The sequence below is a fragment of the Bacillus cereus group sp. MYBK5-2 genome, assembly GCF_051915685.1.
In the GTDB taxonomy this organism is placed as follows: domain Bacteria; phylum Bacillota; class Bacilli; order Bacillales; family Bacillaceae_G; genus Bacillus_A; species Bacillus_A cereus.
On sequence record NZ_JBQAFE010000002.1, the window covers coordinates 749730 to 795023 of the forward strand.

Genomic DNA, 45294 nt, shown 5'->3' on the forward strand with positions numbered 1-45294 from the left:
TCATGAATGTGATATAGCCAAGTTTTCAACTGGTTCCACCATCCCTTCACTAGTAATGAGAAACGTTGGCTGCGAGAGAAGAGGGAGTTCATTTCTTTGTAAACCAATGTATATCATTGTAGACGATCGTTCTCTTTTTCTCTTTACATAATGAAGGAATCCTTGTTTCGGAAGTAACGTACTATCATCTGAAATACGGGCTAATTCTTCTAAAGCTTTTGCATATTGTGTTTGTCCTTCATTTAACGGTACATGTAATGCACCGTCTTCTGCTAATACACTAATAAACAATTCAAACGGAATGTGGTGCTTCGTTGCATACTGGAAAATGTATGTTGCATATGAAATAAGTTCTTCTACATTATCTTTCCAACCAAATCCACGATCGGCAGCTAAAGAAAGACAAATCGTCCAACTATAATTTTTTACAGGTTCATATTGCTTCGCTTGTAATTGTTGCATTTTAGCAGATGCCTTCCAATGAATAGAGCGGAAAGACTCACGCTCATATCGCTTTACACCGATAATAGATGTTTCATCATTGTAAAAAGAAAAATTCGTTCGATAAGATCCATTCAAAAGTTGCTGAAGTTCTTGCAAACCTGCTACTTCTTTAGGAGAAGGATACACAATAATCTCAGTCCTTAATTTATCAAAAACAGGTAAATGTACAGTTAATAGATGAAATGGATCTTTTAATACACATTCAAATTGTTCAATTTGAAACACACCACGCTTCGTGGCGGTTAATGTTAAACCCCATTTTTGTGCCGAATGTGCAGGTTGTGAAAATGGGAAAGAGAATAACGTTTTTGATATTTGTTCAATGCCTTGCTCTTTATGCGGTATAAGGGACGAATTTAAATGAAAGTAACAAACACCATTAACGATCGGTATGCTGGCTCCATTTTTTAAATGAATAAAAAACTGTCCAGATTCCTCAGGAAAAATCCGTGTAGTTTGTTTCTCATTTATGATTTGAAACTTATTCTCTATGAAAGCGACATATTTATAAATAAAAATCGCAAATAAATAATAGAAGAAAAAGAGAAACATAAGCATTCGTTGCGGGAAAAAGAATGTGAAAAGTAATGCGATTGGAACGGTTAGTTGAATAATATGGAGTTGAAAAAATAAAGGCACAGTTACAACACGCTGTCCATTCATGCTTGTTCAATCTCCACAGGTACGTCAACTTCTTTTAAAATACTTTGCATAATATCATTCTTTGTCGTACGCAGGGCACCTTCCATTGATAAGACGATACGGTGATTCCAAACAGAAGGAACTAACAATTGTATATCTTCTGGTGTGCAATATTCTCTCCCGCGTAAAAAGGCTAAAGCTTGAACAGCACGTACTAAAGCTAATGTGGCACGTGGGCTTACACCGTTAGCGATATAATCATGATTTCTTGTAGCATGAGCAAGTTTAATAATGTAATGTTCTAACGGTTCCGAAACAAATATTTCTTTTACTCGTTTTTGAGCTTCTAAAATATCTTCTAATGAGATGACAGATGTGACACTTTCTAATGGTAAATCGTTCCGAAAACGTCGCATCATTTGTAACTCATCTTTAGGAGTTGGATGACCGATTGAAATCGTCATTAAAAAGCGATCAAGCTGTGCATCTGGAAGAGGGAAAGTCCCTTGTGATTCAATTGGGTTTTGCGTCGCAATAACAAAGAACGGTTTCGGAAGAGGAGTTGACTGCTTCTCCAGCGTCACTTGTCGTTCTTCCATCGCTTCTAACAAACTCGACTGCGTTCTCGGCATTGCACGGTTAATTTCATCTGCTAGCAAAATGTTTGTCATAACTGGTCCAATTCTTAATTCGAATTCGCTTGTTTTTGGGTTGAAGTATTCAATACCTGTTACATCACTTGGAAGTACATCAGGGGTAAATTGAACGCGAGAAAAACTAACACCAATACTTTTTGAAATGGTTTTCGCCAGTAACGTTTTCCCAGTACCAGGCACGTCTTCGAGTAGTACATGTCCATCAGCAAGAAGTGAAACGAGCAGTAGATCAATAACATTTTCTTTACCAACAAACACAGATCCGATGTTTTCTTTCAATTTATTTATCATATGTACCATTCCTTTCATTATAAAAGAGCTAATATTTCTATATTTTAACAAATTATTCAGAAAATTGGTATGATTTTTTAATTCAAAGAAATGGATATTTAATTATTAAATTACTCTTGCATATTTTGGAATATAATTATACAATATCGATATACGATGTATCGTAAGTCGATATATCATAAGGCGATGTATCGGAGGTAGTTATAATGAATGCGAAGGCGCAAAAATATATTCCGTTAACTGAGGCGACATATTACATACTGTTATCACTAGTGAAACCAATGCACGGATATGGAATTATGCAAATGGTAGAAGAGATGACAAATGGGGAAGTAAAGCTCGGTCCTGGTACTTTATACGGGAATACAACGAAATTACTTAAAGAAAAATTAATTGTTGAAGTTGCCTCTACAGATAGAAAGAAGTGCTATGAGTTAACGCCGTTTGGGAGAGAAGTGTTAGAGCTAGAATATAACAGATTGCAGAGATCTGTAAGGAATGGAAATAGTATATTAGGGGAGTGAATGGGAAATGGAGACAAAGAAGGTATTCAAACCTTTTGCGATATGGAGCTTGGAAAAAGAAGAAGCTTTTTTAAGAAAAATGCATCAAAAGGGATGGGCTTTACAAAAGTATAATGTAATGTATACGTTTAAGAAAACTGAACCAAAAGATGTAGTATATAAAGCGGATTTTAGACTGGATTATAAAGATTCAAAAGAAAAACAAAAAGAATATATTGAAATATATGAAATGTGTGGATGGAAACATGTAACGAGTTTTGCGAAGTGGAATTATTTTTGTAAAGAAGTAGACGAGGAAAATGAGTTACCTGATATTTATTCAGACAAAGAAACGAAGATACAAAAATTTGTTGAATTGATACAGTTCGTTGCAATTATGTTTGTAATGTTAATTCCAGTGTTTTACTTATGTTTTCTTGGAGTATCAGAATCAGGATTATATAAAGGTATGGTTGGGTTTTTAGTTTGTATATATTTATATGCGTTTATTAATTTATTTAGGAAGATTAAAAAGTTAAAAAATGAAATATTGTAACAAAGATTGGGTTTATTAAAGAAGATGGTTGTATATTGAATGGAAATCATCTTCTTTAATTTCTATATATCCTTGTTTTGTTGGGTATTTTTTATATAATAAAATATTGCATATTTAAGGCATAGAACTAACAGTTACAAAGATGTACCAGTAACAATACCTAAAAAAATCATAAATGAAGAAGTAATTAATAATAACGAACTTGAATATCACTTTATTAGATTTTTGTTTTTTATAAAGGAAATAAAGTAAAAGACCACAAATAGTAGAAAGTATCCATATAGCTAAACCGTAAGAAGTCGAGATTTTCTCCCAATCGAAGATCCAAAAGTAAAAGATGACTATATGACAAGTTAATAGTAGAAATATTGATGGAAGCGTTATTTTTTTATTATTTGTTTTACCTCGCTTATGTAAACATTTCCAAAAGAGTGCGAAGTTTAACATATAATAAGGAAGAAATACATTTTTAATTAACGTATTAAACGAAAAAATCCCTTATAGAAAAATCTATTTCTACAAGGGATAATCATGTTTTTATTAGAAAGACTGATTTTGCGCAGGTTTAATAAATTGTTCAGGGTTTTCAACAAGTCCGCATACAGCACATTGGACACGGTATGTAGGTCCTTGATAAGCCATATGAAAAGCATTCATCGTTTCATTTGTGTATTCTTCTTCTACTTGACCAGTTTGTGGATTTAACTTGACTGGTTTTACTTGTTGCTCAAGAATATTAAAGCGGGTACGGTTCGTTTTACAACTTGGACATAGCATTGGTTCCATATGTATACACCTCCATTTGTATCATTTCTTAAAATCTTTAATTTTATGCAAGCAAAAAACTTTCTCAATATAAATAGGTGTTTAATGTATTTAAAATTCAGAAAAAATAAAATATAATAAAAGTACGAACTGGTTATGTCCAAACCAAATCTCCTGTTTTATGCCAATAAGCTGGGGGGCCGAGAAATCGGCCTCATTTTTTTTGCTCATTACTACAAGGAACAAGGTTTTATGAGACTTTTGTCGAAATTTTAGGGATAGATACAAAGGGGGATGTAAAATGAATTTGAAAATGAAGTACATCATTTTATATGTAGAAAAGTTTGAGGAATGTTTAAAGTTCTATAAAGATATTTTACAGTTACCTATAAAAGCAGAGCACGGCACATATATTGAATTTAATACTGGAACTACCATTTTAGCGATGAATACGCGGCAAGATGTGAAAGAATTAACAGGACTACCGCTTACAGAAGGTGAATTACAGTCTTCTCATTTCGAGTTAGGATTCGTTGTTGAGAATGTACAAGAAACGATTGAGCAATTTAGAGAGCAAGGTATTAAAATTTTAGTGGAGCCAATTATAAAACCGTGGGGACAAACAATTGCCTACATTGCTGATCCAGATGGAAATTATATTGAAATTTGCAGTTCATTAGAATAGAGGGAGAAAGAGAAATGGGATTTCCGAAACTAGAAACAGAACGTTTATTCTTAAGAGAACTTACACTATTAGATGCAGAAACGATATTCCAATATTTTTCGAAAGAATCAGTTATACGTTATTTCGGAATGGATTCTTTCCAAAATATTGAGCAAGCGAAAACAATGATTCAAACGTTCAAAAATCGTTATGAAGAGGGCAGTGTATTTCGCTGGGGAATCGAGAAAAAAGGGACGGGCCAATTAATCGGAACGTGCGGATTTCATTTAATTAATAATCATCATAAACGAGCTGAAATTGGTTATGAATTAGATGATGCATATTGGGGACAAGGATATGCATTGGAAGCATTACAAGCAATTTTAGCTTACGGATTTGAAATACTGCAACTAATAAGAATCGCAGCGGTTGTATATGTAGAAAATAAAGCTTCTCAAAAATTATTAATAAAAGCAGGATTTCAAGAAGAAGGATTACTTCGAAAACATATGATTCAAAATGGAGTTGCTCATGATACCATTTTATATTCTTTATTAAAAGAAGAGTGGAAGAAGTAATGAGTACAAACGAACTTATAACGATTATGAAGAAGCATAGGGAAAATAGATTCATTTTAGGTATAGATGGTTTAAGTCGATCTGGAAAAACAACATTCGTAGCCAATTTAAAAGAAAATATGAAACAAGAAGGCATTCCGTTTCGTATTTTCCATATTGATGATCATATAGTGGAGCGTAATAAACGATATCATACTGGATATGAAGAATGGTATGAGTATTATTATTTACAATGGGACATTGAATGGCTAAGGCGGAAATTTTTTCAAAAGCTACAACATGAAACAAAATTGAAATTACCTTTCTTTCATGAAGAAACAGATATATGTGAAATGGAAAAAGTACAGATTCCTATTGTAGGGGTAATTGTTATTGAAGGAGTTTTTCTGCAGCGAAAAGAATGGAGAGATTTCTTTCATTATATGGTCTATTTGGACTGTCCAAGAGAGACAAGGTTTCTACGTGAGAGTGAGGAGACACAGAAAAACCTTTCAAAATTTGAAAATAGGTATTGGAAAGCAGAGGATTATTACTTAGAAACGGAATTGCCGAGGGATAAGGCGGATTTAGTCATTGAATGATTTGAAAATAGAAGGTGAATAGAATGAATATTTTATGGGATTTTGATGGGACGTTATTTGATACGTATCCTGCATATACAATGATGCTTTCTGAAATATTAGGTGATTCAGTAGAAAAACAAGAAATATACAAAAACTTAAAAATATCATACTCTCATGCAATTCAGTATTATAATATTTCATGTGAGCAGGAAGAAAAGATTAAAGTTTTGAAGGGGAAATTCACGCCAAAAGATATGAAACCTTTTGCAGGTGTCGAAGAGGTTTTGAAATTTGCAGATAAAAATGTGATTATGACCCATAAACATAGGGCTGGGGTTATGGACATTTTAAAATATTACGGCTGGGAAAAGTACTTTGTAGATATGGTTACAATTGACGATGGCTTTCCCCGAAAGCCCAACTCTTTAGCTTATAATCATTTACATAAAAAACATAATATTGATTTAGCTATTGGAGATAGAGAGTTAGATTTAATACCCGCAAAAGAATTAGGTATTTCAACATGTATGTTTCAAGGTAATTGTGATGTAGCGGATTATTCTTTATTACAATACTCGGAGTTTTTTAAGGTAGTGATTGATAGAGAGTTTTCTTTATAAAAAAAGTTATTAATAAAGACTGTATCTTTCATTTTAAAGGTACAGTCTTTATTTTTTAGAACTCTTTCATTTTATTCCGCATTAACGGGTAGCCCGATTGGTTCAACTAATAATCAGTGGAGGGTGAACAAAACCTCCACTGATTAAAGTTTCACTTTATTTTCTGTATATAATAATTACTAGAGGTTAAAGAATGATCGTCCATCTTTATTAAGGAAGTAGCCAGGTTAATTGTTAGATAGAAATAAACCGAAAGATAAAGTGATAGCGTCTACTTTATCTTTTTTATATTTTAACCAAATTATGGTTATTCATGTTAATATGAATTCATAGCTATATAGAAGGGGTGGGGTTAGTATGAAAACTGAAATAGTTCCTAAAAAGAAGTACAGTATAATAAGCTATGTATCTTTACTCATCGGCATTTTGTGTTTTCTATTCGTTTTTATAACGCCAACAAGGATAGCCAATGCAGGTAATATAGTTGGAGATTATATTACAATTGCCCTGACAGGTGTAGGTATCATACTTTCAATAATCACAATGACGAAAAGAACAGAGAAGAAGGGAATTGCTATTCTTTCATTAATACTGTCCTCATCATTTTTTATATTTTGGATCATAGCAATTATCCTATTGTTTACTGGTCAAATTAGTTTTGCACCGTAATGTGTAATAAAAAGAGTCCTTCTCGTATGAAGGACTCTTTTTACTCGGTATCTTCAGGTTGATATTCTAAAATATCCCCCGGTTGGCATTCTAATGCTTTACATATTGCTTCTAAAGTTGAAAAACGGACTGCTTTTGCTTTTCCATTTTTCAAGATAGAAAGGTTAGCCATTGTAATTCCAACCTTCTCCGAAAGTTCTGTTACACTCATTTTTCTTTTTGCTAACATTACATCAATATTAATAATAATTGCCATATTATTCACCTCAGACCGTTAAATCATTTTCTGATTTTATATCTATAGCATCTTTTAATAGTCTTTGGAGAACGGCAGCAAAGACCGCGATTACCATTGAAGCAAAAATCATAATCATTCCGATAATAATAATGCCAGGGGCATCATCTCTCTCTGCCACGAGATAGAAAAGTGGCATACCTAATACATATAATACACTAATTGCCAATGCGCTGTACTTAATATTTTTTAAAGCTTGAACAGATAACTCTGAGAATGCGTTGTTTTTATCAATATAGTTTAAAAGCTTAAATGTTTGATACAGTGCGAAGTAATAAGGTATTGCTGTTGCGTATAAATTGATAAATACAAGATATTTAATATATGAAATATCTGGATATAATTCTGCGGCGAAATTTCCTATTTTAGGGACTAAAAAAATGCACATAGCAAGAACGGGGATTCCGATCAGAATCACAACGGTCTTTAAAAAGAGTGTGGATCCTTGTTTCATAAAAAGCACCTCATTTATTTAATATCTTATTAATTTAACACGGAATTTATTGTTTAACAATAAATTTTTATTTCTTTTGATCGAGGATTTATTGTTAAACAAGTAATTAATGAAAAGGATGTTAAATCTTTTTTATAAGATAGATGATACATACCGATATTTAATAAAGGAAAGAAAGGGAAAGTAACTATTGCTAGCTTTATGAGAATTGGGAACTAATAAAACATATGTAGGTTTTGGTATGGAAAAGAAAATAGTGTGTATTTAAATGAATGCAAAGTTTATGGAGGAACAATCATGTTGAATTATGGTGTGAAGATGAAAAAGTTGCTATTAGTGGCAGCTATAATAGTAAGCGTATTAAGTACGGAAAGTATGATGAATTATCATGCGGCCAAAGCTAAGGTGAAAAAAGTAGAACATCAGCCTAAAAATATAATTATGATGGTTATGGACGGAACGAGTTCAACGGCGACAACATTGGCTCGCTGGTATAAAGGGGCACCGCTTACGTTAGATCAAATTGTAACAGGAGGAGTTCGTACGTTTTCGGCGGAATCAGCTATTACAGACTCAGCGCCAGCAGCAACAGCATTAGCAACTGGAAATAAATCAAATTCAGGATATGTAGGTGTATTACCTTCTATTGTAAGTTCGCCTAGCTTAGAGCTAATAAAAGAAAAGGACAAGTTACGGCCGGTCGCAAACGTATTAGAAGGTGCAAAACGTACTGGTCGTGCAACTGGAATTGTTGCTACATCTGAAATTCAGCATGCTACTCCGGCGGGATTCTCGGCTCACCATGTCAATCGCAAGCAATTTGACGTAATTGCGAAGCAGCAAGTATATCAAAATATAGATGTCGTATTAGGCGGGGGAAAAGCGGCGCTGTTACCTATGCAAAGTAATGGAATCCGAAAAGATGGTGAAAATTTAGTAAAGGTGATTCAAAACAAAGGATACGATTTTGTTGAAACGAAAGATGCGTTATTGAACTCCAAATCTAATAAAATTTGGGGCTCTTTCTCACATCATGCTCTTGCGTTTGATACGGATCGTATAGCAACAAACCCAGAACAACCAACACTTTCTCAAATGACAGAAAAAGCAATTCAAACATTATCAAAAGATAAAGATGGTTTCTTTTTATTCATAGAAGGTAGTAAGCCTGATTGGGCAGCCCATGCGAATGATCCAATTGGGATGATTAGTGATATATTGGCATTTGATGAAGCGGTAGCAAAGGCGTTACAATTTGCGAAGAAAGATGGGGATACGATGCTCATCGCTTTAACTGATCATGGTAACAGCGGCATCTCTATAGGGAATAGGAATACGACAAAAGGATACAATACTACACCGGTTTCTGCATACATTGATCCATTGAAAAAGGCGAAAATGACACTTGAAGGAACTATAAATAAACTGAAATCTGATTTATCAAATGTAGAAGATGTAGCTAAACTATACGGTTTGGATAATCTAACTCATGATGAAAAAGAAAAATTAAAAGCGGCAAAAAAGAAAATGGATGTAGGACGAATTCTTACTACATTATTGGCTAATCGTGCAAATATCGGCTTTACGACAGGAGGACATACAGGTGAGGATGTATTCTTACATTCTTATGGACCTCAAAAACCAGAAGGCTTAATCCAAAATACAGACATTGCGAAGACGATGGCGAAAGCGATGGGCTTTAACTTAGAAGAAGTAACGAATAAAATATTTTTAGAGAGTGAACAAGCCTTTAAGAAGATCGGTGCAACTGTAACAGCCAACAAAACCGAAGGAGCAAACCCGTTACTGGTAGTAAAACATAATAAAGTAGAAGCACAATTATTTGGTAACAAAAATATAATTCGTATCAATGGTAAAGGGTATGAATTAAGAAGTATTATTGTAGAGAGTAATGGAAAGTGCTATGTACCAGAAGAAGCAATTCAACTATTTGTAAAGCATTCTCGTTAAAAAATTGCCAACCAGTTAAGCTAACTGGTGGCAATTTTTTGTGTTTATTCTAAATGTAAGTGTTCGAATTGTTTTGTAAAGTTTTCCATATGAGACTGGTATCAATGTTAAAGGGAAAGTATAGTTTTTTCTTACATTAAAAAATTTCGTTTTGTAGAATAAGAAGTTATACATATAGTAAAGTCTAATGGGTTATCAATTAATATTTACGAAAAATATATTAATACTTTAGAATTTCTTTAATGTTCATTATTTTTTATTTAAGGTTATCCGTTATATTTATAATGTGTTTATTTCAATTTATTGTATTGAAGCTCAGTTTTATATAATTATAAAGCAATCATCAAAATAAAATCTCCACTAGAGTAAATTTATTATTTTTTTGCGAAAATTATTATGCAGTTAAGAAAACTGTAATTTATTGAATTAGAAATATATTAGAATTTAGTTGAAGAAAGAGAGAGGGAATAAAATGAATATAGTGCACTTACGTCCTAAACAGCGGTCTAAGTATCGCATTATGCTAGGGAAGTGGTATTACTCTACAAAGAGGCACATTCAGTGGTTAGCAGACGGAAAAACATATGCAAAAAGGTTCCAACAAGAAAAGCTACCTTGTACAGCAATTCAGCACCAAACAATATTACTTCGTAAGCTCAAAGATGTAGATATGTGGTATCAACAGAATAAGGTTGTTAATTTGAAAATTGCTGTTAAAAAACTAAATGGTATCGTCATTAGACCGGGAGAAACATTTTCTTACTGGCGTTTAATAGGTAAGCCAACGAGGAAAAAAGGGTATGTAGAAGGTATGGTATTACACTACGGATCTTTTCAAACAGGTATTGGAGGAGGTCTTTGTCAGCTTTCAAATTTAATATATTGGATGACTCTACATACACCACTGACAGTAACCGAACGATATCGTCATAGCTTTGATGTCTTTCCTGATTCTAGGCGAACTCAACCGTTTGGGAGTGGGGCAACTTGTTCCTATAACTATTTGGATTTACAAATTAAAAATGAAACGGATCAACCGTATCAACTTCACCTTTATATGACAGATGAACATTTAGTTGGTGAATGGAGAACAGTCTATCCGCAACTTTATCAATATGAAGTGTATGAGAAAGAACACTCAATTCAACCTGCATACTGGGGCGGTTATATACGACATAATGTGATTCAACGTAAAGTATATAATCTACAGAAACAGTTAATAGAAGATCAATATGTAACAGAGAATCACGCTATAATGATGTACGAACCACTATTAGCTTGTAATAATGAGATTAGTGAGTAATATGGTAACCCATAGATTAAGTAGTATAGAAAATATTTAATTCTTATTTTTACTAAAAAAGTTCACTGTTATTTATAGGTGAGTTTGTTTTTCTATCTTATGTATTTCACCCTGCATAAAAAAATATTTCTCAACATTTTATTTGTTGAAAAAGATTGAATATTCGTATTATAACGAATATTATGTTGTTATCGGCAAAAAAACGATAATTTGCAGACACTGGGGAGGAAATACATTGAAAAAGAAAAAGAAATTAAAACCATTAGCGGTATTAACAACAGCAGCAGTACTAAGTAGTACGTTTGCTTTTGGAGGTCACGCAGCGTATGCTGAGACACCAACATCATCTCTACCAATAGATGAGCACTTAATACCGGAGGAGCGTTTGGCTGAAGCGCTAAAACAACGGGGGGTAATTGATCAATCTGCATCGCAAGCTGAGACGTCAAAGGCTGTCGAAAAATATGTTGAGAAAAAGAAAGGGGAAAACCCTGGGAAAGAAATCTTAACAGGAGATAGTCTTACGCAAGAAGCTTCTGATTTTATGAAAAAAGTAAAAGATGCAAAAATGAAGGAAAATGAACAGGCGCAGCAGCCTGAAGTAGGCCCGGTAGCTGGACAAGGTGCAGCATTGAACCCTGGGAAATTAAATGGAAAAGTACCTACTACATCAGCGAAGCAAGAAGAATACAATGGAGCTGTTCGAAAAGATAAAGTACTTGTTTTACTTGTAGAATTTAGCGATTTTAAGCATAACAATATTGATCAAGAGCCAGGATACATGTATTCTAAAGACTTTAATCGTGAACATTATCAAAAAATGTTATTTGGTGATGAACCATTTACTTTATTTGATGGATCGAAGATTAACACATTTAAGCAATATTATGAAGAACAATCTGGTGGTAGCTACACAGTTGATGGGACTGTAACAGAATGGCTTACTGTTCCAGGAAAAGCATCAGATTATGGTGCTGATGCGGGTACTGGGCATGATAACAAGGGGCCTTTAGGACCAAAAGATTTTGTGAAAGAAGCATTAAAAGCAGCGGTAGCAAAAGGAATCAATTTAGCAGACTATGACCAATTTGATCAATACGATCAAGATGGTGATGGAAATAAAAATGAGCCAGATGGCATTATTGATCATTTAATGGTTGTACATGCTGGCGTTGGTCAAGAAGCTGGCGGCGGTAAATTGAAAGATGATGCGATTTGGTCACATCGTTCAAAACTAGGTTCAAAACCATATGCAATTGATGGCACGAAATCTTCTGTTTCGAACTGGGGCGGAAAGATGGCTGCATATGATTATACAATCGAGCCTGAAGACGGGGCAGTTGGTGTGTTTGCACATGAGTATGGCCATGATTTAGGCTTACCAGATGAATATGATACAAAGTACTCAGGACAAGGTGAACCTGTTGAGTCATGGTCTATTATGAGTGGTGGTAGCTGGGCTGGAAAAATTGCAGGAACAGAGCCAACGAGTTTCTCACCACAAAATAAAGAGTTTTTCCAAAAGAATATGAAGGGGAACTGGGCGAATATCCTTGAAGTAGATTATGACAAACTTAGCAAAGGAATCGGTGTTGCAACATATGTAGATCAAAGTACTACAAAATCTAAACGACCTGGAATCGTTCGTGTTAACTTGCCGGACAAAGATATAAAAAATATCGAATCAGCGTTTGGTAAGAAATTCTATTACAGTACAAAAGGAAATGACATTCATACAACACTTGAGACACCAGTATTTGACTTAACAAATGCAAAGGATGCTAAGTTCGATTATAAGGCATTTTACGAACTTGAAGCGAAGTATGATTTCCTTGACGTATATGCGATTGCAGAAGATGGAACGAAGACACGCATTGATAGAATGGGCGAAAAAGATGTAAAAGGCGGCGCGGATACAACTGATGGTAAGTGGGTTGATAAATCATACGATTTAAGCCAATTCAAAGGAAAAAAAGTAAAACTGCAATTTGAGTACTTAACAGATATTGCAGTAGCTTATAAAGGGTTTGCGTTAGATAATGCAGCATTAACTGTAGATGGAAAAGTTGTTTTCTCTGATGATGCAGAAGGTCAGCCAGCAATGACGTTAAAAGGCTTTACTGTGTCTAACGGATTTGAACAGAAAAAACATAATTACTATGTAGAGTGGAGAAATTACGCTGGTTCTGACACTGCGTTACAACATGCACGTGGCCCAGTATTTAATACAGGAATGGTTGTATGGTATGCGGATCAAAGCTTTACAGATAACTGGGTAGGCGTTCATCCAGGTGAAGGGTTCTTAGGAGTAGTAGATTCTCATCCAGAGGCAATTGTAGGGACATTAAACGGACAACCTACTGTGAAGAGCAGTACGCGTTACCAAATTGCCGATGCGGCATTCTCATTTGATCAAACACCAGCATGGAAAGTAAATTCACCAACTCGCGGTATCTTCGATTATAAAGGATTACCAGGAGTGGCAAAATTTGATGATTCTAAGCAATACATCAACAGCATTATTCCTGATGCAGGACGTAAGTTACCGAAACTAGGACTGAAGTTTGAAGTGGTAGGCCAAGCTGAAGACAAGTCTGCAGGTGCAGTGTGGCTTCATCGATAAAATAAGGTAAAACGAAGAGGAGCTGCGATAAGTCGGTGAAACTGACTTATCGCAGCTTTTTTCTTCTTGTGAAAAAACTTGCTGTTTTTTTATGTACTTATTGGAAAAATTCGAAGTTTCTTTTATAAATAAAATACTCCGCCTGTCCAATTATAGAAGCTATTTTGGGCGTAAGTAATTTGTAAGTAATGAGTAAGAAAAAAGAGATTTTCATAGTATATAATATTTATTATAGCTACTTTTAACACCTGATACTAATAGTGTGCTATAATATGAATTAGCAACAAAAAGGAAAGGAATTAGAACAATGACCTTAGAAAATACTAAAAATTTAAAAAAACAAGTTGCTCCTTTTGAAAAATCAACGATTAAAAAAAGTGTTTGGCAACTGATCAACACAATCGTGCCATTTATTATTTTATGGTATCTTGCTTATAAAAGTTTGTCAGTTTCTTATTGGTTAACATTAGTTCCAGCACTGTTAGCCGCTGGATTTATGACAAGAATTTTCATTATTTTTCATGATTGCACCCATTATTCGTTCTTTAAAAGTCGACGTGCAAATAGAATAGTTGGAACGTGTATGGGTGTTTTAACATTATTCCCATTTGATCAGTGGGGGCATGAACATTCTATTCACCACGCTACGAGTGGTAATTTGGATAAGAGGGGTACAGGGGATATTTGGACGCTTACAGTTGATGAATATGTAGCTGCACCATTTAGACTTCGTTTAGCATATCGCTTATATCGCAATCCATTCGTTATGTTTGGATTAGGTCCGATTTATGTTTTCTTGCTTAAAAATAGATTTAACCGAAAAGGTGCAAGGCAGAAAGAACGTATGAATACTTATTTGACGAATATTATAATTGTTGCTGTAGTAGCTATACTTTGCTGGGCAATTGGGTGGCAATCGTTTCTGTTAGTACATGGTACTATATTCTTAATAGCAGGTTCAGTAGGGATTTGGCTGTTTTACGTACAGCACACATTTGAGGATTCTTATTTTGAAGAGGATAAAGATTGGGAATATGTGAAAGCGGCAGTGGAAGGAAGTTCTTTTTATAAGCTTCCTAAAATTTTGCAATTCTTAACTGGTAATATTGGATTCCATCATGTTCACCATTTAAGCCCAAGGGTACCTAACTATAAACTAGAAGAGGCACACAATAATACGCTTCCGTTAAAAAATGTACCAACGATTACGCTTGCTACAAGCTTACAATCACTACGTTTCCGTCTTTGGGATGAGAAAAGTAACAATTTTGTTAGCTTTAAAGATGTCAAAAATATAATTAAAAATAATGTTTCTGTTCGAGTGAAATCTGAACTATAATTGCATCGTATATAAAACTCCCCTTAATCATTTTCGATTTAAGGGGAGTTTGTGTTTAAAGAGTAGATGCCAGATAAGAGGAAAATTTACATAATTCAAATTGTAATTGAAGCAGATTAGGAATTGCTCGTACGTAAGTACAAATATAAGATGACAGTAAATGCATTATGTTAACAAATTCATAGTAAAAGGGGGGATCGTACAACATTATATCCAAAAATAAGAAAAGACTTGAACGAAAATTCCATTCATTTTTCTTGGTGTTCCGCATTCCATACACTTAAATAGGACGCATATTCTAATTCATCTGGATTCTCATGTAGCATAGAAATGAATTCTAATTTGTTTCCATCACAATCTAGAAAGTATACACTTGCAGCAGGCATCCACCTTTGGACAATTGGCTCTTGATTTCCTTTTCCTTGACTTCCTATCACTGCTATTCCACGTTCCTCTAACCACGCTTTAGAAGTCATTAAAAACTCTAAATTTACACCAAAAGCAAAATGTCTCGGCTCAAAGTCTTCAATGTTATGTACTTCCCATAGTCCAAGCATTTGTTGTTTATTTTCTCCGACCCAAAAGAAAGCCACTCTTCTTTTGGAGAGTTTTCTTGCTAACGTTAATCCTAGCTTGTTTTGATAGAAATTTATTGCCTTCTCTAAATTTCTTACATGTAAATGAGTTTCGTATATGTTCTGTATTATTATGATCATTCCTTTCTTTATTGGTAACTACCAATTGAATAGTGAATATAATTCTAAAGTTGAAATATGTATAAGCCTAGTAATGTACATCTATATCCGATATACCTATTTACTATTATATTGAAATTGGAATGTGATAAATCCCACTGAGGTAGTAAGTGTTTAAATGAACACTCTACTACTTTTGTAGGAAAGGGGATATATTCATTAAATTAAGATGAAATCATATTAAAATAATGAAAAAAGACCACACATGAAGTGAAACGCTATGTGTGGTCTTTTATGTATAGTCAAATATTACGAAGTCTCGCTAATTTTAGTTTCACTATGAGTGTTAGTAGAATTTCTTTTCTTAACTTTAAAGTGATAGTAAGTGTAGCAAAAGATGATAAATGGGACAGTGCAATAGATTCCAAGTCGTTGTTCTGGGATAAAAATAAGACTGATTAATATAATGCCATACAATCCAAAACCAAGAATTGGTACGAGTGGATAAAGTGGCGTTTTAAATTTTAAGTCTTCTAATTTTCCGCCGTCTGCTAAATAATGTTTGCGGAAAAAGAATTGAGAAACACAAATTGACATCCAAACAATAATGGTAATAACTCCGGAAATTGAAATGAGCCACAAGTAAACAGTTTCAGCAGCTACTACACTTGTCAAAAGAGAAAAAGCAGAAATAGCTATTGTCATGATTAAAGCGTTGAGAGGAATCCCACGTGATGATAATTTCTTTAAAAATGCTGGAGCCATTTCGTTTTTTGATAAAGACCAAAGCATTCGAGTAGCAGCGTATAGTCCTGAGTTTGCGACAGAAAGAACAGCAGTAAGAATAACAAAGTTCATAATATCAGCTGCATATGGAATACCGATATTATCAAAAACAGCAACGAATGGACTCTTTGTTAATCCAGCCTCTTCCCAAGGAATTAAAGCAACAAGAACAAAGATTGCTAAGACGAAGAAAAACATTGTGCGCCATATAATATTTCTAATAGAACGAGGTAAAGTTTTTGCTGGATCTTCACTTTCACCTGCTGCGATTCCGACAAGCTCTGTACCTTGGAAGGAATAATTGACTGTAACCATTGTTAATAGAATAGCTGCAAGTCCATTCGGAAATAAACCACCATGATTTACGAAATTTGAAAGAAGTGGAGCTGGTTCATCGCCTTTTAAATCAATAAAACCGAACATAGCGGCGCCACCAAGAATTATAAAAGCTATAATGGCAGATACTTTTATACTTGAAAACCAAAATTCTGTTTCTGCATAACTACGAGCAGATAATGCGTTAATAGTGAAGATGGTAACGCCAAATATTAAACACCAAACCCAAACAGGAATATCAGGAAACCAGCGCTGCATTGTAATACCGGCAGTTGTAAATTCAAGACCGGTCGTATTCGCCCAGCTTAACCAATACAACCATCCGATTGTAAAGCCAGTTGCAGGATTGATGAATTTAGTAGCATATTCCTGAAAAGAACCTGAAACAGGCATGGCTACAGCAAGTTCACCAAGACATAGCATAACGAAATACATTAATAATCCACCAGCAATAAAGGCAAGTACGGATCCACCAGGTCCAGCCTGACTTATAATAAAGCCAGATCCGTTAAATAACCCGGTTCCAATCACACCACCGAGTGCAATCATGAATAAGTGTCTACTTTTCATCGTACGTTTTAATTCATTGTTTGTATTGCTTACTTGCGCCATTGTTTTCCTCACTTTCGTAGTTGATAGAATAATGTTTGATGTTTTTCCGTATTATGGAATGTATTCCGTGATGTGAAATCTTGTTATAATTTTCAGATAATTAAAAAGAAAAGTCAATATTTTTTTGTTTGCGTTTTCAATTCGTTGTTAGTGATATGTTTTTATTGTTAGAAAATTAAATAAATAGATTGATTTCATTTCGAATGTTTGCTAAATTGATAGTTAATTAAGCGTACTAACATATTACGAGTAAAGTTGAGGCGAGTTATGGTACAGTCCATTGATCGAGCGATAAGTATTATTAAATTATTGAATTCTACAAATGAAAAAGAGTATTGGGCTATTTCTGATATAGCTGATGGAACACATCTCCCGGTTAGTACAGTACATAGATTACTTAACTCTCTAATGGAGCATGGGTTAGTTACACAAATTACAGAGACAAAACAGTACAAAATTGGACCAATGTGGATGGAAATAGGGTTGCGTCAATTGGAGAAGGTAGACTATAGATCTGTTGCAAGAGAAGTGATGAAACGTTTGGCTTCTGAAGTGGAAGAAAGTGTCTATTTGAATATTCCAAACGGAACACATTCTATTATCATTGAAAGAATTGATAGTCCTTTAAAAATTCGAGTTATCGATAATCTAGGAGAACAAATTCCACTTTCAATTGGTGCTGCAAATAAAACGATGCTTGCCAATATGAAAACGAATGAAATGGAACATATTGTAGAGTATTTACTTCCTTCATTACCAGAACAAAAGCAAATTCTTCTTAATCAAATAAAGCAAATAAAAAATGAAGGATATGCTGTCAGTTATGGTGAAAAAACAGAAGGGACAGCTTCAGTAGCTGCACCTATTATCGGATTTAATCATAAAGTAGTAGGAGCATTAAGTGTTGGGTTAATTAGTCATCGTATTAATGATGATCGACTATCTTTTCTTATTAGCAAGGTAAAACAAGCGGCTCATGAAATATCAATAAAAATCGGCAGTACATCAGAACTATAATTTTGATAGCTGTCGTCATTTTTTATTCATATACTGGAATTAGTTTTCATAATGCGGAAAATAGGGGGATTTATATGTCAAAGTGGCAATCAAAAGAACAATTGGTTCAATTATTAAGCAGTCTTGTTGAAATTCCTAGTATTACCGGTTCAGAAGCTGAAGTAATATTGCCAGACTTTGTTGTGGAACAATTATCTGACTTACAGTATTTCAAACAAAACCCGCACCATTTGCAAAAAAATCCGACAGGGGACGGACGATATTTTGTTACAGCACTAGTAAAGAAAAGCGATAGTACAAAAAATACTGTAATTCTAGTAAGTCACTTTGATGTTGTAGATGTACAAGATTACGGAATGTGGAAAGAAGATGCATTTAATCCTAAAAAGTTAACATCTATGTTTTATTCTCATAAAGATGAACTTCCAGACCATGTACGTGAAGATATAGAACATGGAGAATGGCTGTTTGGTAGAGGAACAATGGATATGAAATGCGGCCTCGCATTACAAATGGCAATGATTGAGCAAGCTTGCGAAGAAAGATTTGATGGGAATGTTCTTTTATTGGCTGTACCAGATGAAGAAGTAAACTCTGTAGGGATGAGAGCTGCTGTTCCAAGATTACTAGAGTTAGCAAGAGAACATGATTTAGAGTATAAAACGGTACTAAACTCAGAGCCTATGTTTTCAAGACATCCTGGTGACCAAAATAAGTATATTTACACTGGCTCTATTGGTAAAGTGTTACCTGGTTTTCTTTGCTACGGAAAAGAGACACATGTAGGTGAACCTTTTGCAGGGTTAAATGGGAGTTATATGGCTTCATTAATAACAGCAGAATTAGAGTTAAACACAGACCTTTGTGATATTGTAGAAGGGGAAGCGAGTCCTCCGCCAACTAACTTACTTCAAAGGGACTTAAAAGAGGATTATTCTGTACAAATTCCGCATCGTGCAGTTACATTATTTAATTTGTTTTTATTAGAAAAATCAATGACAGATGTAGTTTCATTGTTACGTCAAAAAGTAACGAAAGTAGCAGAGAAAATAGAAGAGTCGTATGAAAAACATGCATATCGTTTTTCTAAATATAATCCATTTATACCACCTAATCTCAAAGTAAATGTATTAACTTATGAAGAGCTTATCACATATGCAATTGAGCAACATGGACGAGAAAAAATAAATCATATTCAATCTAATATTATAAAAAATAGAGGAGATAAAGATGATCGTGCGGTAACGATTGATTTAGTAGATAAATTAGCGATTTTATGTAAAGAAAAGGCACCGATGATTGTACTTTTCTTCGCTCCGCCGTACTATCCAGCTGTGAGTTCACGTAACAATCCTTTAATAAAAGAGGTAGTTGTAGAAATGGAAAAGTATGCACACTACAATCATAAAATTACATTTGAAAACCAAAATTATTTTGGGGGGATTTCAGATTTAAGTTATGTAGGCTTGCAGTATCCACTGGATTCAATGAGTTCGCTTGTAGACAATATGCCATTATGGGATAAAGGTTATTCAATTCCGCTTCAGGAATTAGAAGAGTTTGATGTTCCATTATTAAATATGGGGCCGGTAGGAAAAGATGCACATCAATGGACAGAACGTCTAGATGTAAACTACGCATTTGAAACGCTATTAGATATGTTACCGAAATGCATTGAAAAATTATTAGTTTCTAATAAAATTACACAATCATAGTAGGGAATAGGTAAGGGATAAAACAGAATCTGTAAAGAAGATTTGAATGAAATTATTTTAATATAATTAAAACTGAAACGGCCAAACTCAAGTATATATGAGTTTGGCCGTTTATCATGTAGTGAATTTCTAATTAAATTCATATGAATTCATAGCTAACGCGATCTCTTTTACAGTTTTACTTTTTAGTTTGACCAGATAGTTCAACAGATTTTTGCGTACAACGCTGCATAGCTGAAATAATCGCTGTTCTCAGTCCTTTTTCCTCTAATGTTGCTACAGCTTCTATTGTCGTTCCGCCAGGAGAACAAACCATATCTTTCAATTCACCTGGATGTATTCCTGTTTCTAGTACCATTTTTGCAGAGCCTAACACAGCTTGAGCAGCGAATTTATATGCTTGATTTCTTGGCATACCATCTAGTACAGCAGCATCTGCCATCGCTTCTATAATCATATATACATAAGCTGGTGAAGAACCACTTACAGATGTTACAACATCCATTAATTTTTCACTTACGATCTCTGTTTGACCAAAACTATTGAAAATGTTTAGTACATCTTCTAAATCTTTTTCTGTCACCATTTCATTAGGGCATAATGCAGACATTCCCTCTCCAACAAGAGCAGGAGTATTAGGCATTACTCTTACAACCTTTACTTTTTTATTAAAGGCATTTTCAGTACTTTCAATACTTTTCCCAGCAGCGATCGTTACGATGATAGCATCGTTTTTGATTACTTCTTTTATTTCATTAATTATTGACGCGTATAGGTCTGGTTTGATTGATAAAATTAAAATATCAGCATTTTTCGCTACTTCATTGTTGTCGGTAGTTGTAGTTAGTCCATATTTTTCACTAGCATTTTTTAAATTAGCAGTGTTTAAATCTGAACAAATAATTTGATTTGAAGACACTATATTTTTGTTTATCATTCCGCCAATCATAGCCATTCCCATATTTCCGCAACCGATGAATCCAATTTGTTTATCCATAATAACTCAATCTTGCTCCTTTTATAATCAATTATATCGGTTTGATATTATTTTCTTAGAATAAGAATAACATCCCTGTGCAATATAAAGAAACATTCTAAGAGAATATATTCCTTTTTGCAACACTAAAAGATAAAAATTAATTATATTCGACATTATGTAAATATATACACTATAATGTAAGGTTTTATGTTTATGAATATGAGTTAAACTTATATCATTTTGTATTTTCATTCAGTAGGGCGATAATTTCATACAAATAACTTGCGGCTCTATTTATTTTTAAAAATACCTCTTGACACCGAATCGAACTATATCGCATAATATAAAAAAATTAGATTGAAAATCGTTGAAGGGAATTAGTACATATGTCTTCTTGCGAAAGAGAGTGGAATTCACCGGCTGAAAGATTCCTCGTATAGAATATATCGAACCTATCCCTGAGTCTTAAATGAAAGTTTAGGCGTTCGCCTGCGTTATAGGCACCAAGTGGATATCTATGTATATCAATTAAGGTGGTACCGCGGAACAATGACCGTTTCGTCCTTTTTATTTTATTAAGGGCGAAGCGGTCATTTTTATTTTGCTCTTAAATACCTCATTGCAGCATTGATGAGAATAGATATAGTTACAAAGTGAATGAAGTGTAATTTATAAAAAACTTTGATTTTAGACTTGGGGGATAAAAAAGTGAAAAAACAACGAGTTGTTGTAAAGATTGGGAGTAGTTCCTTGGCAGATAGTCACGGAGGCATCTCTACAGAACAGCTTTCAGATCACGTTGCCGCATTGGCTCGGTTGAAAGAAGATGGGCACGAGGTTGTGTTAATTACATCTGGAGCCGTCGCTGCAGGTTTTTCAGCGCTAGGATATCCTAGCAGACCTGTAACGATTAAAGGGAAACAGGCTGCAGCAGCTGTCGGACAAAGTTTGTTAATGCAGGCGTACACCGAGGAATTCCGTAAATATGGCATCGTTACTGCGCAACTTTTGCTGACGAGAAGTGATTTTTCTAGAAAAGAACAATATAGTAATGCTTACGCTACGTTAGGAGAATTATTAAACCGCTCCGCTCTTCCAATTATTAATGAAAATGATTCCATCTCCTTAGAGGAGCTGACGTTCGGTGATAATGATATGCTGTCAGCTTTAGTAAGCGGGCTTGTTTCGGCGGATATGCTTATGATCTTTACGGATGTGAACGGGTTATATGACAAAAATCCTCAGAAAAATGCGGATGCAAAAAAATATTATTTTCTTCCTGAAGTTACGGAAGAAATTTCTTCTCTTGCAGGAGATGCTGGCTCAAAACTTGGGACTGGCGGTATGAAATCAAAAATCGATGCTGCAAAGACAGCGCTCTCTCTTGGTGTGAGTGTATTTATCGGAACAGGACGTGGACAGGAAAAGTTTGTAGATGTTTTGAAGGGTAAGGGTGATGGAACGTATGTTGGTAATGCTCCTCAAAAAGAAATGAAGATGAACAAGCAATGGATTGCCTTACATTCGCTTGTTAGCGGACAAATTGAAGTAGATGCTGGGGCAGCTACTGCCATCATTCAGCATGGTAAGAGTTTACTTCCAGCTGGTGTTACGAATGTATCAGGATTTTTCCAAGTGGGTGAAGTTGTAGAGGTTGTAACGCAACAAGGGCGCGTAATAGGAAAAGGACAATGCACATATAGTGCAGAGGAACTAAGAGATGTAAAAGGTATGCAAAGCCAAGATATTCAAGTAAGAGGCGAGAGACATAGTTATGAAGTCATCCATAGGGATCATTGGGTTTCACTTTAAAAAGGAGGAAATAAAAATGAATGAAGTGTTGGCAAAGGGGATAAAAGCAAAAGAGGTTGCTAGAGAGCTTGTGCTTAAATCTACAGAGCAAAAAAACGAAGCACTTTCCGCAATAGCTGATCAGTTAATATTAGAAACAGCTTATATTTTAGAAGAAAACAAGAGGGATATTGAAGAAGGTAAGGCAAAAGGATTTTCTGATTCACTCCTTGATCGTCTTCTGCTAACTGAAAATCGTATTATTGATATGACAGAGGGGATTAAGCAGCTAATTGAATTACGTGATCCTGTAGGAGAATGTGTAAGTGCATGGGAAAGGCCAAATGGACTATCTATTCAGGAGATGCGCGTACCACTTGGTGTTATAGGCATGATTTATGAGGCAAGACCGAATGTAACAGTGGATGCAGCTACAATTTGTTTGAAGACAGGAAACGCAGTCATATTACGTGGTAGTTCTTCTGCTATTCATTCTAATAAGGCCATCGTTGCCGTTATTCACAGAGCGCTCAAACTAACAAGCTTACCTCAAGAAAGCGTACAGCTTATAGAAGATACAACGCGAAATAGCGCGAAGCAGTTGTTTACAATGAAGGATTATCTAGACGTTCTTATTCCAAGAGGTGGCAAACAATTAATCGATACTGTTGTGAGAGAAGCGTCTGTTCCAGTACTTGAAACAGGTGCGGGAAATTGTCATATATTCATTGATGAAACAGCAGATAAACAAATGGCGTTTAATATTATTATAAATGCAAAAACACAGCGTCCATCTGTATGTAATGCAATTGAGACGATTGTACTTCATGAGAATTGGGCAGAGCAATATGGTAGCGAGTTGTTTTCTTCCTTGAAGGAAAGAGGAGTGGAGCTACGTGGTGATAATAAAGCAGTGGCGATTGATTCTTCTATCTTACTTGCGACAGAAGAAGACTGGGAAACTGAGTTTTTATCTCTCACACTAGCAGTGAAAGTGGTTTCCACTGTTGAAGAAGCGATTCATCATATAAATACGTATGGATCTATGCATTCTGAAGCAATTATTACTGAAAACGAGGAAAACGTCAGCAAGTTTTTTACTTCTGTAGATGCCGCGGCACTTTATCATAATGCATCGACTCGTTTTACAGATGGATCCGAATTTGGATTCGGAGCGGAAATTGGTATCAGTACACAAAAGTTACACGTAAGAGGACCAATGGGGCTTCCAGCATTAACTTCTACAAAATATGTGATTCGTGGAAATGGGCAAATTCGAAAATAATAATAAAAGACACTCAATTGGCTTGGGTGTCTTTTATTATAAAAATTAATTACCATACAAATAGCCCAACGAGCATAGCACTTAATAAAGAAACAGCCATCCCGCTAACAAGAAGCTTCCAAACATTTTTACCGATGACTGATGATTTTTCTCCGCCAAATAATGAATTGTAAGTTCCGTAAATCATACCTACTGTACTAAAGTTAGCAAAAGAAGCTAGAAATGTCGTTGCAACCGCAACCGTATGCGGTTGTAGCGACTTTAAGTTTGATTTTAAATCCATCATTGCAACAAATTCATTCGTCGTTATTTTGATCCCCATTAATTCAGCTACATACATAGCATCACTGCCTGATAAACCGAGTAAAAATGCAAAAGGACTAAAGATAATGGAGAAGATTTTTTGAATTGTTAACCCCGTTACAAAAAATCCTAAAATCCCATTTAAACATGCTGTTAAAGCTACATAACCAATTACCATAGCTAAAATAACGATAACCATATTCATCCCAACTAACATACTGTTTGAAATAGTAGAAAAGAAATCCTTTTTTTCATGTTTTGAAGGTGTGTAAACAACGTCTTCTTCTTTCGAAACTTCCACAGGATTTAATACATTGGCTAAAATTAATGCGTTAATACAGTTTAATGGGATTGCGCTGAAAATATATGTTGCTGGAACCATTGATAAATAAGCACCAAGAATGGATCCGCTAACGCTACTCATACTCATAATTCCAAAAGTTAATAATCGATTTTCTTTTAAAACAGATAATTGATCCCGAACAACCGCAAGTGCTTCGGTGTTTCCTAAAAACATCATTTGAATCGAAAAGAAACTTTCTAACTTTGGTAAACGAGAAATCTTTGAAATAACTGCACCTACTTTATCAATAATCCAAGTTAAGATTCCGAAATAAGAAAGAATATCGAAAAAAGTAATAACAAAAATGATAGGAAGTAACGCACTAAAGAAGAAATCAATGTGCTGACTTTCCATAGCTGAAGGAAATGCAAATCGAATACCTTCATTCGCGCATGCTAGTAGCCAACTGAAAAATGACGCAATTTTATTAATGATAATACTGCCGAGCTTTGTGCCTAACATAAACCACGTAATAAAAAGCTCCAATAGGATGAGAATTACAATTGGTCTCCATTTTATATGTTTTTTATTAGGCGAACATAAGAAAATGATTAATATGACAACGAAAATCCCTAACATATTCAATATGAAATACATGTCAACAACTCCTTGAGAGTTATTATTTGTATATAAAAAAGCATCTATTCTTCCAAATTTGGATTATGATTAGAAGTTATGAAGCATGTAAGTTATGTTAGGAATCAATGTATTTTAATTTGCTTTATTTTGAGCAATCGTAGTAATTATCGAACAATTAGCTGTTTTCAATTGTTTTGTTGGATATTAAACGTATGCGATTTTAAACATCGTTTATTCCGGATTAACGGGCAGTAAGATTTTTACCTCAAAATTCAAGGAAAGCAAAGAAGTGAGGTGGGGATGGGCTGCCCGCAAAATCCCGATTGGTAAGAGCTGATTAAAATTTCACTTTATAAATAAGAACGGTGAGTTGGCCATGAACCTTGAAGTTTCCGAAGCTGTATAATTTGTCCTGTATGATAAGCATCATGCAAAAGGATATTCATATATTGTTGCCAAACTGGTAGAGAAGGACTTAGTTCATCTAGTTCTGCTTCTTGAAGGGCGGTTAATGAAGATTGTAAGGCATCATGTACTTGAAGCGGTCGCTTTACGGTTTGCTGCCAAGCGGCATCATCATTAGGTCCACCTTGGATAAACGTCTCATCATTATTTTGTGGAGCAACAAATGTGTCGTCTTCATGTAAGCGGGAAAGTAGGCGTTCTTTAAAGATTAATAAATGGTTCACATTTTCCCAAATCGTATTACTGGCAGCACCTTCTGGTTGCCAACATGCTTGTTCAACCGTAAGATTCTTTAACGCTTCTGATATTGGTGGGTACCATTCTTCTTCGTAAAAAACTTGTTGGACTCCATTTTGCAACATTTCTTTTCTTCCCATTCGTATAGCCTCCTGTTCATTTTTCTTAATAAAACCAATTCTTTTTTCTCTTCAATAAACCTTTTCTATAGTTGCACAAGAGGGTGAAAGACAACTTATAACAGAGTCATTAAAAAACTTCTTTTTAATATGATACTTAATAATCAAGGCTTTAATTAAGTCAGAATGAAAAAGAGTATAAACCTTTCTCTATTTGCTCATTGATTAGAGTTTTTTTGAAGTCGCAAAATAATTCTAAAAATATAGAAGGTTAAATTCGATAAAAATAGAATTTAATATATAGCAAACAAGGAGGGGATAAAAATGGAGGTCTATCACATAACGAGTAGAAAGAGGGAAACTTATAACGTTCAAGTGAAATATTCGATACTTTTCGAATGTGCGCTTGGCATTGCAGCAATTACTCATAAGCGGTTAATTGATACTCTTGAAAAGAGTCAAAATGAATGGGAAGAAATTAAGAAATCATTAACAGAAGAAATGAGAGAGCACTTACAATTTGTCGAAGAACATAATACGTGGAAAGCATTACTTCAGGTGTTGTATGAAGAAGACATGCAGGATGTATCGCAGTTTCATGCTAAAATCGATTCACTTTCAGAAGAAGATTTGAAGTATACATGTTTACCGTTTTTAGGGGAGAAATATGAGAAAAAAAGACGTTTAGCCGCAAGTAGAGATGTAACTGCAATACATGAATTAAAGGAATTAACACATGATCATCAGTTTTTCTCTACGTACATTCGCTTTATATGTGACGTAGATGTACAAGTGCTGAAATCTCATTTAATCGCTGTAATGACAGGGTGGTATGAGAGTGTAATTAAGAGTGAGGAAGAAGAAATACTTTCTATATTAAAACGAGATTATGAAGCAAAAAATGAAATGAATAAAAAGATGAAGCCGGAAGAGTTTGTCGAGTGGGCTACAGGTGGCGTTATTTATATGCCAGAGCCAAGTGTTCATCACGTACTTCTTATTCCGCAAATGACGTACAGACCGTGGAATATTGAGGCAGATATTGAAGATACGAAAGTATTTCATTATCCAGTTGCAAACGAAAGTATCCATCCTGAAGATCCATATGAACCGAATTATTTTTTAGTTCAAAAACATAAAGCTCTTGGAGATGAAGCGAGGTTACGCATTGTAAAAATGTTGTTCGAAAAAGAACGAACATTGCAGGAAATTACAGAAAGATTGCAACTTGGTAAATCGACTGTACACCACCATTTGAAATTGTTACGTGCAGCGAAGTTAGTGGATATACACGATGGAAAATATGTATTAAGAAAGAAAGCAGTACAGTCTTTAGCGAAAGAATTAGATATGTTTTTGAATAGATAATTAACAACGAGAATGTACATAAAGGGAGGAATATAAAAGAAAAGTTGGTGTATGAAATTGAAAAATGTATTGAAAAATCGTTCGTTTTTTTTTATGTGGATTGGTAGTGCAATCTCAGAATTAGGAGGGGCTTTCGGAACGTTATGTAATTCAATTCTAGTATATGAGTTAACAGGATCAGAAATGGCTTTAAGTAGTATGTGGTTATTATATTTCATCCCATCACTCATACTGCAATTAATCAGCGGCCCATTTATTGATAAATGGAGCCGGAAGTGGATTATGATTTTTTCACAATGGATACGAGCGTCCGTATTTTTATTACCTTTAGTGATGCTAGTTTCAGGTAGTATAGAAGTTTGGCACATTTATGTTGTTCAAATAGTAGTGGGACTTATTACACCACTTTATACACCTGCAAGTCAAGCCATTACACCGAGCATTGTAAGGAAAGAACAACTTCAAGATGCGAATGCGTACATTGATGGAATGACTCGCCTTATGATGTTTCTTGCGCCAGTATTAGGTGGAGTAGTCATTCATTTCATTGGAACAGAACTTACATTATCTTTCGTATGCATTTGTTTATTTGTTAGTGGTGCTTTCTTACTTTATATAAAAGAAAATAGAACGTCGCAACCTATTCGGAAAACGTGGCTTGGACAGTTTCTTCACGGTTTTACATATTTTTTTACAAAACCAATCATCGTTTGGCTCGGTATATTTCTTACTTTCGTGCAATTTGGAGTTGGGGTAACGATGGTTACAAATCTTCCTTATATAAAAGACGAGCTGTCAGCGGGATATGCGGAATTTGGTTATTTTATGGCCGGATTCCCACTTGGCTATGTAGTTGGATCTATACTAGTCGGAAAAGTAACATATAAAAGCAGGCGTATACTTATGCTTGGAGGATTGTTTATCGGGGGACTCACATACATTTCGCTAGGTTTTAACCACAGTATTGTAATGGCGGTAATAATTGAAATAGTTGCAGGTGTTTGTATTGCCTTTTTCAATGTTTATAACACAACGATATGCCAACAATCAGTTCCGAACAATATGATAGGACAAATATTTTCGGTGCGATTATTTTTCATACGATCCGCTATGCCGTTAGGTGTGTTAGTAGGGGGCATATTGAGTGAAATGTGGGGAGTAAGAGCACTATACTTTATTATCGGTTCAATTATATGTGTCACTTCTTTAATCGGAATCTTACTCCCATATTTCAAATTTTTAGATGAGGCGATAGAAGAGAAAACAGCATAATTCGAAAAATTTAAACTTTATAATTGAAAATAATTATCATAATCAACTATAATAGAAGTATAGTAGTATTCGTATTACAATGAAGGAGTGGGATATATGTTTATCGAAACGAAAACATTTACAGTAAAAGAAGGTACATCAAATATAGTTGTAGAACGTTTTACTGGAGAAGGTATTATTGAAAAATTTGAAGGCTTTATTGACTTAAGTGTTCTTGTGAAAAAAGTAAGACGCGGCGACGAAGAAGTAGTCGTTATGATTCGCTGGGAATCTGAAGAAGCATGGAAAAACTGGGAAACAAGTGAAGAACACTTAGCTGGACATAGAGCGGGCCGTGGTAAACCAAAACCAGATCATATCATTAATGTGGATCACGCAGTTTATTATGTGAAATCATCAAAAGCGGCTTATCAGCAGTCGTAATATACAAGCAGAGGATACATGTTGTAGAAGCAATCATGTATCCTCTTTTTTATTACTGGGGGGATGGGAATGATAGGAAATCTTTCATTCATTTAAAAAACGTTCTAGGCTATGGAGAAAAGTATTAGACTTATAAAGCATAGTCTTAGACGGAACGCTTGAATATCTTACCTTGCATATTTAAGTGTTATGAAAATGAGTCTACATACTCTCTGCTTAAAAGGAGATGAGTGAATGAAGTCAAATCATTTGAATTTATGTGTTGATGATTTATCAGAAGCGAGACATTTCTTTGAAACATTTTTTGATTTTCAATTTTTAGAGCAAAAGGGAAAGGCATTATTAGTAATGAGTGATGAGAGTGGATTTATACTGGTGCTAAGCGACCCCAAAGCATTTAAGGGGAATAAGGAAGTGATGTATCCAGAAGCTTTTCATATTGGTTTTTTAGTGGATACTTCAAATGAAGTTGATCAAACATATAATCGTTTAGTAGCTGGTGGCATTGAAATAGACAAGAAACCGTATACGATGAGAGGTAGTAGTTATGGTTTTTATTTTACAGTATTTAATGGCTTATTAATTGAGGTGTCTTGTCTTGATTACAGAGAAGGTAAGAAAGTTTCAAAGCTTAATAGTAATCATCAAGAGTAATCATTTGAAGGTGTATAGAATTTAAGTATGTATCATATTAGAAGACGGATTAAGAAAGTTTCACTGTAAAGTAAAAAAGACAGACTAATAAATAGTCTGTCTTTTCACATTAATTCTTCACATCATCATAAAGTTCAAGCGCCTCTTTCACATTCAATCCATTCTTCACAATGCCATGTATCGCTTGAATCATCGCAGCTGGGTGCTCGGATTGCCATATGTTTCGGCCCATGTCTACTCCAATTGCGCCTTCTTGCAGCGCATTGTACGTAATGTTTAATGCGTCTTCAATTGAATCTAGTTTTGGGCCACCTGCGATGACGACTGGGGCAGGGCATGTGCTCGTTATTTTTTCGAATCCCTCGCAGTAATACGTTTTAATAATATCAGCACCCATTTCAACACATACGCGGGAAGCAAGTGCTAGAAAGCGAGCTTCACGTTTTTGTAATTCTTTTGCGACTGCGGTAATGCCGAGTACAGGTAGGCCGTAATCGTGAGCTTCAGAGACTACATTTGCGAGATTCGAAACAGTTTGTGTTTCATAGTCTGATCCGACAAAAACAGAAACACCAACGCCAATTGCGTTTTGCTTCACTGCTTCTTTTACAGGTGTAACAATTGTTTCATTCGCTAAATCTTTACCGACGACAGTAGCGCCGCCAGATACACGCATAACCATCGGTGTGCTGCAGTTTTCAGGAATACAGGAGCTAAGTACACCGCGCGTTAAAAAGAGGGAGTCTGTATAAGGAAGTAAGTTTTTTACTGTTTCAAGTGGTTGTTCTAGTCCGTGAATTGGTCCTAAGAAATAACCGTGATCTATTGCTAACATAACCGCTCTACCATCAGGTAAAATTGTATTTAATCGATTTTTAAATCCCCAAGTCATTCCAAATCACTCCTTCGTTAATGTTGGATTTTCCGTTTGTACAGTATCTTTATTTGGTAAATGTGGTGACTTAATAAAAACAGCTTTAAAAGGTTTGTCAGAATGGTTAATAAGATAGTGAGATTCATGAGGACGAACTTGCAGGACATCACCTTGTTTAATTGGAACTCTTTCATTATTCACATAGAAATCTATTTCACCTTCTAATGCATAAAAGACCTCTTCGCACGTCGTATGATAATGGTTTTGAAACTCCTGGCCCGGTTGAATGACAACAAGGCCAAGATCAATATTTGGACCTTGTATTAAATATTTCGGCCCGTTATCACCGAAGCGATAGGAGAAGTCATTTTCATTCGCTTTTAACATACAGTTCACTCCTTTATGTAATGTGTTACAGTGCACCAGGCGCAATCCACATATGTGAGGTGAGCCCTTTATCAGCTAAAGCGAGCTGACTGTCATATACAGTTTTCCATGTTTCATAGAACTCTTTATATAGTTCGTGATTTTCAGTAACTGGTTCGAATGTTTGCTCCCACTGTACAAACTCTTCGGCAGTTTCTTCCATAGATGAATATATGCCAGCACCAACTCCAGCAGCAATCGCAGTTCCTAAAGCAGCTGCTTCTTTCACAACAGGTACTTTTACAGGAATACCGAGTACGTCTGATAGAATTTGTGGCCATAGTTTTCCTTTAGCGGCACCGCCAGCAAAAATAACTTCAGAAGGGAATGTGCCAGTTAGATTTTTTATTAATTTTAAGTTTCCAAGTGTAATGAAGGCTGCATTTTCTTCAATAGCACGAAACAGTTCTTTTTTTCCGCATTTGTCAGCGTCTAAACTTAAATTTAAAAAAGAAGGTGCGGCATGACGCCAAGAAATGTAGTTCATAACGTTTGAAAAAGTAGGGATAATGCCATGTGAACCGACAGGTACGTCTTTCGCTTGTTCTTCTAGTAATTCATAAGCATCTACACCGAGTTTATCAGCAAGTTTCTTTTCTTCTTGGCAAAAAGCGTCTCGAAACCAGCGCATAACGAGACCTGGGAAAAAGGCGATTGTTTCATATTGCCATAGGTTCGGAACAACGTGACAATTTACTCGAATCGCAGCATGTGGATCTGTTATTGGCTCAGTAACATTCACTTCTTGTTGCCAAAAGCTCCCCCCGCATATTAACGTTTGATTCGGTTTCACGATTCCTGTTCCGAGCGATGCCATTTGAGCATCTCCACCCCCGGCGACGACAGGAATCCCTTCACGTAATCCAGTTAATGCTGCACACTCTTTTGTAACGTTGCCAATTACTGTACCAGCTTCATTTACTGTTGGTGAAAATGGCAAAGATAGGCCGCACTCCTTAGCGACATCGTTATCCCACACTCTATTTTGTAAGTCAAAAATACCTGACGTGCATCCGTTTGAGGGATCGATTTGTAGTACGCCGCTTAGTTTATATAAAATCCAATCGTTTAACATTGTAAAAGAGTGAATATTATTATAGACGTCGGGTTCATGTTTTTTTATCCAGAGTAGGCGTGGTAAAGCACCTAATGAAAAAGTTTGACCAGACTTTGTATATAAATCTTTTTCAAGATGTGACCGAATTTCTTTTAATTCACTAACTTCGACGGATGCGCGCCCATCAACATTTGCACACGCCCATATTTCTTGCCCATCTTGATCATATAAAACAAATCCTTCTCGCATACTTGTAGCGCTAATAGCAAGAATAGAAGAGGCAGGAGTGTTGCTTTTTTGAAGCACCTCTTTCGTACATTCTTGTACTAGCTTCCAATTTTCTACTACATCAAAGTTCATAGAGCCTGGATAACGAAGGTCAGATTTGTGAATCCATTCTTTTTGACTTACTGCAATTTGATTACCATGTAAATCAAAAAGAACTGCTCGAATGCTCCCTGTACCAGCATCGAAAGCTAATAAATGGGACATTAACAATCACCATCCTTTCGTAATAAGGAGAGGGCAGTTTCCTCATCGGTAATTAATGAATGAATAAACTTTCCTTTTAAGGCACCATAAATTGCATCTATCTTTTCAGTACCTCCAGCAACACCGACGACATGCTTCATATTGCGCAAAATAGAGAGGGGCGTGCCAATTAGACGATTGTGATGCGAGAGCTCTAATAAATCGCCATTTGTATTATAAAACTGTCCTAAAATATCGCCAGCACCGTTTTGACTACGAATATATGTCATCTCACATAGTGTTAATTTTTCTTCTTTTACAATCGTAGCGTCTTGAGATAATCCCCCAATACCGACAACAGCCGTATGAGCAAGTGAAGCGACTTGAAGCATATCTTTTACGCTCGGTTCTGATAGAATACTTTGTGCCATTTCGGTTGTAGACGCTAGAAACGGCGTAGGGATAATGTGAAGTTCGCCTTGCATGTAGTGTAAATAGTTTTGTTTTCTCGGGAGATAGTGATTTACCCCGCCTGTGAGCGTTACGATTGAAAGGTTGATAGAACTTTCAAAATGAATGTTTTCTAGCATTTTGCTAATTGTTTCTCCCCAGCCAATACCGAGTAAATCGCCTTGCTGGAGATGAGTTTCTAAATATTGTGCAGCAGCTTTTCCGAGAGAAGCGTGATAATTGTTTACTGGGGTAGGGATAATAAAAGCATCTTTTAAGTGGAATTTTTTCATTAGGTCACGCTCAATACTTAAACAGTGCAAACCAGTCCCTTTTACGTGAAATGTAACGATACCTTCACTCCGCGCTTTATCTAATAACCGGACGACTTTATTTCTTGAAATATGAAGAAGTGACGCGATCTCCTGTTGTGTTAATTGGTCTTTATAATAGTACCAAGCTACTTTAGTTAATAAATTTTCTTCAAAGTTTAGCTGAGTCATACTCTTCATCCCTTTCAACAATTGACCACAGCTTAAACATATGTACCATATATTTTGTTTATTCCAGTTGAAACGATTAATAGTACGTAGAAAAAAGTGTTCTAGATATAAAAAAAGGAATATACAATGCTACAAAACAAGTAGAACAAATAATCATTTTCTCAAAAAATGTTCTGGATAAAGGCAGGTGACATCATGTGGAGAACGTACCTTTATTACAAGTAAAGAAAATGAGTAAGGTGTTTTTAAATCAACTTGTATTAAAAGAAGTGAACTTACAAGTAGAGCGCGGAGATATATACGCTTTAGTGGGGGGAAATGGCGCCGGGAAATCAACATTAATGAAAATATTAACAGGGTTATATTCGTATGATGATGGAGAGATGTATGTAAAAGGAATGAAGCAACAGTTTTCAAATCCATCAGAAGCACACCGAAAAGGTATTTATTTAATACCGCAAGAACCACTCATTTTTCCGCATATGACTATTGAAGAAAATATGTGTATCGGGTTAAAAGAAAAGAAAAAGAAACTAAAAGTACAGATTCAGCAATTGATTAGCAGCTTAGGATGGGATATTGACCTTAATAAACTAGGAGGAGCATTATCGATTGCGCAACAACAGTTAGTAGAAATCGTTAGAGGATTAATAAGAGAAGCTGAGATTCTTATTCTAGATGAGCCAACATCGACATTAACAACACACGAAATTAAGAGTCTTTTTGTGTTGATGAAAAGTTTACAAGAAAAAGGAATCGGGATGATTTATATTACACATCGTTTTCCAGAAATCTTTGAAATTGCCAACAAAGTAGCAATACTACGTGATGGAATGGTTGTAAGCCAAGGTGATGTATGTGACTATACATATGACATGCTGATGGAGGGACTATTGCCAAAAGGATATAAACAGAAAGAGAAAATAGAAGTAGTTCAAGAGACAGTAAAGACGAAAAAAATATTAGAAGTGGTTGATATAAATGGTCACGCATTCGAGAATATATCATTCACTGTACATGCGGGTGAGGTTGTAGGTGTTGCTGGCATTATAGGATCTGGCAGAACGGAATTAGCAGAAGCGATATTTGGATTGAAAACTATAAAATCAGGGTCTATCTTATTGGGTGGAAAATCAATTGATACGTGTTCTTTGCATAAAAGGCTAGACGAAGGACTAGTTTATGTGCCAGAGGATAGGGCGAGAAATGGAATTTTCTCAATTGCTTCTGTTAAAGAAAATATTACAGCAGCAAGTTTATATCAAAATAATCGCTTTTTTATAAATCAAGAAAAAGAAAGCGCTTTAGTTAATTCGTTTATAGAACAGTTCCGAATTGTTGTACAGAATATGAATAAAGAACTGGCATCTTTATCAGGAGGTAATCAGCAGAAGGTCGTGCTTGCGAAGTATCTTGCATGTAATCCTAAAATTATTATTCTTGATGAGCCGACTCGCGGAATTGATGCGAAAGCAAGGCTTGAAGTGTATGAGACGATAAAAAAAATGAAAAGGGAAGGACTCGCAATTTTATTAATCTCTTCAGATGTTGAAGAAATTGTCCAATTAGTAAACCGTGTATATGTAATGAGAAATGGGCGATTTGTTTCTCATATGGAAAAAGAACAACTGAGTGTGAATGAAGTTACGCGCCTTGCATACGGAGGTGTAGCGGAATGAAACATATATTAAAAATGCATGAAACGTCTATCATACTGTTACTACTAATTTATATAGCTATTGTAGGAATGATAAACCCTAGTTTTATTCAATTTAACTCGTTATCTTTACTGATGAAATCAAGCGTTATTTTAGTCGTGCTAGCAATCGGTCAATCGTTCGTCTTATTTACGAAAAATATAGATGTATCAGTTGGTTCAAGCATGGGGCTAAGTGCAGCAGTTTGCGGAATGATGTTAACGAATGGGTATAGTGCATTCTTGTCGATATTTGTAGCTATTATACTTGGAGCCATTATCGGTTTCGTAAATGGTATTGGAGTTGCGAAGTTTCGGGTACCAGCCATTATTATGACATTAGGCATGTTAGGAATTATTAGAGGTACAATGTTAATTTTCACAGGCGGGAAGTGGATTGAAGATATTCCAAACGATTTTAAGCAGCTGTCATCTATCATCATTCTTGGTTTACCTATAACTGTATGGTTCGTTCTTATTATTTTACTACTACTATACTTCTTTTTAAGAAAAGTGCCATTGGGAAGATACTTTTATGCGGTAGGTGATAATGAAGATGGCGCGAGGCTTATTGGTATACCTGTAAATAAAGTGAAGATATATGCGTTTATGATTTCAGGCATAAGCGCTGCGCTCGCTGGTTGCATATTTGTTATGAATATCGGTTTCGTGCCAAATCAAACAGGTACAGGATTAGAATTACAAGTAATCGCAGCCGCTGTACTAGGAGGAATTCATTTAAAAGGAGGAACAGGATCTTTATTTGGAGCTGCATTAGGAGCGTTATTTTTAGAAACAATAAGTAGCTCACTCGTCTTTTTAAAAATACCAGCATTTTGGAATAATGCTATTTCAGGTTTTTTATTATTACTTATCATCATATTAGATAGTGTTATGAAAAAGTGGAAGGCAGAAAGGAGGATGAATCTATGAAGTATGTATATAGATGGGAAGGGGTTCTAATTGTATTACTTCTTGTAGAATTCATCCTTTTTAGTTTAATAAATAGTGATTTCTTAAATATTAGTAATCTCCTTTTTAGTACAAATGATTTTCTATTTATCGCAATTGCGGCGATACCAATGACTTTTGTTATAGTAACAGGAGGAATTGATGTATCGATCGGCTCAATAATGGGGCTCACTTCAATCTTAATCGGTGTACTTTGGATGAACGGAATACCTATTTTGTTTGCTGTTATAATCGCCCTAATAATTAGTTGTTTAGCAGGCGCTTTAAACGGACTCATTATAAAAATGACGGATGTAGAACCACTCGTCGTTACACTCGGAACGATGTTTTTATACGGGGGAATTGCCCTCGTCATTTCAGGAGGGGCAGGTGCTTCTGGGTACGAAGGAATAAGCGGTTTACCTGACACATTTGTACAACTGGCAAACGGTAGTTTTATAGGAATACCGAATTTATTATGGCTACTGATCGTATTAACAGTTTTATGTACTGTATTATTTCACCGAACTATATACGGGCGCCATGTAAAATTAACAGGTGCGAACGAAAATGCAGCAAAATACACCGGGATTAAAACGAAAAAAGTAGTCATTATTGCTTACATACTTTCAGGGTTAGGAGGTGGATTAGGAGGCGCTTTCTTAACTGCCTACTTCGGTTCCGCACGTGCTGATATGGGAAGTGAAACAATTTTACCAATCATTACAGCAGTCGTCTTAGGCGGTACACTTATTACAGGCGGAAAAGGAAGCATTATTGGTACTGTACTGGCGAGTATTTTCATTGGGCTCATGCAGTATGGCTTGCAAATGACGGGTTTAACAAATGAACAATCCAATGTAGTAATAGGTATTATCCTTATTCTTTCAGTTATTATGAGACATTTCAAATTACATCAATTCTTAGCGGAGAAAAGAAAGAATTTGCATAAGGGGGAAATGTCATGAAGAGAAAACTGGGGATTGTATTGATTGTATGTATTTGTTTAATCGGTTTAATTGCGTGTTCTAGCCAAACGGCAGATAAGAAAAAGGTTGATGATGTGAAATTTGCATTTATTCCGAAATTAACAGGAGTTGGTTTCTTCACATCGGGTGGTGAAGGGGCAAAAGAGATGGGAGATAAGTTAGGCGTGCAAGTGAAGTATGATGGACCGTCTGAAGCGAGTGTTTCAGGGCAAGTTAAATATATAAACAATTTCATTAATCAAAACTATGATGCGATTATGGTTTCATCTACGTCAGTGGATGGGTTATCCCAATCACTGCAACGTGCTAAGAAAAAAGGGATGACGGTGTTAACATGGGATTCTGATGTGAATCCGAAAGACCGTTCCTTTTATATCAGCCAAGGAACACCAGACCAACTTGCTAATTTATTAATAGAAATGACTTCAAAGCAAATTGGAGATAAAGGAAAAGTAGCCTTCTTTTATTCTAGCCCGACAGTAACGGATCAAAACCAATGGGTAACGAAAGCGAAAGAAATTATTAAAAAGAAATATCCGAACTGGGAAATTGTAACGACGCAGTACGGTGAAAATAATGCGCAAAAGTCTTTGTCAGTAGGAGAGAATATTTTAAAAACGTATCCTGATATTAATGCAGTCATTTGTCCAGATGCAACGGCACTTCCGGCAATGGCACAAGCAGCTGAAAATTTAAAAATGGATAAAAAGGTTGTCGTAACTGGCTTCTCTACACCAAACGTTATGCGTGATTACGTAAAACGAGGAACAGTAGCACAATTTGGTTTATGGGATGTAAAACAACAAGGTGCTCTCGCAACGTATGTAGCAAATGAAATTGTTGTAAAAGGGAAGAAGTTAAAAGTAGGGGATAGCTTCGAAGTAAAAGGAATTGGAAAAGTGAAGGTAGAGCCAAACTCCATTCAAGGATATGATTATGAGGCAGAAGGGAATGGAATTATCGTATTACCAGAACGAGTTGTATTTACGAAAGATAATATTGATAAGTATAATTTTTAGTAGACAAAAAAACGTCCGAATATATCGGACGTTTTTTTATTTCTTCATTAATTATGAACAGTTTCTTTTTCGTTTAATCCAAGTGTACGACCAGTAGAAGTGTGAAGATCTTGGAACAATCTTGGATTTTCAGTTAGTGAAATGCCATATGAAGGAATCATTTCTTTTATTTTTTCTTCCCATTCTATCATGCGGCTTGGGAAACATTTTTCTAATACTTCAAGCATGACGTGAACAGCAGTAGAAGCACCTGGTGATGCGCCTAGTAATGCGGCGATTGAGCCGTCAGCTGCACTTACTACTTCTGTACCAAATTGAAGTGTCCCTTTACCGCCAGCATCAGTATCTTTAATTACTTGTACACGTTGCCCAGCAACTACAATATCCCAATCTTCACTTTTCGCGTTCGGAATGAATTCGCGTAATTCTTCCATACGTTTTTCATGTGATAACATAACTTGCTGAATTAAGTATTTTGTAAGTCCCATTTCTTTTACACCAGCGGCTAACATCGTTAAGACGTTATTCGGTTTTACAGAACCGATTAAGTCAAGATTTGAACCTGTTTTTAAGAATTTAGGTGAGAAGCCTGCGAATGGTCCAAACAGTAAAGCTTTTTTATTGTCTATATATCTCGTATCTAGATGAGGTACAGACATTGGCGGAGCACCAACCTTAGCTTTACCGTACACTTTCGCATGATGTTGCTCTACAACTTTTTGGTTTTTACATACCATAAATAGTCCACTTACCGGGAATCCACCGATATGTTTTGATTCAGGGATACCAGTCTTTTGAAGTAGAGGTAGGCTACCGCCACCGCCGCCAATAAAGACGAATTTAGCAGTATGATGCTCAATTTTACCACTATTCATATCGTGTACTTTTACTTCCCACAAACCATTTTTCGTGCGCTTAATATTTTCGACACTATGCTTGTAGTTTAGCTCGACATTTTTTGTTTTTAAGTAATCAAACAACATACGTGTTAATGCACCGAAGTTAACATCTGTTCCAGAGTCAATCTTCGTTGCCGCCATCGGTTCATTAGATGTGCGGCCTTCCATAATGAGTGGAAGCCATTTTTTTAATGTTTCAGGAGCATCAGAAAATTCCATTCCTTGAAACAGTGGATTTTTTGAAAGCGCTTCAAAACGGTTTTTTAGAAACTCAACATTTTTTTCCCCTTGTACTAAACTCATATGAGGTAGTGGCATAATAAAATCTTGTGGATTACGAATTAATTTGCTCTTTACAAGATATGCCCAAAATTGTCTTGAAAGCTGGAATTGCTCATTCACTTTTACAGCCTTACTAATATCTATAGATCCGTCAGCTTTTTCGGAAGTATAGTTCAGTTCGCATAGCGCAGAATGCCCTGTACCTGCATTATTCCATTCGTTAGAGCTTTCTTCCCCGGCACTTGCGAGTTTTTCAAAAACTTTAATTTCCCATTCTGGTGCTAATTCTTTTAGTAATGAGCCTAACGTTGCACTCATAATTCCTGCACCAATTAAGATAACGTCTGTTTTTTGCTGCATGTTGCTCATGATAATCTCTCCATCCCCTATATTGGCAAAAAAGTGTAGGTGTTTTCTATGTCTAAGCCGTAAAAGAGAAACACCGCCTAGGCCCCACCTAGTTGTATACCTTTTTTGTCTCAATTATATAACCATCTCATACTCTATTATAATAATTAATAGACTAAAATATCTAGTGTTATCTGATAATTTTAAACTATTTAACGTTTTATTCGCTAAAAATCTTATTTAACAAGCTCTTTTAAGGTGATAAATAGAAAAAAATTACAGTTTGAAATTATCTCGAAAAAGCTTACGTATCCTTAAGTGACTAAATCGAGTACCTTTTTATGGAATTATTCTTTCTGTAATGGTAAGATTATTCTGAAAAATAAAAAGGAGGGACTCTAATGTGTACAAAAGAGCAAATTTCAAACTTATTTCGAAACTTTTCAATAAAGGAATGTAAAGGGTCAAGTGATTTATATGAATATTTATCAATGAAAATTGCTGAAGATGAGGAAGTACTTACACTATCGTCCTATGCTCAGGTAGGTCAACCAGTCCCAAACTTACTATTAGGTGCAGTACATTATTTATTGTTAGCAGGGAAAGAACATCATTTAAAAACGTATTATAGTAGTTTAGTTGAAAATGCTGATACAAATTTAGATAAAGCTTTTAATCATTTTAAAGATTTCTGTAAAGAGTACCGAGAAGAAATCATTACTTTGTTACAAACGAAACTCGTTCAAACAAATGAAGTAAGACGGTGCGCATACTTATACCCAAGTTTCTGCTACATATTTAACAAAGTGAAGAAGCCGTTAGCGTTAATTGAAATTGGGACAAGTTCTGGGTTGCAACTGTTCTGGGACCAATATAGTTATTCGTACGGGACGGATGAAATGTACGGAAATATAAATTCAAATGTGCATGTAACTTCTGAAATAAGAGGGACGAATGTGCCGCATTTTCTAAAAGAAAGCCCATCTGTCGTAGAAAGAATTGGACTGGACTTACATGTGAATGATTTACATAATAAGGAAGATTATTTATGGTTACGTGCTTTAATTTGGCCAGAACATAAAGAAAGGCTTGAGATGTTTGATCAAGCTGCATCTTTAGTGAAAAATGAATCTGTCCAATTAATAGAAGGAGACGGTGTAGAGCTATTATCATCTATTATTGAACAAATAAGTGAAGAAGCTGTTATTTGTATTTTCCATACACATGTTGCAAATCAAATACCAGAACAAGTAAAACATAAGTTAGAAAAACAAATACAAGAAATTGGCGCAAAACGTGATGTATTCCACCTGTATAACAACATGTGGGATCGTGACCTTCATATTGATTATTATATTAACGGAAACGAATATCGTGAAACGGTTGGAGAAACAGAAGGGCACGGGAGATGGTTTAGCTGGAAGATTGGAAATGAGACGCTTATTTAGATTAATAGGGGCGCCCTCACTTGTAAAAGATGGGTCCATAGGCTCAAGCATTGACTAAATGGTTAAGGAATAAATGTATTAGTAACATACAAAAAATGCTTCGGAGAAATCCTAAGCATTTTTTGAATTACATTTAAACCCCATAATGGATCATGTACTTCTGTTCTGCTGCAGCTTGTACAATTTTTGAAGCTAACTCATTCAGCTCATCAGATTTTCTGAAGAACTTTGAGGATGTAACTGTTTCATAGAAAATTGCTAATGATTCAGGCGGGATAATTGTAATACCACAATAAGCTAAACCGTATTTCTGATTTTTGACTGTATGGAAGTAGGTTTTCATAATTGATAAATTTTGATTTAAACTACTGATAATATCATCATCAACAGATATACAATGATGTTTCTCTGGTGTATAATCTTCGTAATTTTTTTGAGAAGTAAAATCGTCAATTATTCCAAAATCATGGACACATGCCATCATTATCATCCTTTCAACTTTAATAAAGTGAGTTCTATTAAAGTAAAATCGTCATTTTGTTTACGTGTAATAGAAATGATTATGTAGTTCATTAGTATAGTACTTCATAAAATATCTTCGTTTCTTCTTCGTGAAGACAGTTTACTTATCGGTAAACTCATCGGGAGCCCAAGTGGCGATTTCATTCCCAGGTGCAGCGACTACAAGCCATTGCTCACATAGGACACCAGCTTGCCAACATTCATAATAATCATGAAAACCATTTAAAAAAATAATTTGTCCACTCTCTAATGTAATAATTAAATGAGGGCTTTCTAAGCCAAGTTGTATATCGGTAACTTTTTGTCTTCTTATCTTACATATTCTTTCATATTCTTCTTTCTCAGAATAAACTTCAAATTCATCTTCATTTAATGGGTAGCTTTTTTGAGGTTTATTAAATAAACACCATTTGGATTCGATATTGATATATAATTGTCCGTCATAATCAACTGAGTCGTGAAAGTTTGTGAAATGAATCTTTATAGCGCCTGGAGAAATACCAAATTGTAATCCATCAACTTGTGATCCGATGAATAGATTTTTTAACACTTTTTCAGCGTGAATTTTATCCTCTGTATTCATTATTGAATTCCTCCTTTTCATAAAAATATACCTTATATTTTTATTGTAATAAATAAATTTTCATGTAAAATGAACCTTTTGTGAAAAACGAGCGAATATAGTGTGAAGGATTATGAGAGGGGAACGGAGCTTTGGATGAAGTACAATTAAAAGAATGGCTATATAAACGAAAGTATGTTATCTAAAAAAGACCTTGAGAAAGTGTTACTTTCGATTGTTGAATAGATATTTAGTAAAAGAAGCAACTAATAATTATATTATGTAAACTCTTTTTGTAAAACACCCATAAAAAAATGGATGTTTTATATTTTGATATATTAGGTGGAATATATAGTTTAAAAAAGCGGAATACTTTGCGGAAAGTTAAAAACATTTTTCGGATCGTATTTCGCTTTTACTTTCATTAATCGGTCAAAGCTGCAACTGAAGTATGCATCTGGCCAATTTTTAATGGAAAGGTCAGGTGTATTAACGTAGACACCCTTTGTAAAGGGGAGCATTGCCAAGCGGAAATCTTCAACCCATCGAATACTTCCACCAGCACCTTCTGATTGCCCCCAAGTAGCAAATATTGGCATGTTTGATAGTGCTTTTCGGTAAAAGTAAGCAGTTGCCTCATTTGGCACCTCAACAACAGCACCGCCTAATCTGTGGAAAAATACGGAGGTGGTGGAAAAGGGTAAGTTAAATCGTAATTTCTATTTGATTGCCTTCTGGATCGCCTATTACACTTTCATAATAGCCATCTCCAGTAAAACGTGGTCCATTTAATAAAGGATAACCAGCATCTTTTATCACCTTTGTTAGTTCATTCACACGTTCTTCACTACCGACAGAAAAAGCCATATGAGTATAGCCGGTTATGTTTAAATTAGGCTTATTTTCAATCCCTTTTTTACGCATAAGTTCAAGTCTTGCTCCAGATTCGAACGTAATAAAATAAGATTCAAATTGTTTCGTTTTATTATGATATAAAGAGTTTGCTTTACCATTAAAGTATTTCATATAAAAATCACGCATACATTCTAAGTCATTTACCCAAATTGCAATATGTTCAATTTTCATAGGTTTCACCAATCCTATCTGTATCAATTAGGCTTCCACTGTATTAAACTTGCATTTGCATTGCAACAATTTTGCTTCGCTATTAAAGCTAGTTGTTAATTTTTGATTATGTACGTACATACAATATGTAATTAAGTGAATGACCATCATAGTAATTACAGAAAAGGGTGAATGAAGCATATGAATCAATTTGAGCAAATGATGTACGTTGGTGTCATCATGTCTATTGTACTATCCGTAATGATTTTAGGGTCCTTATATTATAATCCTCGACTTTCGTTAACTGATTATCCGAAAGATATTCAAAAAGTAGTTTTTCCAAAATCGATTCATGAAAAAAAGCAAACCATTTATTTTAATATTGTATATAATACTATTCTTTTCGGTACTCCTTTCCTTTCTACATATATACTACATAAGCATGAAAAGTTAATGTATATGGATGCCTATTTACACACTTTTGGTATTTTAATGATTTGCAATTTAGTAGATTTACTTATAATTGATTGGCTAATTTTTTGCTGGATTACTCCAAGGTTTGTTGTGATTCCTAGTACGGAAGGTATGAAAGGATATAAAGATTATAAGTTTCATTTAAGAGGGGCTATTGTCGCTACTCAAATTTTAGCAATCGTAAGTTTATTTTTGGCGGGAATTGCCACAACTATTTAGTGTGAAGAAGGGCATGGAGCTTTTATAAAAGATAAGGAGATTTATAATATATAGAATTAGAAATGAGAATTTGATAGTATTGGAGTAAGGAGTTTTAATAACAGTATATTAAACAATATTAATATACTGTTGCAAATGTTTTGATATTATGTAAAATTATACAATTTTACGGAGGCATTTGATAAAATTCAAAAAAATTTAATGGAGGCTAATATGAAAAAAGTAATTGGCGCAGCAACAGCAACTGTTTTTGGATTGGGAGCGTTTACCACAACTGCTACCGCAGAAACAATCGTAACAGCAGATGTACTTAACGTACGTGAAAAACCGACTACAGAATCAAAAGTGGTCGAAAAAGTAAAGAATGGGCAAGAATTAAAAGTCATAAATACCGAAGATGGCTGGTCAAAAATTGAGTTGAATGGTAAAGAAGTGTTTGTAAGTTCGGAGTTTACAAAAGATGTATATCATGTAACGGCGAATTTGTTAAATGTACGTACTGAAGCAAACACAGATTCAGAAATTCTTGGCAGACTAAAAAAAGATGATGTAATTGAATCAACGCATCAAGTAAAAGACGGATGGTTGCAATTTGAGTATAAAGGAAAAACTGCTTATGCAAACGTTTCTTTCCTATCAAGTACAGCACCAACTGAAAAGAAAACTGAAGAGAAAACGAAGCAAGTAGCGAAAGTACAAAAATCAGTTAAAGAAAAGAAAGAAGTAAAGACGCAGAAAGTAGCAAAAGCGAAAGAAACAACGAAAGCACAAGAAATAGTAAAGCCTAAAGAAGAGGCAAAAGTAGTAAAAGTTAAAGAAGAAGAGAAAGCGCAAGAAATAGTAAAACCTAAAGAAGAGGCAAAAATTAAAGAAGAAGTAAAAGTTAAAGAAGAAGAGAAAGCGCAAGAAATAGTAAAGGCTAAAGAAGAAGTAAAATCTAAAGAAGAAGAGAAAGCGCAAGAAATAGTAAAGGCTAAAGAAGAAGTAAAAGTTAAAGAAGAAGTAAAAGCAAAAGAAATAGCAAAAGCTAAAGAAGAAGAAAAAGCAAGAGAAATAGCAAAAGC

The 45294-nt window shown here is 35.0% G+C and carries 46 protein-coding genes, 1 pseudogene and 1 other annotated feature (1 of these 48 cut by a window edge); of the genes and pseudogenes, 26 read left to right on the plus strand and 21 right to left on the minus strand.

Annotated features, from left to right (window positions below; translation table 11 throughout):
• Nucleotides 1-29: the start of a DUF4018 domain-containing protein gene (locus tag ACTFP3_RS12015; protein WP_326036653.1), read on the minus strand. The gene continues 1081 nt to the left of window position 1, outside the view; the window shows 29 of its 1110 coding nt (coding positions 1-29); its start codon is at nt 27-29; its stop codon lies off the left edge, out of view.
• Entirely contained in the window at nt 1-1167 is a 1167-nt protein-coding gene (locus ACTFP3_RS12020; RefSeq protein WP_098771479.1) for a DUF58 domain-containing protein, read from the minus strand. Before ACTFP3_RS12020 ends, ACTFP3_RS12015 begins: the two co-directional genes overlap by 29 nt.
• Nucleotides 1164-2093, minus strand: a complete 930-nt coding sequence (locus tag ACTFP3_RS12025) for a MoxR family ATPase (RefSeq protein WP_326036652.1) — start codon at nt 2091-2093, stop codon at nt 1164-1166. Before ACTFP3_RS12025 ends, ACTFP3_RS12020 begins: the two co-directional genes overlap by 4 nt.
• A gap of 206 nt (nt 2094-2299) precedes the next feature.
• On the opposite strand from ACTFP3_RS12025, the gene ACTFP3_RS12030 reads away from it, so the two are divergent.
• A complete protein-coding gene (locus ACTFP3_RS12030) occupies nt 2300-2617 on the plus strand; it encodes a PadR family transcriptional regulator (protein ID WP_000991891.1) in 318 nt (105 codons plus the stop codon).
• Nucleotides 2618-2624: 7 nt separating this feature from the next.
• Nucleotides 2625-3152, plus strand: a complete 528-nt coding sequence (locus tag ACTFP3_RS12035; RefSeq protein WP_033692666.1) for a DUF2812 domain-containing protein — start codon at nt 2625-2627, stop codon at nt 3150-3152.
• A gap of 114 nt (nt 3153-3266) precedes the next feature.
• On the opposite strand, the pseudogene ACTFP3_RS12040 reads toward ACTFP3_RS12035, so the two are convergent.
• Both ACTFP3_RS12040 and ACTFP3_RS12045 read right to left on the minus strand, forming a co-directional pair.
• Nucleotides 3267-3599: pseudogene (locus ACTFP3_RS12040) on the minus strand (hypothetical protein).
• A 93-nt stretch (nt 3600-3692) separates the two neighbouring features.
• Nucleotides 3693-3938: a hypothetical protein gene (locus tag ACTFP3_RS12045; protein ID WP_000433609.1), complete on the minus strand. Its 246-nt coding sequence runs from the start codon at nt 3936-3938 to the stop codon at nt 3693-3695.
• 280 nt (nt 3939-4218) lie between these two features.
• Here ACTFP3_RS12045 and ACTFP3_RS12050 point away from each other — a divergent pair, with 280 nt between their 5' ends.
• From ACTFP3_RS12050 to ACTFP3_RS12070, 5 genes are all read left to right on the plus strand, one after another.
• Nucleotides 4219-4602 (plus strand): VOC family protein, encoded by a 384-nt coding sequence (locus ACTFP3_RS12050; RefSeq protein WP_242284587.1) that lies wholly within the window; start codon nt 4219-4221, stop codon nt 4600-4602.
• 14 nt (nt 4603-4616) lie between these two features.
• The gene (locus ACTFP3_RS12055) at nt 4617-5159 is read left to right on the plus strand and encodes a GNAT family N-acetyltransferase (protein ID WP_242284585.1); all 543 of its coding nucleotides are present in this window, start codon (nt 4617-4619) and stop codon (nt 5157-5159) included.
• Nucleotides 5159-5740, plus strand: a complete 582-nt coding sequence (locus tag ACTFP3_RS12060) for a kinase (RefSeq protein WP_149215657.1) — start codon at nt 5159-5161, stop codon at nt 5738-5740. Before ACTFP3_RS12055 ends, ACTFP3_RS12060 begins: the two co-directional genes overlap by 1 nt.
• Nucleotides 5741-5763: 23 nt before the next feature.
• Entirely contained in the window at nt 5764-6342 is a 579-nt protein-coding gene (locus tag ACTFP3_RS12065; protein WP_075677220.1) for an HAD-IA family hydrolase, read from the plus strand.
• 357 nt (nt 6343-6699) lie between these two features.
• Complete coding sequence (locus ACTFP3_RS12070; RefSeq protein WP_000845558.1) at nt 6700-7011, plus strand: hypothetical protein; 312 nt, start codon at nt 6700-6702, stop codon at nt 7009-7011.
• 40 nt (nt 7012-7051) lie between these two features.
• Here ACTFP3_RS12070 and ACTFP3_RS12075 read toward each other — a convergent pair whose 3' ends face one another.
• Both ACTFP3_RS12075 and ACTFP3_RS12080 read right to left on the minus strand, forming a co-directional pair.
• The gene (locus ACTFP3_RS12075; RefSeq protein ID WP_000974619.1) at nt 7052-7267 is read right to left on the minus strand and encodes a helix-turn-helix domain-containing protein; all 216 of its coding nucleotides are present in this window, start codon (nt 7265-7267) and stop codon (nt 7052-7054) included.
• Between the two features lie 10 nt (nt 7268-7277).
• Nucleotides 7278-7760 carry a DUF2975 domain-containing protein gene (locus tag ACTFP3_RS12080; protein WP_000809125.1) on the minus strand — a complete coding sequence of 161 codons (483 nt, stop codon included), beginning with the start codon at nt 7758-7760 and terminating at the stop codon, nt 7278-7280.
• Nucleotides 7761-8057: 297 nt separating this feature from the next.
• Here ACTFP3_RS12080 and ACTFP3_RS12085 point away from each other — a divergent pair, with 297 nt between their 5' ends.
• The 4 genes from ACTFP3_RS12085 (at nt 8058) to ACTFP3_RS12100 (ending at nt 14996) form a co-directional block, all read left to right on the plus strand.
• Nucleotides 8058-9731, plus strand: coding sequence for an alkaline phosphatase (locus ACTFP3_RS12085; protein WP_440010593.1), 1674 nt, complete (start codon nt 8058-8060; stop codon nt 9729-9731).
• 472 nt (nt 9732-10203) lie between these two features.
• Nucleotides 10204-11034, plus strand: a complete 831-nt coding sequence (locus ACTFP3_RS12090; RefSeq protein WP_061112947.1) for a VanW family protein — start codon at nt 10204-10206, stop codon at nt 11032-11034.
• A gap of 235 nt (nt 11035-11269) precedes the next feature.
• Nucleotides 11270-13657 (plus strand): immune inhibitor A domain-containing protein, encoded by a 2388-nt coding sequence (locus ACTFP3_RS12095; protein WP_000727446.1) that lies wholly within the window; start codon nt 11270-11272, stop codon nt 13655-13657.
• A gap of 307 nt (nt 13658-13964) precedes the next feature.
• Entirely contained in the window at nt 13965-14996 is a 1032-nt protein-coding gene (locus ACTFP3_RS12100) for a fatty acid desaturase (protein WP_000171504.1), read from the plus strand.
• A gap of 248 nt (nt 14997-15244) precedes the next feature.
• Here ACTFP3_RS12100 and ACTFP3_RS12105 read toward each other — a convergent pair whose 3' ends face one another.
• Nucleotides 15245-15703, minus strand: coding sequence for a VOC family protein (locus ACTFP3_RS12105; protein WP_025687456.1), 459 nt, complete (start codon nt 15701-15703; stop codon nt 15245-15247).
• A gap of 297 nt (nt 15704-16000) precedes the next feature.
• Nucleotides 16001-17425, minus strand: a complete 1425-nt coding sequence (locus ACTFP3_RS12110) for an amino acid permease (RefSeq protein WP_000079991.1) — start codon at nt 17423-17425, stop codon at nt 16001-16003.
• 267 nt (nt 17426-17692) lie between these two features.
• Here ACTFP3_RS12110 and ACTFP3_RS12115 point away from each other — a divergent pair, with 267 nt between their 5' ends.
• Together ACTFP3_RS12115 and ACTFP3_RS12120 are read left to right on the plus strand one after the other, a co-directional pair.
• Nucleotides 17693-18442 (plus strand): IclR family transcriptional regulator, encoded by a 750-nt coding sequence (locus tag ACTFP3_RS12115; RefSeq protein ID WP_000250758.1) that lies wholly within the window; start codon nt 17693-17695, stop codon nt 18440-18442.
• Between the two features lie 74 nt (nt 18443-18516).
• Nucleotides 18517-20157 carry a M20/M25/M40 family metallo-hydrolase gene (locus tag ACTFP3_RS12120; RefSeq protein ID WP_440010597.1) on the plus strand — a complete coding sequence of 547 codons (1641 nt, stop codon included), beginning with the start codon at nt 18517-18519 and terminating at the stop codon, nt 20155-20157.
• Between the two features lie 178 nt (nt 20158-20335).
• On the opposite strand, the gene proC is transcribed toward ACTFP3_RS12120, so the two are convergent.
• Entirely contained in the window at nt 20336-21154 is an 819-nt protein-coding gene (proC, locus tag ACTFP3_RS12125; RefSeq protein WP_000360725.1) for a pyrroline-5-carboxylate reductase, read from the minus strand.
• A gap of 340 nt (nt 21155-21494) precedes the next feature.
• Nucleotides 21495-21705 (plus strand) — a binding site (T-box leader).
• A gap of 139 nt (nt 21706-21844) precedes the next feature.
• On the opposite strand from proC, the gene proB reads away from it, so the two are divergent.
• Both proB and ACTFP3_RS12135 read left to right on the plus strand, forming a co-directional pair.
• Entirely contained in the window at nt 21845-22948 is a 1104-nt protein-coding gene (gene proB, locus ACTFP3_RS12130; protein ID WP_006924529.1) for a glutamate 5-kinase, read from the plus strand.
• Between the two features lie 16 nt (nt 22949-22964).
• Nucleotides 22965-24212, plus strand: coding sequence for a glutamate-5-semialdehyde dehydrogenase (locus ACTFP3_RS12135; protein ID WP_001006609.1), 1248 nt, complete (start codon nt 22965-22967; stop codon nt 24210-24212).
• 49 nt (nt 24213-24261) lie between these two features.
• Here ACTFP3_RS12135 and ACTFP3_RS12140 read toward each other — a convergent pair whose 3' ends face one another.
• Complete coding sequence (locus tag ACTFP3_RS12140) at nt 24262-25455, minus strand: NupC/NupG family nucleoside CNT transporter (RefSeq protein ID WP_000273596.1); 1194 nt, start codon at nt 25453-25455, stop codon at nt 24262-24264.
• A gap of 332 nt (nt 25456-25787) precedes the next feature.
• Nucleotides 25788-26279, minus strand: a complete 492-nt coding sequence (locus tag ACTFP3_RS12145) for a DinB family protein (protein WP_326036647.1) — start codon at nt 26277-26279, stop codon at nt 25788-25790.
• A 303-nt stretch (nt 26280-26582) separates the two neighbouring features.
• Here ACTFP3_RS12145 and ACTFP3_RS12150 point away from each other — a divergent pair, with 303 nt between their 5' ends.
• The 4 genes from ACTFP3_RS12150 (at nt 26583) to ACTFP3_RS12165 (ending at nt 29975) form a co-directional block, all read left to right on the plus strand.
• Nucleotides 26583-27626, plus strand: coding sequence for an ArsR/SmtB family transcription factor (locus tag ACTFP3_RS12150; protein WP_000454559.1), 1044 nt, complete (start codon nt 26583-26585; stop codon nt 27624-27626).
• Nucleotides 27627-27677: 51 nt separating this feature from the next.
• The gene (locus ACTFP3_RS12155; protein WP_000769364.1) at nt 27678-28898 is read left to right on the plus strand and encodes an MFS transporter; all 1221 of its coding nucleotides are present in this window, start codon (nt 27678-27680) and stop codon (nt 28896-28898) included.
• Nucleotides 28899-28994: 96 nt separating this feature from the next.
• A complete protein-coding gene (hmoA, locus tag ACTFP3_RS12160) occupies nt 28995-29321 on the plus strand; it encodes a heme-degrading monooxygenase HmoA (protein ID WP_000469496.1) in 327 nt (108 codons plus the stop codon).
• Between the two features lie 234 nt (nt 29322-29555).
• Nucleotides 29556-29975 carry a VOC family protein gene (locus ACTFP3_RS12165; RefSeq protein ID WP_440010604.1) on the plus strand — a complete coding sequence of 140 codons (420 nt, stop codon included), beginning with the start codon at nt 29556-29558 and terminating at the stop codon, nt 29973-29975.
• 109 nt (nt 29976-30084) lie between these two features.
• On the opposite strand, the gene lsrF is transcribed toward ACTFP3_RS12165, so the two are convergent.
• The 4 genes from lsrF to ACTFP3_RS12185 are packed head-to-tail and all read right to left on the minus strand — an operon-like array spanning nt 30085 to nt 33756.
• Nucleotides 30085-30867: a 3-hydroxy-5-phosphonooxypentane-2,4-dione thiolase gene (gene lsrF / locus ACTFP3_RS12170; protein WP_000219772.1), complete on the minus strand. Its 783-nt coding sequence runs from the start codon at nt 30865-30867 to the stop codon at nt 30085-30087.
• Nucleotides 30868-30873: 6 nt separating this feature from the next.
• On the minus strand, nt 30874-31236 hold the full coding sequence (locus tag ACTFP3_RS12175) for a cupin domain-containing protein (protein ID WP_000909986.1): 363 nt from the start codon (nt 31234-31236) through the stop codon (nt 30874-30876).
• 25 nt (nt 31237-31261) lie between these two features.
• Nucleotides 31262-32824, minus strand: a complete 1563-nt coding sequence (lsrK, locus tag ACTFP3_RS12180) for an autoinducer-2 kinase (RefSeq protein WP_000018810.1) — start codon at nt 32822-32824, stop codon at nt 31262-31264.
• On the minus strand, nt 32824-33756 hold the full coding sequence (locus tag ACTFP3_RS12185; protein WP_326036646.1) for a sugar-binding transcriptional regulator: 933 nt from the start codon (nt 33754-33756) through the stop codon (nt 32824-32826). Before ACTFP3_RS12185 ends, lsrK begins: the two co-directional genes overlap by 1 nt.
• A gap of 197 nt (nt 33757-33953) precedes the next feature.
• Here ACTFP3_RS12185 and ACTFP3_RS12190 point away from each other — a divergent pair, with 197 nt between their 5' ends.
• From ACTFP3_RS12190 to lsrB, 4 genes are read left to right on the plus strand one after another with little or no spacing between them, the layout of a single operon-like run.
• A complete protein-coding gene (locus tag ACTFP3_RS12190) occupies nt 33954-35435 on the plus strand; it encodes a sugar ABC transporter ATP-binding protein (RefSeq protein ID WP_440010608.1) in 1482 nt (493 codons plus the stop codon).
• On the plus strand, nt 35432-36385 hold the full coding sequence (locus tag ACTFP3_RS12195) for an ABC transporter permease subunit (protein WP_000680557.1): 954 nt from the start codon (nt 35432-35434) through the stop codon (nt 36383-36385). The genes ACTFP3_RS12190 and ACTFP3_RS12195 overlap by 4 nt, the downstream gene beginning before the upstream one ends.
• Nucleotides 36382-37371, plus strand: coding sequence for an ABC transporter permease subunit (locus ACTFP3_RS12200; RefSeq protein WP_326036643.1), 990 nt, complete (start codon nt 36382-36384; stop codon nt 37369-37371). Before ACTFP3_RS12195 ends, ACTFP3_RS12200 begins: the two co-directional genes overlap by 4 nt.
• Nucleotides 37368-38411, plus strand: a complete 1044-nt coding sequence (gene lsrB, locus ACTFP3_RS12205) for an autoinducer 2 ABC transporter substrate-binding protein LsrB (protein WP_000823660.1) — start codon at nt 37368-37370, stop codon at nt 38409-38411. The genes ACTFP3_RS12200 and lsrB overlap by 4 nt, the downstream gene beginning before the upstream one ends.
• A 47-nt stretch (nt 38412-38458) precedes the next feature.
• On the opposite strand, the gene ACTFP3_RS12210 is transcribed toward lsrB, so the two are convergent.
• Nucleotides 38459-39961 (minus strand): malate:quinone oxidoreductase, encoded by a 1503-nt coding sequence (locus tag ACTFP3_RS12210; RefSeq protein ID WP_000069137.1) that lies wholly within the window; start codon nt 39959-39961, stop codon nt 38459-38461.
• A 380-nt stretch (nt 39962-40341) separates the two neighbouring features.
• Here ACTFP3_RS12210 and ACTFP3_RS12215 point away from each other — a divergent pair, with 380 nt between their 5' ends.
• Nucleotides 40342-41388: a DUF2332 domain-containing protein gene (locus ACTFP3_RS12215; RefSeq protein ID WP_000337441.1), complete on the plus strand. Its 1047-nt coding sequence runs from the start codon at nt 40342-40344 to the stop codon at nt 41386-41388.
• A gap of 133 nt (nt 41389-41521) precedes the next feature.
• Here the strand turns inward: ACTFP3_RS12215 and ACTFP3_RS12220 are convergent, their stop codons facing one another.
• The 4 genes from ACTFP3_RS12220 to ACTFP3_RS12235 form a co-directional block, all read right to left on the minus strand.
• Nucleotides 41522-41872 carry a short-chain dehydrogenase gene (locus ACTFP3_RS12220; RefSeq protein WP_440010614.1) on the minus strand — a complete coding sequence of 117 codons (351 nt, stop codon included), beginning with the start codon at nt 41870-41872 and terminating at the stop codon, nt 41522-41524.
• A gap of 138 nt (nt 41873-42010) precedes the next feature.
• Nucleotides 42011-42493 carry a hypothetical protein gene (locus tag ACTFP3_RS12225; RefSeq protein WP_001090913.1) on the minus strand — a complete coding sequence of 161 codons (483 nt, stop codon included), beginning with the start codon at nt 42491-42493 and terminating at the stop codon, nt 42011-42013.
• 335 nt (nt 42494-42828) lie between these two features.
• The gene (locus ACTFP3_RS12230; RefSeq protein WP_033695889.1) at nt 42829-43119 is read right to left on the minus strand and encodes a BBE domain-containing protein; all 291 of its coding nucleotides are present in this window, start codon (nt 43117-43119) and stop codon (nt 42829-42831) included.
• A 58-nt stretch (nt 43120-43177) separates the two neighbouring features.
• Nucleotides 43178-43558, minus strand: coding sequence for a VOC family protein (locus tag ACTFP3_RS12235; RefSeq protein WP_000687535.1), 381 nt, complete (start codon nt 43556-43558; stop codon nt 43178-43180).
• A gap of 180 nt (nt 43559-43738) precedes the next feature.
• On the opposite strand from ACTFP3_RS12235, the gene ACTFP3_RS12240 reads away from it, so the two are divergent.
• Both ACTFP3_RS12240 and ACTFP3_RS12245 read left to right on the plus strand, forming a co-directional pair.
• On the plus strand, nt 43739-44230 hold the full coding sequence (locus ACTFP3_RS12240; RefSeq protein ID WP_001071242.1) for a hypothetical protein: 492 nt from the start codon (nt 43739-43741) through the stop codon (nt 44228-44230).
• 213 nt (nt 44231-44443) lie between these two features.
• Nucleotides 44444-45294 (plus strand): SH3 domain-containing protein (locus tag ACTFP3_RS12245; protein ID WP_440010619.1); only part of this gene is annotated, 851 nt, incomplete at its 3' end.

What these genes read in the sequence shown, in the direction of transcription:
- ACTFP3_RS12100 (WP_000171504.1), top strand. Translation starts at nt 13,965, where the DNA reads ATGACCTTAGAAAATACTAAAAATTTAAAAAAACAAGTTGCTCCTTTT.
- ACTFP3_RS12175 (WP_000909986.1), bottom strand. Translation starts at nt 31,236, where the DNA reads ATGTTAAAAGCGAATGAAAATGACTTCTCCTATCGCTTCGGTGATAAC.
- ACTFP3_RS12075 (WP_000974619.1), bottom strand. Translation starts at nt 7,267, where the DNA reads ATGGCAATTATTATTAATATTGATGTAATGTTAGCAAAAAGAAAAATG.
- ACTFP3_RS12215 (WP_000337441.1), top strand. Translation starts at nt 40,342, where the DNA reads ATGTGTACAAAAGAGCAAATTTCAAACTTATTTCGAAACTTTTCAATA.
- ACTFP3_RS12060 (WP_149215657.1), top strand. Translation starts at nt 5,159, where the DNA reads ATGAGTACAAACGAACTTATAACGATTATGAAGAAGCATAGGGAAAAT.
- hmoA (WP_000469496.1), top strand. Translation starts at nt 28,995, where the DNA reads ATGTTTATCGAAACGAAAACATTTACAGTAAAAGAAGGTACATCAAAT.
- ACTFP3_RS12185 (WP_326036646.1), bottom strand. Translation starts at nt 33,756, where the DNA reads ATGACTCAGCTAAACTTTGAAGAAAATTTATTAACTAAAGTAGCTTGG.
- ACTFP3_RS12155 (WP_000769364.1), top strand. Translation starts at nt 27,678, where the DNA reads ATGAAATTGAAAAATGTATTGAAAAATCGTTCGTTTTTTTTTATGTGG.
- ACTFP3_RS12025 (WP_326036652.1), bottom strand. Translation starts at nt 2,093, where the DNA reads ATGATAAATAAATTGAAAGAAAACATCGGATCTGTGTTTGTTGGTAAA.
- lsrK (WP_000018810.1), bottom strand. Translation starts at nt 32,824, where the DNA reads ATGTCCCATTTATTAGCTTTCGATGCTGGTACAGGGAGCATTCGAGCA.
- ACTFP3_RS12200 (WP_326036643.1), top strand. Translation starts at nt 36,382, where the DNA reads ATGAAGTATGTATATAGATGGGAAGGGGTTCTAATTGTATTACTTCTT.
- ACTFP3_RS12020 (WP_098771479.1), bottom strand. Translation starts at nt 1,167, where the DNA reads ATGAATGGACAGCGTGTTGTAACTGTGCCTTTATTTTTTCAACTCCAT.
- ACTFP3_RS12115 (WP_000250758.1), top strand. Translation starts at nt 17,693, where the DNA reads ATGGTACAGTCCATTGATCGAGCGATAAGTATTATTAAATTATTGAAT.
- lsrF (WP_000219772.1), bottom strand. Translation starts at nt 30,867, where the DNA reads ATGACTTGGGGATTTAAAAATCGATTAAATACAATTTTACCTGATGGT.
- ACTFP3_RS12030 (WP_000991891.1), top strand. Translation starts at nt 2,300, where the DNA reads ATGAATGCGAAGGCGCAAAAATATATTCCGTTAACTGAGGCGACATAT.
- ACTFP3_RS12035 (WP_033692666.1), top strand. Translation starts at nt 2,625, where the DNA reads ATGGAGACAAAGAAGGTATTCAAACCTTTTGCGATATGGAGCTTGGAA.
- ACTFP3_RS12225 (WP_001090913.1), bottom strand. Translation starts at nt 42,493, where the DNA reads ATGAATACAGAGGATAAAATTCACGCTGAAAAAGTGTTAAAAAATCTA.
- ACTFP3_RS12210 (WP_000069137.1), bottom strand. Translation starts at nt 39,961, where the DNA reads ATGAGCAACATGCAGCAAAAAACAGACGTTATCTTAATTGGTGCAGGA.
- proC (WP_000360725.1), bottom strand. Translation starts at nt 21,154, where the DNA reads ATGGATAAACAAATTGGATTCATCGGTTGCGGAAATATGGGAATGGCT.
- ACTFP3_RS12145 (WP_326036647.1), bottom strand. Translation starts at nt 26,279, where the DNA reads ATGGGAAGAAAAGAAATGTTGCAAAATGGAGTCCAACAAGTTTTTTAC.
- ACTFP3_RS12120 (WP_440010597.1), top strand. Translation starts at nt 18,517, where the DNA reads ATGTCAAAGTGGCAATCAAAAGAACAATTGGTTCAATTATTAAGCAGT.
- ACTFP3_RS12165 (WP_440010604.1), top strand. Translation starts at nt 29,556, where the DNA reads ATGAAGTCAAATCATTTGAATTTATGTGTTGATGATTTATCAGAAGCG.
- ACTFP3_RS12240 (WP_001071242.1), top strand. Translation starts at nt 43,739, where the DNA reads ATGAATCAATTTGAGCAAATGATGTACGTTGGTGTCATCATGTCTATT.
- ACTFP3_RS12235 (WP_000687535.1), bottom strand. Translation starts at nt 43,558, where the DNA reads ATGAAAATTGAACATATTGCAATTTGGGTAAATGACTTAGAATGTATG.
- ACTFP3_RS12110 (WP_000079991.1), bottom strand. Translation starts at nt 17,425, where the DNA reads ATGGCGCAAGTAAGCAATACAAACAATGAATTAAAACGTACGATGAAA.
- ACTFP3_RS12085 (WP_440010593.1), top strand. Translation starts at nt 8,058, where the DNA reads ATGTTGAATTATGGTGTGAAGATGAAAAAGTTGCTATTAGTGGCAGCT.
- ACTFP3_RS12195 (WP_000680557.1), top strand. Translation starts at nt 35,432, where the DNA reads ATGAAACATATATTAAAAATGCATGAAACGTCTATCATACTGTTACTA.
- ACTFP3_RS12065 (WP_075677220.1), top strand. Translation starts at nt 5,764, where the DNA reads ATGAATATTTTATGGGATTTTGATGGGACGTTATTTGATACGTATCCT.
- ACTFP3_RS12080 (WP_000809125.1), bottom strand. Translation starts at nt 7,760, where the DNA reads ATGAAACAAGGATCCACACTCTTTTTAAAGACCGTTGTGATTCTGATC.
- ACTFP3_RS12150 (WP_000454559.1), top strand. Translation starts at nt 26,583, where the DNA reads ATGGAGGTCTATCACATAACGAGTAGAAAGAGGGAAACTTATAACGTT.
- ACTFP3_RS12045 (WP_000433609.1), bottom strand. Translation starts at nt 3,938, where the DNA reads ATGGAACCAATGCTATGTCCAAGTTGTAAAACGAACCGTACCCGCTTT.
- ACTFP3_RS12140 (WP_000273596.1), bottom strand. Translation starts at nt 25,455, where the DNA reads ATGTATTTCATATTGAATATGTTAGGGATTTTCGTTGTCATATTAATC.
- ACTFP3_RS12090 (WP_061112947.1), top strand. Translation starts at nt 10,204, where the DNA reads ATGAATATAGTGCACTTACGTCCTAAACAGCGGTCTAAGTATCGCATT.
- ACTFP3_RS12055 (WP_242284585.1), top strand. Translation starts at nt 4,617, where the DNA reads ATGGGATTTCCGAAACTAGAAACAGAACGTTTATTCTTAAGAGAACTT.
- lsrB (WP_000823660.1), top strand. Translation starts at nt 37,368, where the DNA reads ATGAAGAGAAAACTGGGGATTGTATTGATTGTATGTATTTGTTTAATC.
- ACTFP3_RS12050 (WP_242284587.1), top strand. Translation starts at nt 4,219, where the DNA reads ATGAATTTGAAAATGAAGTACATCATTTTATATGTAGAAAAGTTTGAG.
- ACTFP3_RS12220 (WP_440010614.1), bottom strand. Translation starts at nt 41,872, where the DNA reads ATGATGGCATGTGTCCATGATTTTGGAATAATTGACGATTTTACTTCT.
- ACTFP3_RS12135 (WP_001006609.1), top strand. Translation starts at nt 22,965, where the DNA reads ATGAATGAAGTGTTGGCAAAGGGGATAAAAGCAAAAGAGGTTGCTAGA.
- ACTFP3_RS12070 (WP_000845558.1), top strand. Translation starts at nt 6,700, where the DNA reads ATGAAAACTGAAATAGTTCCTAAAAAGAAGTACAGTATAATAAGCTAT.